This is a genomic window from Streptomyces sp. NPDC001514 (assembly GCF_053597075.1).
In genome coordinates this window covers 169,727-224,492 of the sequence record NZ_JBSFHO010000005.1, presented here as the reverse complement: position 1 = coordinate 224,492, position 54,766 = coordinate 169,727, and the positions used below count along the sequence as shown (strand labels likewise).

The following is a 54,766-nucleotide window of genomic DNA, read 5'->3' as shown; positions in this document are numbered from 1 at the left end:
AGTGTTGCCGCCCGATGATCCGCCGGAGCTGGAGCCGCCAGAGTCGGAGCCGCCTGACGTGTCGCCGGAGGAGCCGCCGTTGTTGCCGCCGGTTGATCCGCCGGAGCTGGACCCTCCGGAGCTGGAGCCACCGGAGTCGGAGCCTCCTGATGTGCCTCCGGACGAACCGCCAGTGTTGCCGCCCGATGATCCGCCGGAGCTGGAGCCGCCAGAGTCGGAGCCGCCTGACGTGTCGCCGGAGGAGCCGCCGTTGTTGCCGCCGGTTGACCCTCCGGAGCTGGATCCACCAGAGCCGGAGCCGCCGGACGAACCGCCAGTGTTGCCGCCGGAAGAACCACCGGACGAACCGCCACTGCTGCCGCCGGAGGCACCACCGGAGCTCGTAGCTCCGTCAGAGCCACCGCTGTTGCCCCCCGTCGTGCCGTCCGAACTCGAGCCGCCCGAACTCGAGCCGCCCGAACTCGACCCACCGTCGGCGCCGCCACTGCTCCCGCCAGTGTCGCCACCAGTCGAGCCACCGGAGCTTGAACCGCCGGAGCTTGAACCGCCGGAAGTGGAGCCGCCCGAATCAGTTCCACTGGAATTCGTCCCTCCGGAGCTCGTACCGCCCGAACTCGTACCTCCGTCAGTGCCCCCGCTGTCGCCGCCGGTCGAACCATTCGAACTGGTCCCGCCGTTGTCTCCGCCGCCGGTGCTCCCCGTGCCGCTAGTGCCTCCATCGGTCGCACCGCCCGTTCCACCGCCATCTGTCCCGTCGCCGTTCGTCCCGCACGACGAGTTGGTGATGTTGCAGACCGCGGCATGGAGCCCGTCGGTGATGCGACGCGATATCCCGCCGGTCACCAAGGCCAGAATGATCACCGCGACGAGCACGAGGAGTCCCACGTACTCCACAGCCGTCTGTCCCCGGTCGCGTCGCCAGAAGAGCATCCGTGAGAGGGATAACCGAGAGAGCACCTCACGCAGGTTTTGTGTCCGCGCCGGCACCCCGAACCACGTGCGGCTCTGGGACTGGGTGAGGAACGTCAGGATCAGTACCGGTAACAGCAGTTGGCTGAGGCCGAGGTACGACCCGGCGGCGAGGTTGAACAGGCTGCCGGCGATCAGCCACACCTGTACGGCGACCAGTCCGCCCCAGACACGTCTGCCGCCTCTGGGGATATGCCACACGAGCACCCAGGCCAGGACACCCGGTGCGGCGGCGTACAGCGCAAGGCCGAACAGTCCGGGAGTCATCAACTGAGTGGCGATGGCCGAGCCGATCACCCCGAGACCGCCGACGACCGTGAACGCGAACAGCGTGTGCAGCAGAATACGCGCGGCCTTGAGCGAGGGCGGCAGTGTGCGCCGATCGCCCTTGTACGGCGTGGGGATACCGGTGTAGGTGACGCCGGAATGCGTGCGGAGACCGAGCCCCGACAAGCTCCTCACTTGAACTCTCCCGTCTGCGCATGAATTGACCAGCGCCCACACAAACAGAGCGTCAGGAAGAGCCCCATCGAAACCAGGCATCAGTTCCGCCGGACTGTTCCCGCACGTTTGTGCGTCCCCCGAGAGCACCACTCACGCTAGGTCCGGACCTGGGCCCAGAGACAGGGTCCAAGGGCCTACCGCGGACCCAAGGTCCTCCCCGAGATCGCGCCTCCCCCGACCACGACCCTTCAGCACAGAAGACCTGTCGGACGCCGGCCCCGTGCCCGGATCACGCGCGGGCCCGCAGGTCTGCCGCACGCCACTGACAACGCCGCGTGCGGCAGACCCAGGAGCCGTTGCGGTCAGGGGCTACAGCTCCTTGATCCGGATGTTGCGGTACGAGATCACATCCGTCGTCCCGTGCACCTGGAGGCCGATGTACCCCTGCGCGTACCGGCGGCCGTCCGTGCCCGGGTCGTCGGCGCGCGGCGGGACGAACTCCTGTCCGCCGGTGTTGTCGAACTCGTTGATCAGGACACCGTTGCGGTGGACCTCGTAGTGCTGGCCGACCACGCGGATCTCGTAGTCGTTCCAGGTGCCCTTCGGGGTGACTCCGGCGCCGCCGAGGCCGACGCGGTCGAAGCCGTAGACCGAGCCCGTCTTGTACATGTCGCCGTCGGGCCGGTCCAGGACCTGCACCTCATGGCCGTACTTGATGGCGACCCATTCGGGCCGCGGCTCCTCCGGGTTGTCGTGGACGTACGGGAAGCGGACGAAGACACCGCTGTTCGCGTTCCCCGTGCCCGGGGCGCCGTCCCGCCACTGGAGCTTCAGCGAGAAGTCCCCGTACTGCCGCTGCGGGAACCACAGCATGCCGAGGCCGCCCTTGGTCGTGCCGCTCGTCATCGACCCGTCGGCGTTGAGGCCGAACGAACCGCCGCCCACATGCTGCCATTTGGCGAACGACGTGGCCGTGCCGTCGAACAGATCGCGGTAGCCGTTGGTCTGGCCCGGCTTGCCGATGCCGGACTGCTTGGCCGCCCGGTAGATCCTCTTGTGCTCGCGCTGGTCGATGACCCCGTGCGCCAGCAGCTGGTCCAGCACCGTGTCGACATGCTTGAGGAAGAGCGCATGGGACGTCCAGTCCTTCTCGTCCTCGATCAGCTCGTTGATGGTGCAGCGGGAGCGGGTGACCCGGTTCGGCACGCCCGTGTCGACCGTGCCGACGATGACGGTCAGTCGCTCGTCGAGCTCGGGGCAGTTGGGCGCAGGGACGCCGCCGCCCTCCGCGACGGTGAAGGACACCTGCTTCGCCTCGGAGGTGTTGCCGGCCTTGTCGGTCGCCCGGTGGAGGACGGTGTGGAAGCCGACCCGGTCGACGATCACGGGGGTGGTGTACGCGAGATAGGGGCCGCCGTTGAGCGAGTACTCGGTCTTCTCCACGCCGGAGTCCGCGTCGGTCGCCGTGACCGTCACGGTGGCGCTGGTGATGAACGCGCCGTCCGAGTTCTTGTCGCCGGTGACGGCCGCAGAGGTATCCGGCGGGGTCTTGTCCTGCGTCGGCGGGGCGACGACGGTGAAGTCGACGGCCTTCTCGGCCGCCGTGTTGCCCGCCTTGTCGGTGGCCCGGTAGCGGACCTTGTGGGTGCCCACCTCGTGGACCATCACCGGCGCGGTGTACGCCTGCCAGGCGCCGTCGGCCCCGAGCGCGTACTCGATGGTGTTGACGCCTGATCCGGTGTCCGACGCGGTGACGGTGACCGTCGCCATTCCCAGATACCGGCCCTGGTCGTCCTTCTCGCCGCTCACGGTCGCCGACGTCTCCGGCGGGGTCGTGTCGTCGGTCGGCGGGGCGACGACCGTGAAGTCGACGGCCTTCTCGGCCGCCGTGTTGCCCGCCTTGTCGGTCGCGCGGTAGCGGATCTTGTGGGTGCCGACCTCGTGGACCATCACCGGCGTGGTGTACGGCTGCCAGGGGCCGTCCGCGCCGACGGCGTACTCGACCTTGTCGACGCCTGAGCCGGCGTCCGTCGCCGACACGGTCACCGTGGCATGCCCGATGTAGGCGCCATCCGCGTTCCGCTCGCCCTCGACCTTCGCCGACGTCTCCGGCGCCGTCGTGTCCTCGCTCCCGCCCTCGGTCACGGTGAGGATGCCCTGCATCTGCCCGTGCCCGGGCATCGTGCAGGAGAAGCGGTAGCGGCCGGGCGTGAGCGTGACCTCCGCCGTGTGCTTTCCGCCCTGGTCGTCACTGGGGTTGGCCAGGATGTTCAGCGGGACGTCGTTGTTGTACTCGGGGTCGGAGACATCGAAGGTCAGCGTGTGCGGCATCCCGGTGGTGTTGCCGGTCGCCGCGCTGTTCTCGAAGACGATCGTCGTCGGGCCCGCCACCGCGGTGGTGGGGAAGGACAGATAGCGGTCGATCGGATCGCCCGCCGTCCAGCTGAGGACCTGAGCCGCGGGTGCCGCCGCGGCCTCCCGGTCGTCGGCCCGTCCGTACGCGGCCGTCGACGTCAGTCCCACGACCATGGCGAGCGCCGCGAGCAACGCCGCCCACAGACGCAGCGGCCGGTGTCCCGGTCGGTGTCTCATTGCGCCGCCTTCCTCGCGAGCTGATCGGCGGCCGGTGTGGCCTCGCCGCCCTTGTAGGTCACACGCCACAGCGCGGACTTGGAGTCCGAGGTGAAGAAGCCGCGCCCGTAGTCCAGGACGTACAGCGAACCGTCCGGCGCGAACTTCCAGTCCATGAGGTTGCGTATGCCGTTCGCCCCGCCCGGGATGATCTTCTTCAGGGACTCGGCGTGCACCGGCAGCCCGCCCTTGCCGACGGTCTTCGGGTCGGTCAGCACCGCATGGCGCGGCTGGTCGCCGTCGTAGAAGTCGCCGACGAACCACTTCCCGTCCCAGTACGACGGCCAGGCCACGGCGGGATCGCTCGCCGCGCCGCCCGAGTGGTACACCGGTCCGTTCATCGTCGCCTGGCCGCCGCCCTTGAGCCACGGCAGCAGCAGCTTCTGCTCCTCCACCTTGTAGCTGGGGATGCCGGCGGCGTCGCGCGGGTAGTCGGGCCCGCCGCCCTGCGGCGAGTACCAGATGGTGTTCGGGGTGACGGGCGGCAGATTCACCAGGCCGTCGTTGTTCGGGGACTCGTTCTTCGGCTTGGCGCAGTCGTACCAGCCCAGCGGCTTGCTCGGGTCCGGCAGATTGCGGTCCCGGTAGGGCTGGTTGTTGCCCATGCAGTACGGCCAGCCGTGGTTGCCGGCCTTGGTGATGGCGGCGAACGTGTCGTACTTGGCCGGGCCCCAGGTGGTGGACGGCGAACCCGCGTCCGGGCCGACCCAGCCCGCGTACAGGATGTCGGTGGTCCTGTCGACGAAGATCCGGGCCGGGTTGCGCACCCCCATCACATAGATCTCGCCGCGGGTCCTGCCGCCGCCCTCGTCGGGCTCCTCGCCGGTGAAGAGGTTGCCCTCGGGGAGGGTGTACGTGCCGTCGTCCTCCGGGTGGATTCGGAGGATCTTGCCGTTGAGGTTGTTCGTGTTGCCGGCCGTGCGACGCGCATCCGCGAACGAGACGCCCTTGAAGTTCGGCTCCGGGTTGTTGCCCGAGTAACCACCGCTGAAGCCGGAGGAGTTGTTGTCACCGGTCGCGATGTACAGATTGCCCTTGGAATCGAAGGTCATCCCGCCGCCCGCGTGGCAGCAGCTGTGGATCTGCACGGGCCACTTCAGCAGCACCTTCTCGCTCGCCAGGTCCAGCTTGTCGGTGGCGAGGTCGAGCGTGAAGCGGGAGACGTACCGCTCCGCCATGTGGGTGTCACGGTTGATCTTCGAGTGTGGCGTGTAGTGCAGATACACCCAGCCGTTGGTCATGAAGTCCGGGTCGAGCTCGATGCCGAGGAGCCCCTCCTCGACCTTGGTGAGCTCGTCGCCGCCGCCCTTGTTGCCGAAGACCGTCAGCGCGCCCGCGAGCGTCACCTTCTTCGTCTTCGGGTCGTAGACGTGGATCTCGCCCCGACCCTTGCCGATGTCGGGGTTGTTCCAGTCGGTCACGACCGGCTTGGACGAGTCGGCGCCGCCGCGGCCGATGTAGAGGACACGCCCGTCGGGAGCCGCGACCAGACCGTGCGGCTCGCCGATCTGGTCGTTCTGCCCGGGCTGGTTGGGCTGGGTGACGCGCTCCGCGGTGTAGTTGGCGGCGATGGTGGCCTTGCAGTCGGCACGGGACGTCCGCGTGGTCCATGCCAGGGCGCCGCGCAGATGATCGCGGAAGTCGGTCTCGGCGAACGAGTCGACCGTGCCGCCCATCCCGGTGTAGAAGGAGCGGCCGCCGTCGTAGTCACGGCACCAGGAGACGGGGTGGTCCCAGCCGCCCGCGCCCGGTCCCGGCTGGTACGAGCTCTCCTTGACCCGCGCCACCGTGTGCACGGAACCCGAGGGGCTCACCGCCCAGTTGAGCCACTTGTCGGGGCGCTTCCAGTTCAGCGGAAGGCTCCTGGTGGCCGGGTGCTGACGATCACCGACCTCGACGACCGCGCGCTGGACGGTGGCCGGCGAGGTGGTGGGACGGGCACCGACCAGGCCGGTGAACCAGTCCGAGTACGGCTCGGTGCGTGCCGCGTCATGGATGCCGACGAAGCCGCCGCCCGCCTCCATGTACGCCTCCAGGCCGGCCTCCTGCTCCGGGTCGAGCACATCGCCGCCGCCGGTCAGAAAGACCACGGCGTTGTACCTCCCGAGCTTCCTGGCGTTGGTGAACACGGAGGCGTCGTCGGTGGCTTCGGTACGGAAGCGGCCCGCGGCGGGACCCGAGAGGCCGATCTGCTCGATCGCCGCGATCCCGGCGTCGACGGTCGGCGACTCCTCGGTGGCCGAGGCGTGGAAGACCAGGACACGGACGTTCGCTCCGCCTGGTGGTGACGGCACGGACAACGTTGTCTGCGCGGCCGTCGGCTCTCCCGGATCGGGTCTTGCCACGGCCGCGTTCCCATTGAGCAGGGACGCGCCCAGCGTCCCCGCCAGCAGGGCGGCGGCCGTTGCGCGCCGGGATCTCGACCGGTGATGTGGTGCGTGGTGCATGAGTTCACCCACCCCTCATTGGTCACAGCAACAGCCGTTGAAGCTAGACCCCTTTTGGTGAGACGCCAATAGGTATGACCGCAACTCGACGAACTTTGTCCTGGGTGTGGATAAACGAAGATCACCCGGCTACCGTGTGCCGCCCGGCCTGATTTCCACCCGGCCCAATGAGCTCAATGACCTCAATAGCCTTTCGGTACTGGGGAGTTCACATGGACAGACGGAGCTTCAACCGACGCCTGCTGGCCGGAGGCGCAGCCGCGGCGGCCGGCGCGACATCGTTGTCACTCGCCGCCGCCCCCACCGCGACCTCTGCCGAGGGCGACGCCCCGAAGACTGCCCCGGCCGGCGGTGCCGTACGCCATCTCAAGCTGTACGCCGAGAAACTGGCGGACGGTCGGATGGGCTACGGACTCGAGAAGGGCAAGGCGACCGTGCCCGGACCGATGATCGAGCTGATCGAAGGCGACACTCTGCACATCGAGTTCGAGAACACGATGGACGTCCCGGCCAGCCTCCATGTCCACGGCGTCGACTACGACATCGCGAGCGACGGCACCAAGCTGAACCGCAGCCATGTAGAGCCGGGCGGCACGCGCACGTACACCTGGCGCACCCACACCCCCGGGAGGAGGAAGGACGGCACCTGGCGGCCGGGGAGCGCGGGCTACTGGCACTACCACGACCATGTGGTCGGCACCGACCACGGGACGGGCGGGATCCGCAAGGGACTGTACGGCCCGGTGGTGGTGCGGCGGAAGGGCGACATCCTCCCGGACAAGCAGTTCACGATCGTCTTCAACGACATGACGATCAACAACCAACCGGCCCATCAGAGCCCCGAGTTCCGGGCCACGGTGGGCGACCGCGTCGAGATCGTCATGATCACGCACGGCGAGTACTACCACACGTTCCACATTCACGGTCACCGCTGGGCGGACAACAGGACCGGCCTGCTCACGGGCCCGGACGACCCGTCACGTGTCATCGACAACAAGATCACGGGCCCGGCCGACTCCTTCGGCTTCCAGATCATCGCGGGTGAGCATGTGGGCGCGGGGGCCTGGATGTACCACTGCCATGTGCAGAGCCACTCGGACATGGGGATGGCCGGTCTGTTCCTGGTCGCGAAACCGGACGGGACGATCCCGGGCTACGAGCCGCACCATCCGTCGGCGGGGTCGGACGCGTCGTCCTCCGCGTCGGGCGCGCACGAGCACTGAGGCCGGGCGGCGTGGCGCGCAGGGACAGGCCAGGAGCGGGTCAGCGGCCGTAGGTGTCCCGGCACAAGGCGGTCAGCGAGGGATCCGCGACCCCCTCGGAGTCGGCACAGAGCTTCCCCATGTCGTAGTCGGGGCGCGGACGTGACGACGGACGTACGCCGATGCCGGGCCGGTCCGCCCGCGGGACCCGGACCTTGGACGGGGTGCGACGGCCGGGAGGCTCCGGGTGTACGGCGCGGCGGGGCGGTACGGGTGCGGACCGGTCGCCGTCCGTATGCGCCCGGTCCGACGTGGCCGGGGCCGGGACCTGGCCCTTCCCGGCCTTGCTCCGCTCCTTCGGTTTCTCGGGTGCTGTCTCCGCCAGTTCCCCGCGCGCCGACGGCTGCCCCGGCGCGAGCGGCGCGGCCGAGCGGTCGCCCGCCGGAGCGAGACCGGGTGCGGGCGGCGACGTCGGCGCGCCCGACACGGAGACACAACCGGTCGCGGTGAGAAGGGCGAGGAGAGCGAGGGGCATGGTCCGCAGGCGCATCCGCTCAGCTTGCCGCAGGGGGCGGCGAACCTGGTAGCGGATCCCGGCCGGACCACCATGACGAGTGATCACGAGGACGGCGGGCGACGGCGAGGGCGGCGGGCGACGCTCGGGGGGCTCCTGAAATCGGCTGGACAGCCGCCGACCCCCGGCGATGTAGGAACGCTGCTTCCACAGGTGGACGGGCGTGGTCGTTCCTGGCGTGATCATCGGCAGGTGGTCAACGGGGTGCTGTGGCGGTTACGGACTGGTGCGCCGTGGCGGGACCTGCCCGAGCGGTACGCCTCGCTCATCCTGTGGCTCCGCGAACCCGTGCTACGAAAGCGTCCCAACGTCCACGTGGCCGGACAGCGAGCACTGTCCGTGGGATCCCTAGCGCCTCCAGTCGGGACAGAAGTTCTGCCTCCTGTTCCTGTGTGACGGCAATCCACAAAGAGGTTCCAGTGTCACTGGCGCTGAAGACCAACTGGTTGCCTCGCCAGCCTTCAGCGTTGATCGTGTAAGGGGCCAGGTCCGACAGCACCTCGAACTGTCTGTCGTCGCGAACGTCGATGTCGATGCCCATCCCGGGATCGGCGCGCCGGGAGCGAGTCCCGTCCGCAACCTCCTCGCAGGCCAGGGACAACGCACGCTCGTATGACTGCTGCACTGCCGGCGGCCAAGTATCGTCGCTGTAGGCGTCGAGGTGGGCCGCGCCGATGTCAGAGCGCAGCACCCGAAGCGCCTCACGATGAACAAGCACGACATGCGCCGGACTCAATCCGTCCACGATCACGAGTTCGCGGCGTCGGTCGCCATCCTGGTTGATCACGTGGACGACCTTCCCACACCCGGCCCGCCTCACGTCCAGCGAAGGAAGGGTGCAGCAACGCGGCCATTGTCAGACACGGCCCAGGACACGCGTGACCGCGGCGCACGGCTCACGGTCCGTCGGATGCCGCGGTCATGATCTTCCTGCCCCGTACGCTGAACGGCATGGCAGACGCGATCGTCGTCGGATCCGGACCCAACGGACTTGCGGGCGCCGTCACCCTCGCCCAGGCGGGCGTGCGCGTCACCGTCCTGGAGGCCGCGGACGAGCCGGGTGGAGGCTGCCGGTCCGGGGAGCGCACGCTCCCCGGGCTGATCCACGACCATTGCTGCGCCGTGCACGCCACGGGAGTCGCCTCGCCGTTCCTCAGCTCGCTCGGTCTCGAGCGGTACGGCCTGGAGTGGGCCTGGCCCGAGGTCGACCTGGCGCACCCCCTGGACTCAGGACCGCCCGGGGTACTGCTGCGCTCCCTCGACGCGACCGCCGCCGCGCTCGGTCCGGTGGACGGGCCCGCGTGGCGTGGTGTCTTCGCCCCGCTCGTGGACGGGTTCGACGACCTGCTCACCGACATCATGCGCCCGGTCGCCCATGCCCCGGCGCATCCCGTGCACCTTGCGCGTTACGGGCTCCGGGCAGCGCTGCCCGCAGCGGTGCTCGTCCGGCGCTGGCGTACCGACGCCGCACGCGCGCTGTTCGCCGGACTCGCGGCGCACGGTTTCCACCCCCAGAACCGCCCGCTGACCAGCGCGATCCCGCTGTTGCTCGGCGCCGCGGGCCACGCCGTCGGCTGGCCCGTCGCGCACGGCGGCTCGCGCGCCGTCAGTGATGCGCTCGTCGCCCGGCTTAAGGAGCTCGGCGGGACGGTCGAGACCGGCGTACGCGTCGACTCGCTGGACGAGCTCCCGCCGTACGACACGGTCCTGCTCGATCTCGCGCCCGCGGCCGTGCTCCGCATCGCGGGAGACCGGCTGCCCCCGCGCGTACGGCGGGCCTACACGCGCTTCCGGTACGCTCCGGGCGCGTACAAGGTCGATCTCGCGGTCGAAGGGGGCGTGCCCTGGCGGGACGAGGTCTGCCGGCGCGCAGGGACCCTGCACCTCGGCGGCTCGGCCGCGGAGGTCGCACACACGGAACGCGAGATCAACCGCGGGCGAATGCCCGAACGGCCGTTCGTGCTGGTCGCGCAGCAGTATCTCGCCGATCCGTCCAGATCGCGCGGCGACGTCCACCCCGTCTACGCGTACGCGCACGTGCCGAACGGCTATCCGGGAAACGCGACCGAGGCCGTGCTCCGACAGTTCGAACGTTTCGCGCCGGGCGTCCGGGAGCGGATCGTCGCGACGGCCGTTCGGTCGGTCTCCGCGACCGAGGCGTACAACCCGAACCACGTAGGCGGCGACATCATCACCGGCGCCACCGGCCCCCTCCAGCTCGCGCTGCGTCCGCGCCGCGCGACGCTGGATCCGTACAGCACCGGAATCCCGGGGGTCTACCTGTGCTCGGCGGCGACCCCACCGGGCGCGGGCACGCATGGAATGTGCGGGCACAACGCGGCGCGCTCGGCACTGCGTGCGGCGGGGCGGGATCGGTAGCAGACTCGTTAGCGGCACCCGAGGAAAGGGCGATGCACCATGCTCACCACCCGTTACGTCACAGGCTCCCCGAACTGGATCGAACTCGGTACCCCCGACATCGAGGGCGCGGGCGCCTTCTACGGAGGCCTCTTCGACTGGACCTTCCGGTCGGCCGGCCCCCAGGCAGGCGGCTACGGGATGTTCCAGCTCGGCGGGAAGACGGCGGCCGGGGCGATGACCGTGTCCCCCGAACAGGGGGCCACCGCCTGGAACCTCTACTTCCAGTCGCCCGACGCGGACGCCACGGCCAAGCGGGTGCGCGACGGTGGCGGAACGGTCGTGGCCGAGCCGATGGACGTCTTCGACCTGGGCCGCATGGCGATCTTCTCCGACCCCGCGGGCGTCGGCTTCGCGACCTGGCAGCCGGGCACCAACAAGGGCCTGGACGTGGTGAACGAAACGGGCTCGCTGCGCTGGGCGGAGCTCTACACGCCCGACACGGAGTCCGCACTCGGCTTCTACCGCTCGATCTTCGGCTGGGAGGAGTTCGGCGTCCCCATCCCGGGCGGCGACACCTACACGACGGTCAACCCGCCCGGCACGGGCCCGGAAGGCATGTTCGCCGGCCTCGTCCCCCTGGAGACCGACCCCGCAGAGGCGGCCGACGGCCCTTACTGGCTCCCGTACTTCGAGGTCGACGACACGGACGCATCCGTCGCCCAGGCCGAAAAGCTGGGCGGTAAGGTCCGGTTGGCACCGCTCGACCTGGAGGACGTGGGCCGCATCGCGAAGCTGGCGGACCCTTTCGGGGCACGCTTCGCGATCATCAAGAGCGTGCCCCGGGGGTAGCGTGCCTCAGGGGCAAGGGCGCGCGGCAGCTTCGTTGAGTGTTCATTGACGCGGTGTTTATCGGCTGCGGGCAACGTTTCCCGCATGCCGATCAACACCACGACGACGACCGCCACCGAACTCTCCTGGCAGGAAGCAGCCCTCTGCGCCCAAGCCGGCCCCGAATTCTTCTTCCCCGCCCCCGGCTCCTCGACCCGCGAGGCCAAACTGCTGTGCGGCGCGTGTGAGGGACGTGTGGCGTGCCTGGAGTACGCGCTGGCGAACGACGAGCGGTTCGGGGTCTGGGGCGGGCTGTCGGAGAAGGAGCGGCAGCGCCTGCGGCGCGGTCAGAGCCAACGCCGCAGGTAACGACCGTTCCTGGCGAGCCCGGCGCGCTCGGCGCGCTCGTCGGCCGGGGGGAGCTCCGCCCCGGAGTGCGAGGGTCGGATGACGCGTTGGGGGTAGTGGCCTCCGGTGGGGGAGGCGACGCCGCCGCAGGCGGGATCGCCTGCGAACCAGATGATGTCGGGGTGGGGGTTCTGTTTGCGCCGGAGGTCGCAGCTGTACGGGGTCGGGTGAAGCAGCAACTCCTGGTCCGGGGCGATGGCCAGCGCCATGACGAAGTTCCTGCCCTCGGGGATGTACCTGCAGGGAACGGCTCGCCAGGGATAGCACCGGAGGATGCGAGCGATGCGTGGCGCGCCGAGGACGCCGAGACCCACGAACGGAATGGTGGGCAACGAGACGAGCAGCGTCGTCCCGACCAAGGGGATCGCATCGTCCGGCTCCAGCAGCGTTACGGACGCCGCGACCAGTACGACGGGCACGACGACGAATGCGCCGAGCCAAAGGAGCCGCCGTCGAACCAGCCTGCGATACGCCCAGGCGGTCGGGGCATGCTCATACGCCGTCTTCGGCATAGGGACGCTTGGAGCGGTGGGAGAAGTCACGACAGAAGCTCCAGAAGTCGGCTCGGTCGGAGTTGCGCGGCGGGCTTTGGGTCGGGTTCCACAAAGCTGACGGACTGCCCGATGCCCACGAGGATGTCCGTGTACTCGGCTGCCATCGTGGTCGCGCACGTCGTCAAGTCAATGACCACCACTCGGGACCCGTTGGGCCGAGCCACTGCCAGGCGAGCCTGGAACACGCCGGGTGGCTCAGCCTCGATTCCGGCGGCCGTCCGAAGACCGGCGGGAAGATCGGGCAGTATCCGCGCTGCTAGGGCGGCCGGGCGTCCACATGCAAGGTCGACGAGCCGACGGTCCAGAACGGTGCCGAAGCCTCCCGTTGCCAGCTCGATTCCGGAGAGCGCCGCTGCCAACGCGGCATTCGGAGCGCCGGTAGGCACGTCTGACACTGTGACCAGTGAGACGCAGAGCTCGCCGTTCTGGCCATGATGCAATCCGAAGGAGGCATGCATGGTGCCCTGCTCGTGCATCGCGGCCAACAGGCCACACAGAGCATGCGTTTTGCGCAATGCCCGTTCACCCGCAGCTGTGTCCTCGTGGATGAGCGGAAGTTCGCGCTCCAAGCGGGAGTCGACGTCGCCCAGACCTTTGGGGTCGATGTCGTGGTAGCCCGGCGGAAGCCGGAACCAGCAAGTGTCGGTGCGATCCATCGCGAGAGCCTCCTAGCGGGCCTGTGACCATGCCCTGGCGGCAGAGATGTAGTTGGGCACGTCGGAAGTGGTGATGCGTGCGCTGTCGGTCACTGTGGCCGTGTTCTTCACCGCGTCGTTGTCGTCGGCTCCGACGAGTCCGACAAGCGACGTCGCGACGCCGGTGCCTGCAACGCCCGCTTGGACCTGCTTCTGTGACACGCGGGAACCTGTCTGACGAACGGTCCAGTCAGCGAGAGGTTTTGGGGCCTGGTCGATGGCCCGCATCGCGTCTCGTGCGTCCGTGCTGAAGGCTCGGGCGCCTTGCCGGAGACCGTCATCCACGGCTCCGGCGGCTCTCGTTGCGACGGCCGCCCCTTGTGCGCCCTTGGCGACAGCGGCTACCCCCGGAATTGCTCCCAGGGCATCACCTGTGAGCGTGGCTGTGGCTGCCCAGAACTTCCCGCCATATTCACCCTTGGTGAACCCAGCCTTGAGCGCGGATCGGATCTTCGGATCCGAGGCATGCACCATGAGAGCGGCGAGACTCAGGCCCGCGGCCACGAACAGAAGCGGCACGAGGGCGCCACCAGCGAAGATCGCCGCGAGCCCGGCCAGAGCCGACAGTGTGCTCAACCCGTCGCCCAGATGCTCGTCCACCCACTTGAGCACGGAGTCAAACGCCCCCGGCTCCACCGGCGCCAGCCTCTCCGTCGCCTCGTTCAGCCCCTTCGCAATCCGCGACGCCTCCAAGCGATGCGTCTCCTCAAGCTCCCGCGCCAGCTTCCGTACATCCGCCAGCGCCTCGCGTGCCTTCGCGACCGCGTCCACCGCCGTCGCGAGGTCCGTCGCCGGGGCGTCGGGGAGGGCGCGGGTCGAGGACTCGTGGGCCTCGGCCTTCGACAGGGCCGAGGCGTGGAGCTTCGCGCGGGACTCGTACGTACGGGCCGTCGACTGGTAGCCGATCAGGTCGTCGTGCCAGGTCCCGAGCTGTGCCGCGGCCTTGGACAGGGAGTGGTGTGCGTTGCGGAGGCAGCGCGAGAGGTCGCCGTCGAGGGCCTTGCGGAAGGCCGTCGCGGCCTCTCCCTGCCAGGTGGAGCTCTCACCGAGGAGGCGGTCGACGAGGCGGTGGGCCGTGCCGAGCGACGCGGCCGACGTGGTCAGCTTCGCGCCCAGAATGGCGATCTCCGTGGGGCTTCCCGGCGCGGGGTCCCATCCCAGGTGGGGGAACGACGCGTCAGCCACGGGGCGCCACCGCCTTGAACGCCGCCTCGATCGCCCGGTTGATCTCGGTGTAGTCGGCGTGGCCGGCCCTCACGCCCTCGTGGACCGTGCCGATCCGTTCGCCCAGCTGGTCGGCACCGTACTTCCAGCGTTCCTGGAAGCCGTCGCACGCCTCGTCCAGCTCCTTCGTGCCCAGCTGGTCCGCCCGTACGTGTTCCAGCGCGCGTCTCGCCTCGCGCAGTGAGGTGAGGGATTCGCCCAGCGCGCGGGAGAAGCGGCCCAACTGGTCGGTGTCCACGTGAAGATCACGGCTCATGGCGGACCACCTTGGCAGATCATCGCCAAAGCGCAGAAATGCCGTACCTCTCCCGAGTGGCGCGATAACCGGATGCTGACGACCGGCACGTGTCATTACGATCAACGAGCATGGGGGACCTGATAACGGACGAGGAGCTGGCGGCGTTCGGCGGCACGATGGACCGGCTGCGGACGCTGCCGCTGGACGATCCCGCGCGCAGGCGCGGCGAGGAGCTCGCCGCCTCGTTCGCCCGGGAGAGCCGGAACAAGCGCCGCAAGGCCCGTCACCAGGCGCGGTCCGAAGCCGACGCCGGGATCAGCGCGGCCACCGTGACCGGTGCGCTCGACCGCCGTGAGGACACCGCGCTGGAGCTGCGGCACGGGACCGTGGGGGAGTATCTGAAGCCCCGGCACTGCTATGTCTGCAAGTCGCTCTACCGACAGGCCGACGCGTTCTACCATCGGCTCTGCCCCGAGTGCGCCCGCGACAACGCGGCCCGCCGCGCCCTGAGCACCGACCTGTCCGGCCGCCGTGCCCTGCTGACCGGCGGCAGGGTGAAGATCGGTTTCCAGCTCGCGCTGATGATGCTCCGCGACGGCGCGGACGTCCTCGTCACGAGTCGCTTTCCGCAGGACACGCTGCGCCGGTTCCGTGCGGCGGAGGGGAGCGAGGAGTGGTTCGAGCGGCTGACCGTGGTCGCGATCGACCTGCGCGACCCGCGGCAGGTGCTCGGGCTGTGCGAGCGGCTCCGTGCGGACGGCGCGCCGCTCGACATACTCGTCAACAACGCGGCGCAGACGATCCGGCGGCCTCCCGAGTCGTACGCCCTGCTGGCCGCCGGGGAGGGGAGTGGGCCACCGCCTGGCGTGCTCACCGCGCCCGGGTACGCGCCCATGGCCGCCATCGGTCGTCGGTCCGGCTCCCTCGCCCTCGTACTGCCCGATGCGGACGAGGCCGGTCTGCTGCCCGACACGGCGCCCTCCAACTCCTGGTCCGCGCGCATCGGTGAGCTCGACCCGGCCGAGCTGCTCGAGACCCAGCTCGTCAACGCCGTGGCGCCGGCGCTGCTGTGCGACCGGCTGCTGCCGCTGCTGCTGGCGTCGCCGTGGCCGCGCCGGTACATCGTGAACGTGTCCGCGGTGGAGGGCCGGTTCGCCGTGCGCAACAAGACCGGCGGTCATCCGCACACCAACATGGCCAAGGCCGCGCTCAACATGCTGACCCGCACCAGCGCGGAGGAGCTCGCCGCGCAGGGCGTGCACATGTGCAGCGTGGACACCGGCTGGATCACCGACGAGAACCCGGCACCGCGGAAGGCGCGGATCGCCGCGGCCGGCATTCGCACGCCGCTCGATATCGTGGACGGCGCGGCGCGCGTGTACGACCCGATCGTGCGGGGCGAGGCGGGTGCGCCGGTGGCCGGCGTGTTCCTGAAGGACTACCGCGAGGCCGCCTGGTGACGCAGTGTCCCGGAGGGAGGGGGGACCACTCAGTTCGCCGGGATACGGAACGTCTCTCCGTACGTCCGCCACTCCAGCGGCGTGGCCAGGTTCATGTTCCCGTTCCGCAGGAACACCCGCTGCTCGGTCTCGATGCGGGACGTGTCGCGCGCGGCGGCGGTCAGCCTGGTCCGGATGACGGACCGGCTCGCGTCGAGGAAGGTGTGCAGATACGCCTTCTCGTCGCCGCCCTCCGCCGCCGTCTTCGCCTTCTGCATCGCCGCGTGCCGGATGCCGTAGAAGCCGTCGGTCTCCAGGCCGGGGCCGTGCAGCACCATGGCGTCGTAGTAGATGAACTGGCCGAGGGTGCCGAGGCCGTCCATCTTCGCGAGCTGCACGGCCGGGTCGAAGTAGATCCGGTCCCGGGTCTCGTCCTGGGCCTTCCGGAAGGCCGGCTTCTGCGCCTCCTGCGCCCAGGCTTCCGTGAAGCCGGGGTCGAGGCCCTCGTGCGAGTCGGTGCCGTCGACCTTGCGGAGTGCGGGGAGATAGCGGGCGAGCCCGTTGTCCGGGTGGGCGGCGGTGTACGACTCGACGAGCTGCAGCATGTCGTTGGTGCCGGAGCAGAAGCCGATGACTCCGGCGGTGTAGCCGTTGCCGTCGCCGTGGTCCTCGATCGCGTCGTACTGGCCGCGCCAGTCGAGCGTGGAGTTGTCCGCGCTGGCCACGAGCTGCGCCGCGATCTCCTTCTTGGCGGGGTCGGCGAGGCCGGCCGGCAGCTTCGCGATCCGGGCCTCCAGCGCCTTCTGTTCCGCCGCCGAACCCGACTTCAGGGGGTTGGGCGCGCGGCTCGGCCCCGGTGCCGCCTTGTACGGCCGGTCGGCGAGGGGGATGTCCGACTCGCCGCCCCCGCCGATGACGACGGACACGGCTATGGCCACGGGCGCGGCGACGAGGAGGATACGGGTCACAGGCTTCACGCGGCACAGCGTACGGTCCACCCTCGTCTGCGCGAACGCCCCCTCCCGTGGAATCCGGTGCGCCCGCGGGTCCCGGGCCGCGCCGGGCGGGCTCACGCCGCGCGTCGGACACCCCCCAGGTCCCGCGCCTCGGCGGTTCCGGTCGTTCCGGGCGCGCCACCCCCTGCGCCCGTCCCACCCCCACGCGCGGCGGCTCGGCCTGCCGCGGCGGAACGCTGAAGCGGCCGTCGGTGCTGCATCAAAGTCCCTATAGGCTGGGCGAGTTGATGGTCGGAGAGGTCCTGGGGGTCTCGGAGTGCGAGGGGCGGACGGCGTGACGGGGATCGGGGAGATGCGGCTCAGCGATGGGACCGCGGTGCGGGTCGAGGTCGAGGGGCAGCAGGAAACCGGGATCGACCGGGTGGGCCGCGGGTCGGCATCCGAGGTCGTCCGCGGCTCCGCGCAGACCCTCCAGGAGGCCCTCGCGCACATCAGGCCCGCGGTCGATGCGGTCGCCGACAGCGTCAGGGGCCTGGCGAGCCGACCCGACTCCGTGAGCGTGGAGTTCGGGATCAAGCTGTCCGCGGAAGCGGGCGTCGTGGTGGCGAAGGCGGCCAGCGAGGCCAACTTCGCCGTGCGTCTGGAGTGGGACGCCCGTGACCCGCGATGATTGCGGACGTGGCGGCGTTACGGGGTGAGGGAGCGCTGGAATCGGGTCTCGTCCGCATACGGGGCGGCGGCCAGGTCGCGGGGGCGGGGTTCCTCGTGGCGCCCGACGTCATCTGCACCTGCGCGCACGTGATCGCGGACGCGCTGGGTCTCCCGAGGGAAACAGCGAACGCTCCCGCCGAGGCCGTGCAGGTGGAGTTCCCGCTGGTGCGCGACGCGGACGGAGCCGTACCCGCGGTGCGCGCCCGGGTCGTCTCCTGGCAGCCGGTACTGGAGGACGACAGCGGCGACGTGGCCCTGCTGCGCCTCGACGCACCCGTACCGCACGCGCGACCGGTGCCGCTCGTGGACGGTACGTCCGTATGGGGGCACTCCTTCCGCGCGTACGGCTTTCCGGGCGGCGGCGACCACGGGGTGTGGGCGACCGGCACGCTGCGGGGCGTCCAGGGTGCGGGCTGGGTGCAGATGGACACCGGGCCGGGCGGCCCACCGGTCACCAAGGGCTACAGCGGCGCGGCGGTCTGGGACGACGTGCAGGGCGGCGTCGTCGGACTGGCCGTGGCGGCCGGTCGTGGCGAGCTGGCGGGCACCGCGTTCCTCGTACCGTCCGCCGCGCTCGTGGACGAGGAGGTGCTGCGCCCGACGTGCCCGTTCCGCGGCCTCGAGGCGTTCGAGGAGGAGGACGCCGCGTTCTTCCACGGACGCGACGACGACGCAGGGCGGCTCGCCGCATCGATCGCCGGGCGCCACCTCACCGTGGTCGTCGGCCCCTCCGGGAGCGGCAAGTCCTCACTGATCCGCGCCGGCCTGGTGCCCCGGCTCCGGGCGGACGGCATGAGCGTGACCGCCCTGCGCCCCGTACCCGGCGTACCACCGGAGACGCTGCTGGCGCACGCGCTCGTACCCGTTCTGGAGCCGGAGATCGGGGAGGTCGACCGGCTGGGCAGGGCGGCGGAGCTGGCGCGGCTGCTGGTCGGGGAGGCCGACGGCCCCGCCGGGGCCGCGGCGGAGGCGGGAGCGGACGGCGTCCGGACCCCGCGGGCCGTCGCCGGTCTGCGGGCCTCGCTCGAAGAGCGGGCCGGTCCCGGCGGCCATCTGATCGTCGTCGACCAACTGGAGGAGTACGCCGGCGCCGAACCCGCCGCCGCGCGCACCCTGCTGCGCCTCCTCCTCGCGTTGACGGACCACCCGCGCGAGGGCGACGGGCGCGGCCTGCGTGTCGCGGCCACCGCGCGCCAGGAATCCCTCGACGTCCTGCTGACGTCGGAGACGTCCGGCGCGCTGAGCGACGCCGTCTTCTTCCTCGCCCCGCTGGACGCCGAGAACCTGTACCGCGCCATCACGGGTCCCGTCGATGCCGTACCGGGGCTGTGGCTGGAGCCGGGGCTCGCCGAGCGCATCGTCGAGGAGGCCGCGGACCAGCCGGGCCGGATGCCGCTCGTGGAGTTCACCCTCACCCGGCTCTGGGACCGGCGCGAACGCTTCATGCTCACCCACGCCGCGTACGACGAACTCGGCGGCGTCGCCGGAACCCTGGTGGGCTACGCGGACGATGCCTACCGCGCGCACGTACCCGCCTCCGAAGAGGCCGTGGCGCGCAGGCTGTTCGTGCAACTGGCACGCCCCGACGACCGGGGCGGATACACCCGCCGCGCCACCCCCGTCACCCAGCTCGATCCGGCCGCGGTGTCGCTCGCCCGCCGTCTCGCGCGCGGGAAACTGGTCATCATCGGTCGTACGGCCGAGGGCACGGAGATCGTCGACCTCACGCACGAGGCCCTCACCCGGCTGTGGCCCAGACTGCGCGGCTGGCTGGACGACAGCAGGAACTTCCGGGTGTGGCAGGAGCAGCTCCGTACCGACATGGCGCGCTGGGAGGCGAAGGACAAGGAAACGGGGGCCCTGCAGCGCGGGAAGACCCTTGCCGAGGGTGTGGAGTGGCTTCAGCGGCGGCCCGAGGACGTGCCGACGGACGAGCGCTCCTACATCGAGGCCGGCCGCCGGTACGCGCAGCGGACGATCCGCGGGCTGCTGGCGGCAGCTGCGGTCCTCGTGGCGCTGCTGTTGCTGGTGGGAACGCTGGGCGCGATCACCCTGGACACCAGCCAGGAGCTCAGGACCCAGCTGCGTACCCTCGCGTCCCGCGCGCTCGCGGAGGAGTCCGGCAGCCGGGAGGCCCAGGAACCGGGCACGGCAGTGCAGTTCGCGCTTGCCGCCTGGCACGCCGACCGGACGCCGCAGGCCCGGGAGGCTCTGCTCCGGCAGTACGTACGGGCCCAGTACGTACGCGGCGCTTACACCGGACTGTGGCGGGGCCGGGTCCAGGACCTGGACGCGACCCCGGACGGCCGCACCCTCGTGGTGCGCTCCAAGCCCGACGGGGGCGACCCGTACGAGGTGTCGGTCGTGACCGGCGCACTGGACGGCACGCCGCGGCACTACACGCTCCAGGACGTACCCGAGACCGACCAGCGCGGCGAGATCAGCTCCGACGGGCGGCACTACGCAGTGGCGATGCCGAACGGCACGGTGCGGCTGTGGCGGCTGGACGGTAAGGGCGGCAAGCCGACCATGCTCGGCGCACCACTCACGGGCGACCTCGACAAGGTCGGGGCCTCGCTGGATTTCAGCCCGGACGGCAGCCGTCTCCTGCGGCTGCTCGACATCCACACCCCAGGCGCCGCGGGCGCCAAGCCGAGGGCCTTCCTCGACGTATGGGACCTGGGCAGTCTCGAGCCGCTGCCGGTGGCGGACACGGTGGTGTCGACCGCAGGAGACCAGAGTGTGCGTTTCGGGGAGAACCCCGACACCGTGGTGGTTTCGACGAGCTCCTCCGAGGACGCCAGGACGCCCAACGGGTCCTTCGTGCGCGACCTGCGCACGGGACGCGTGCTGCGAAAACTCCCGGCCGAGGCCGGTACCGGCAACTCGGACTTCTTCGACGGCACGGGCAGATATGGCTACAAGACCGAGGACTTCGACGCCTACGGCTACACCGAGGTGGCACTCGGCAGGCGGGGCACGGACGACACGTATGTGACCCGCCTGCCTCTGGACGACGAGCCGGGCTACGACGACCCGAAGTTCGCCGTTGCCCGTGACCCGGAGGGCGGACTGGCCGTGCTGTCCCCGGTCGGGAACACGCTGGTTGTGACCCACACACCCGCCGCCCCCCGGCCCGACGCCGGACGCGAGGTCACCGCGTCGGTCCTCTCGCCGGACGGTCGCCGGGTCGCGCGGCTGACGGACCGCGAGGTGCAAGTGGTGGATCTGGTACGGGGCGGCACCACCGACGGCGAGCTGCCGGCCGGGTTCGTCCGGGGCCAGGACCACAGCCTCGTATGGACGCCGGAGGGCAAGCAGCTCGTGCTCTCGCGGGAGGGCGGTTCACAGCTGCACGTGTACGACGCCGACGCGCTGTCCGATCGCGCCGACGTGCCCTTGGACGCAGGCCGGGAAACCGGTGAGCAAGACGGCCTGATCAGCTCGGTCGTACCCCTCCACGACGGTGACGTCATCGTCCTGACCAAGGGAGGCAACCTGCTCCGCGTGGACCCGGTGCACGGTGTTCAGACAGGAGAACCACTGACCGTCGACCGCTCACCACGCGTGCGGGCCTTTCCCCCGGTCAGGAGCCAGATCCTGGGCCGCCCGGGTCACCCGCACCAGGTCGCCGTGGTGACGGTCGACGACCGGGACCAGGGCAGGATCCAGATGTGGGACATCCGAGCCCGCAAACGGACGCAGGTGCTGAAGGGCGATGAGATCAGCTGGGCCTTCGACGGGAACGACGTTGCCAACCTGGCCTTCTCCCCGGACGGCCGGTACCTGGTAGCGGCCCACAACGACGGCAGACTGCACCGCTGGGACGTCGAGAAGGGTCGCGTCGTCGGCACGGCCATGGCGATGGAGACGGGCGACGGCCTCGTAGGCGTGACGGACAGCGGACTGGTGATCACGGCTGAGGGGCGCGGTGGGTACGAACTGTGGAGAGCCGACGAGGGCGTCCGCGTCGGCGCGATCCCCAGCGGCATCTACTCCACGGCGGTCCTGCGAGGCACCGAGCTGATCGTGGAGAGCAACGGCCGACGCACCGCCTTCGACCTGCGCCCCGACACCTGGTTCACGCACCTGTGCGAGAACGTGGGCCGTGCCTTCACCGAGGAGGAACGCGAACACCTCCCGGCCGGCACCCCGCCGGAGGCGCCCTGCACCCGCGACGCGGACGTGATCCGGGGAGGCCGCTGACAGCGGGCCCGGCACCCGGGGATCCGGCGGTGTCTCCGGATCCCCGGACGCGTCCGGGACGTGGCTCAGCCGCCCGCGCGCGCCGCCATCCGCGCCTTGCGCGCCGCGAGCTTCTCGTCGAACTTGCTCGCCTCCGCGTCCAGCCCGCCCATGTAGAGGCCCAGCTCCTCCTGCGCCTTCAGGCCCTCGGGGCCGAGCCCGTCGATGTCCAGCACCTTCAGGAAGCGCAGCACCGGCTGCAGCACATCGTCGTGGTGGATGCGCAGGTTGTAGATCTCGCCGATCGCCATCTGCGCGGCCGCCCGCTCGAAGCCCGGCATGCCGTGCCCGGGCATCCGGAAGTTGACCACGACGTCGCGCACGGCCTGCATCGTCAGATCAGGGGCGAGCTCGAAGGCCGCACCCAGCAGGTTCCGGTAGAAGACCATGTGCAGGTTCTCGTCGGTGGCGATCCGCGACAGCATCCGGTCGCAGACCGGATCGCCCGACTGGTGGCCGGTGTTGCGGTGCGAGATACGCGTCGCCAGCTCCTGGAAGGCGACGTACGCCACCGAGTGCAGCATCGAGTGGCGGTTGTCGGACTCGAAGCCCTCCGACATGTGCGCCATGCGGAACTGCTCCAGCTTGTCCGGGTCGACGGCACGCGAGGCGAGCAGATAGTCGCGCATCACGATGCCGTGCCGGCCCTCTTCCGCGGTCCAGCGGTGCACCCAGGTGCCCCAGGCGCCGTCGCGGCCGAAGAGCGTGGCGATCTCGTGGTGGTAGCTCGGAAGGTTGTCCTCGGTGAGCAGGTTCACCACGAGGGCGATCTTGCCGATGTCGGTGACCTTGGACTGGGCGGGCTCCCAGGGCTCGCCGTCCTCGAAGAGGCCCGGGAAGTTCCGTGCGTCCGTCCACGGGACGTACTCGTGCGGCATCCAGTCCTTGACGACCTTGAGATGCCGGTTGAGCTCCTTCTCCACCACCTCTTCCAGCGCGTACAGCAGCCGGGCGTCCGTCCACGCTTCCGAACTGCCGAGGTGGGGAGAGGTGATCGTCACGGGTACTCCTGGGGACGCGGATAGGTATCGGGGTGCATGCAGTGCCGAAGCCGTCGGGTCTCCGCCGGGCTGAGCCGGGGAAGGCGGATTACCTACGGCCTCGTAGGTTACGAAACCGTAGGTTAAAGGCCCGGTAAGCCATGGGCCAAGCCTCCATCCTTCATGTGTCGTAACGTCCGGTTATGTATGCAGGCCCCGCAGGCGCACCGAGAGACATGTCACGCAGCCTTCGAGCTTCTCGAACTCGCTGATGTCCACGAGAACCGGGACATAACCGAGATCCTTGAACAGCTCCGCCGTCTTCGGCGCACTCGCCGCCATCAGCAGCTTCCCGCCGCCCAGCAGCACCACGTGCGCCCCGGACTCCTCCGGCACCGGCAGGAACCGCGGAAAGAGGGAAGGCTGCTCCACCAGCGGCTCGTACCCGATCACGGTCCCGTCCGGCAGCGCCGTCACCGCCGACTTCAGATGCAGCACCTTGGACACGGGTACGGGGACCACACGCGCGCCCAGCGGCTCGAACGCCGCCCGCAGTTGCTGCACTCCGGCCGCATTGGTCCGCCCGCCCCGGCCCACGTACACCGTGTCGCCGATCTTCAGCACATCGCCGCCGTCGAGCGTGCCCGGCTCCCACACCCAGTTCACCGAGCAGCCGAGCCGGGCCAGCGACTCCTCGACGGACGTGGTCTCCGGCCTGCGGGACTCGGCTCCGGGCCGGGCGATGAGCGCCACGTTCCGGAACATCACCACCGTGTCCTCGACGAAGACCCCGTCCGGACAGTCGTCGGCCGGCTCGGTCTCCACGGTCTCCCAGCCGTGCTCGCGCAGGGCCTCCGCGTACGCCTCCCACTGGGCGAGCGCGGCACTCGTGTCGACGGGCCGCCGCTCGACATGGGTGACCAGGCCCTCGGCCAGGCGGGGGCTCGGACGTCGGATCAGGGCTTTTCTGCTCGGCACGGGGTCTCCTGAGCGGGCTCGGGGGATGACGGCGCCCATCATTAGCCGCACCTCCCGGGTGCCGTAAAGACCCACTCGGGGATGACCCGCGGATCACCCAGGATCACCCGAGGACGACCACTTCCTCGTCAGCGTCTCTCCACTGCCTGAGCGTCTCCTTCGTCCTCGTCATTCCTTCGCCTCCGTCAGTGCCTCGTGCACCTCGTCGGCCGACGTCGGCCGCAGCTCACCGTCGAGCAGCAGCCAGCGGGTGATCCCGAGGGACTCCAGAAACCGCACATCGTGGCTCGCCACGATCAGCGCTCCCTCGTACGCCTCCAGCGCCGCCGTCAGACTCCGCACGCTCGCCATGTCCAGATTGTTCGTCGGCTCGTCCAGCATCAGCAGCTGCGGAGCGGGCTCCGCGAGCAGCAGCGCAGCCAGCGCGGCACGGAAGCGCTCCCCGCCCGACAGGGTCCCGGCCGGCTGGTCCGCCCGTGCCCCCTTGAACAGGAAACGTGCCAGCCTCGCCCGAATCGCGTTGACCGTTGCCGCGGGGGCGAACCGGGCCACGTTCTCCGCCACGCTCAGCCCGTCGTCGAGCACGTCCAGCCGCTGCGGAAGGAAGCGCAACGGCACCTCGGCAGCCACCTCACCCGCGACCGGCTCCAGCTCGCCGGCGATCGTGCGCAACAGCGTCGTCTTGCCCGCTCCGTTCCGCCCGACGAGCGCGATCCGCTCCGGGCCGCGCAGCTCGAACTCGCCCGCGACCCGGGCCCCGTGGAGCAGCTCCACATCGGAGAGCCGCAGCACACCGCGGCCCGGATGAACCTTGGTGTAGGGCAGTTCGACGCGGATCTCGTCGTCGTCGCGCACCGCCTCCACCGCCGCGTCGAGCCGTTCCTTCGCCTCGTCCAGCTTCTCGGCGTGCATGATGCGGTGTTTGCCGGCGGAGACCTGCGCCTCGCGTTTGCGCGCACCCATCACGATCTTCGGCTCACGCTTGCTGTCGAACATCTTCTGCCCGTACCGCTTGCGCCGCGCCAGCTTGACCTGCGCATCGGCCAGTTCGCGCTTCTGCCGCTGCACATCGGCCTCCGCGACGCGGACCATCCGCTCGGCGGCCTGCTGCTCCACGGCCAGGGTTTCCTCGTACGCCGAATACGCGCCGCCGTACCAGGAGACCTCGCCGTCCCGCAGGTCGGCGATCTGGTCGACCCGCTCCAGGAGTTCACGGTCGTGGCTGACCACGACCATCACCCCGGACCAGGCCTCGACCGCGTCGTACAGCCGCCCGCGTGCGTACAGATCCAGATTGTTGGTCGGCTCGTCGAGCAGCAGCACGTCCGGGCGGGCCAGCAGCAGTGCGGCGAGCCGCAGCAGAACGCACTCGCCGCCCGACATCTCGCCGATGGTCCGGTCGAGTCCGATGTGCCCGAGCCCGAGCTGATCGAGCGTGGCGCGTGCCCGCTCCTCGACGTCCCAGTCGTCGCCGACCGCCGTGAAGTGCTCCTCGCGCACATCGCCCGCCTCGATGGCGTGCAGCGCGGCGCGCGTGGCCGCCACACCGAGCGCCTCGTCCACGCGGAGGGCCGTGTCGAGCACCAGATTCTGCGGCAGATACCCGACCTCGCCCGCGATCCGCACGGTGCCGCCGGTGGGCGTGAGCTCGCCCGCGATCAGGCGCAGCAGCGTCGACTTCCCGGAGCCGTTGAGGCCGACCAGACCGGTCCTGCCGGGGCCGGCGGCGAGCTGGAAGTCCTCGAAGACCGGGGTGCCGTCCGGCCAGGAGAAGGAGAGCGAAGTGCAGGTGATGGAGGTGGGGAACGTGGACATAGGGGTCTCCCTGTTGCGATGGAAGGGGTGAGAGCAACGGGTGAGACACCGGTGGCACCGGTCGGGACAGCTCGGGACAGCACAAAGGCCCTGGTCCGGAGGGAAGGGACGGCTCGTACGCCGAGGTCGCACACGGGAACGCGGGCAGATGCCGCGCCACACGGTGTCTCAGGACCTCAGACGAGCAATGTCCTTCTCCGATCAACGACAACAGGGCCGTCCACGAAAGTACGCCCGCGCGGGGCGGCGGGCAATCGAATTAATCGGCAGGCGTGCTGCTCAGCTCTCGGCTCGCCTCGCTCAGCAGGCGTCGCGCATCAGCTCGGCGAGGTCCTCGTCGAGATCGAGGTGGATGTGCTCCCGGCCGACGGGGACCAGCCCCTGTGCCCGCTTGAGGAAACGCCGCAGCTCGGAGCTGCGGATGTGCACCATCGCCGTGCCCTCGGGGGCGTGGAACTCCAGGACGGTCCGGTCGTATCCGTACGGCCGCACCCGGACGTCACCCAATCCCGCCGGCGCCTCCATGCCCTCCACGAGCAGCTCGCGCGAGAACGCCCAGGACACCTGGGTGCCCTCCAGGGTGGCCGGGGGAGGGAAGTCCATGCTGACGGCGAACGGATCCGAAGGGTCGTAGCGGAGGGTCGCCGGTACGGATTCCATCTGAGGCGCGGAGGCGACCAGACGGACCTGCACGGCCTGCTCGATGACGGTGGACAAGGCCTGCTCCCTCTCTTCGTTGCGGCGCGGCGACGTCTCCACGCACAGGGAAAGACGGTGGAACGACGGAATGCGTGCATCGGCGGGAGGGGCCGGGGGAGTGAGCTGTGTCACCGCCCACGGGTGCTCGGTGCCTTCGGACGCGGTCTGGACCGGGTGCCGGTGGTGGGCTACGTTCGCGCGCCATGACGTCCAAGGGGAAGACGAGACGAACGGTGTCCGTGGGACTGTGCGGGGCGGCGCTGGCCGCGGCCCTTGCCGCCCCGGGCACCGCGCACGCCGACGAGCGGCGGCAACCGCACTGGGAGCTCAAACAGACCGGCACGGAGGTACGGTTCCGGGGGCTCGCCGCCGTGACCCGGGACACCGCGTGGGCCGCGGGCTCCAAGGGCACGGTGCTCCGCACCACCGACGGCGGCCGGAGCTGGCGGAACATCTCCCCGCCGGGCGCGGGCGAGCTGGAATTCCGGGACATCGAGGCCTTCGACGGCAGGCGGGCCGTCGTCCTGGCCATCGGCGAGGGCGAGGCGTCCCGCGTCTTCCGCACCGGCGACGGCGGGGCGACCTGGACCGAGTCCTTCCGCAACACCGATCCGAAGGCCTTCTACGACTGCCTCACCTTCTTCGACAGCCGCCATGGCCTCGCGATGAGCGATCCGGTCGACGGCAAGTACCGGATCCTGTCGACCAGCGACGGCGGGAAGTCGTGGAAGGTGTTGCCGAGCGAGGGGATGCCGCCCGCCCAGCCCGGTGAGGCGGGGTTCGCGGCGAGCGGTCAGTGCCTGGTCAGCTCCGGACCCAAGGACGTCTGGCTGGCGACCGGCGGCGGCGCCACCGCGCGCGTTCTGCACTCCGCGGACCGCGGGCTGCACTGGACCGCAGCCGAGGCGACCGTTCCGGCCGGCGACCCGGCCCGCGGCGTGTTCGGCCTTGCGTTCCGCGACCGCACGCACGGACTCGCCGTCGGCGGCGACTACCGGACCGGCCAGGCGTCCCCGCAGGCCGGCGCGGCGACCCGGGACGGCGGCCGCAGCTGGCAGCAGGCGACGACCCCGCCGCCCGCCTACCGCTCGGGAGTCGCCTGGCTCCCGCACAGCCGGTCCGCGGCGCTCGCCGTCGGCCCCACCGGCACGGACCTGACGACGGACGGCGGCCGCAGTTGGCGGACCGTCGACACCGGGTCGTACGACACCGTCGACTGCACGGCCGACTTCGGGTGCTGGGCCTCGGGCGACAAGGGCAGGATCGCCAGGCTGGAGTACTAGGAGCAGCCCCGGGAGCCAGGAGCCGGGAGCCAGAGCCAGGAGCCCCGTCGGGAGTCCTACGAGGGCAACTGCTGCTTGTACGGCTCCAGTGCCGGCGCGGTCTTCGTCGCGATGAACTCCGTGATCCGGTACGTGCACACCCCGCCGGTGACGAAGGGGTCGGCCGCCGCGATCTCCTCGATCCGCGCGCGGTCGTCCCCGACGGCCAGCAGAACCCCGCCGTCGCGCGGGTTCTTACGGCCGGACGCGATCACGACACCGTCCTCGTACAGGGTGTCCAGCCAGGCCACATGAGCCGCGAGGAGTTCGTCGACGCGCTCGACGGGTGCGGTGTAGGTCAATTCCAGTACGAACATGATCGGCAGGTTAGCCGGGTGTCTAAGGTGGGGCTCACCATGACCACCATCAGGACACCTGCCGACGCGACCGAGGCCCGCGCCATCCAGGACGAACTGCGCGCCCGGGTCGTGCTCGACGAGCCAGGGCCGCCGCCCGGCACCGGCCTGGTCACCGGAGTGGACGTCGCCTACGACGACGAGCGCGATGTCGTCGTCGCGGCCGCCGTCGTCCTCGACGCCCGCACGCTCGCCGTCGTCGAGGAGACCACCGCGGTCGGCAAGGTCGCGTTCCCCTACGTACCGGGGCTGCTCGCCTTCCGCGAGATACCGACCGTGCTGGCCGCGCTGGAATCCCTGAAGACCGGCCCCGGGCTCGTCGTCTGCGACGGTTACGGACGCGCCCACCCGCGCCGCTTCGGGCTGGCCAGCCACCTCGGCGTACTGACGGGGCTGCCGGTGATCGGCGTTGCAAAGAACCCCTTCATCTTCGCCGCCGACCCGCCGGGCGACCGGCGCGGCGACGCCTCGCCCCTCCTCGCGGACGACGGCGAGGAAGTCGGCAGGGCGCTGCGCACCCAGGCCGGCGTCAAGCCGGTGTACGTCTCGGTCGGCCACCGCGTCTCGCTCGACAACGCCTGCGCCCACACGCTCGCGCTCGCTCCGCGCTTCCGCCTCCCCGAGTCCACGCGGCGCGCGGACGCGCTCTGCCGGCGTGCGTTGCGGGAGGCGACGGCGGTGTGAGCAGCGGACTGCGGGGGCGGGGCTCCGCCCCCGAACCCCCGCGCCTCAAACACCGACGGGGCTCCAAAGGAGCCTGTCCGACGATGGAGGACACGGCCCAAGGCCGTACGGGGGGTCTGGGCGCTTGCCCCCGGTTCGGGAGGGGGCGGGTAGGGGAACAGGCCCCGCGCAGCGGCCCACGTTCCCCGCGCACCCCCTACCGCGCGTCCGCCACCCGGAAGACGATGCCCGCATCACGCAGCCGCTTGATCAGCGCGTCGCCCAGCGCGACCGCCGTCGTGACCTGCCCCGCGGTCGGGGGCAGGTCGTCGAAAGCGAGGCTGAGGACCGACTCGGCGAGCATCTTCGCGGTCTCGCCGTAGCCGGGGTCGCCGCCCGAGACCTCCGTGAAGACCCGGCGCCCGCCGCCCTCGCCGACGAAGCGGACCCGGAACCAGCTTCGTTCGCGCTGTTCCGCGCTGGGCCCGCGGCCAGGTTCGTAGCGATCCATCAGCCACCGGCGGCTGGGCGGGAGCTGGGCCAGGGCCGCGAGGGCACCGAGGGCCACGGGGCCGCCGATGGCCATCGGGAGCGTGTTGACCGACGCATAGTGCCGGTACTGGAAGTCGGGGCCGTAGCGCTTGAGCCCCGCCGCCGACCGCGCCACGATCCGCGGGTCCAGCGTGGGCAGCGGCAGCGCCCAGGTGCCGGTCTCCTTGCTGAACCGGGGCGCCCCGAGCGGAGCCCGGGCCCGGCGGCCCACCAGCCGCGGCTCGTGCAGCCGCCGCTCCCGCGCCGCCCGCACGGCCTCGCGCTGCCGGCCCATCGCGGTGACGGCGGACGCGAACGTACCGCCGGAGAACATCCCGCCACCGCTGACGAAGCCGTCGACCCGCAGCGGTACGTCCTCCGGCAGCTGCTGGACCGTGAAGTACGCCCCCAGATCGTGCGGTACGGAGTCGAATCCGCATGCGTGCACGAGCCGCGCCCTGGTTTCGCGGGCGCGCGCGTCGTGCCGTACGAACATCGTGTCAACGAACTCGGGCTCGCCGGTGAGGTCGGCGTAGTCCGTCCCGGCCTCGGCGCAGGCGGCGACCAGCGGCTCCCCGTACCAGACGTACGGGCCGACGGTCGTGGCGACGACACGAGTGGATTCGGCGAGCTCGCGCAGCGAGTCCGGGTCCGAGGCGTCGGCGACGATCAGGGGCAGACCGGAACAGGCGGGTTCGATCGCGGCGAGCCGCTCGCGCAGCCGCTCCAGCTTGGCCTTGCTACGACCTGCGACGGCCCAGCGGCACTCCTTGGGCGCATGCGCCGCGAGGTACTCCGCGGTGAGCCTCCCGACGAAGCCGGTGGCTCCGAAGAGCACGATGTCGTACGGCCTCTCCGGTCCGTTCTGCCTGTTCAATGACCCCTCCGACTGATAGCCCCGCGCCGATGTCGCTGGGCGAGGCTAGCGTGGGGCGGACGAGTCCATGCGACCGGGAGGACGGGGATGGCGGCACCACCGAAGGCGGCTCTGGCGAAATGGGAGAAGGTGCGGTCCTTTGCCCTGGGCCTGCCGGGTGCGGGCGAGGAGTTTCCGTGGGGCGAGACCGTCGTGAAGGTCAACAAGAAGATCTTCGTCTTCCTGGGGGTGGACGACGGCAGTTATCCGCTGGGTATCGGCGTCAAGCTGAAGGACGAGGCGATGCATGCGCACGCCTTGGCCTGCCCTGGGGCCGAGCCGTCGGGCTACGGCCTGGGGAAGGCGGGCTGGGTGCAGATCCCGCTCGCCCTGAAGGGTGCTCCGAGCGCCGATGTGCTCTGTGACTGGGTCGAGGAGAGCTACCGCACCATCGCGACCAAGAAGCTGATCGCCGAACTGGACGCGCGCTGACGACCGGCGTTCGCTCGGCCCAGCTCAGCCCAGCCCAGATCAGCCCAGCCCAGCCCAGATCAGCCCAGCTCCGGTCCGTGCCGACGGTTTCGCGCGGCTCTGTGATCCGGGCGATGGGCTGTGCCGCCGGAAGTGCGACGAGCGATGCGGCGCGGTCGGGGCGGGGTATACGCAAGGAGTCTCCGTTCCCGCTTCCGGCGGGCGGACTCTCCTGCACCGGGAGAAAAACCAAGCGCTTGCTCGCCTCTGGGGCTTGTGCGGAGTGGAACGCGTTCTTAACATCATCGATGTTACATCAGTTGTGTCACATTGCTGGGGGCTTGATGTCAGCCACAGGGAACGGCCCGTCGGGCGGTCCGCTGGCCGGAGTGCGCGTGGTCGAGCTGGCGGGAATCGGGCCCGGTCCGTTCGCTGCCATGCTGCTCGCCGACCTCGGCGCCGATGTCGTACGGATCGACCGCCCCGGCGGCGCGGGACTCGCGATCGATCCGGCGTACGACCTCACCAACCGCAACAAAAGGTCCGTACTCATCGATCTCAAGGCCGACGACGGGCCCGGGCAGGTCCTCGACCTGGTCGAGCGCGCCGATGTGCTGATCGAGGGATACCGCCCCGGCGTCGCCGAGCGGCTCGGCGTCGGGCCCAAGGAGTGTCACGCCCGCAACCCCGCACTGGTGTACGGGCGGATGACCGGCTGGGGTCAGGAGGGTCCGCTCGCCCAGCGTGCCGGACACGACATCGCGTACATCGCCGTGACCGGTACCCTCGGCATGATCGGTAAGCCCGACGAGCCGCCCACCGTCCCCGCCAACCTGGTGGGCGACTACGCGGGCGGCTCGCTCTATCTCGTCATCGGCGTGCTGGCCGCACTGCAGCACGCCCGCACCCCCGGGGGCACCGGCCAGGTCGTGGACGCGGCCATCGTCGACGGGGCCGCGCATCTGGCCACGATGATCCACGGGATGATGGCGGCGGGCGGCTGGCAGGACCGCCGTGGCGCGAACCTCCTCGACGGCGGCTGCCCCTTCTACGGGAACTACGAGACCGCCGACGGGCAGTACATGGCGGTCGGGGCGCTCGAGCAGCAGTTCTACAACGAGTTCATCGAGCTGCTCGGCATCAAGGACGAGGCCCCGGCGCGCAAGGACTTCGCCCGCTGGGGCGAACTGCGCGCGGCCGTCGCCGACCGTTTCCGTACGAAGACACGGGAGGAGTGGACGGCGGTCTTCGAGGGCTCCGACGCGTGTGTCGCGCCCGTGCTGTCGCTGCGCGAGGCCCCGGCCCATCCGCATCTCGCCGCGCGGGGCACCTTCGTCGACCACGGCGGGATCACCCAGCCGGCCGCGGCGCCGCGGTTCTCGGCGACGCCGGGTTCCGTACGCCGGCGGCCCGCGCAGCCGGGCGCGGACACGGAAGAGATCGCGCGCGACTGGGACGTACCGAGCATCCGTCAGCAGAGCGGGGAACGGTGAACGCAGTGAGCGGAACGGACGGGGCGGGCGGAATGGAATGGACGGGATGAGTGGAATGAGCGGAATGAAACGACAGATCTTCAACGCCGAGCACGACGCGTTCCGCGAGACCGTCCGCACCTTCCTCACCAAGGAGGTGCTGCCGCACTACGAGCAGTGGGAAAAGGACGGCATCGTCTCGCGCGACGCCTGGCTGGCGGCCGGCAGGCAGGGACTGCTCGGGCTCGCCGTGCCCGAGGAGTACGGAGGCGGCGGGAACACGGACTTCTGCTACAGCGCCGTGCTCGCCGAGGAGTTCACCCGGGCCGGCGCCCCCGGGTTCGCGGTCGGACTGCACAACGACATCATCGGCCCGTATCTCACGTCGCTCGCCACCGAGGAGCAGAAGCGGCGCTGGCTCCCCGGCTTCTGCAGCGGCGAGATCATCACGGCCATCGCCATGACCGAGCCGGGCGCGGGCTCCGACCTCCAGGGCATCCGCACCACCGCGGAGGACCGTGGCGACCACTGGCTGCTCAACGGCTCCAAGACCTTCATCTCCAACGGCATCCTCGCCGACCTGGTGATCGTCGTCGCCAAGACGACTCCGGAGGGCGGGGCCAAGGGGCTGTCGCTGCTGGTCGTCGAGCGCGGCATGGAGGGCTTCGAGCGCGGCCGCAACCTCGACAAGATCGGCCAGAAGGCCCAGGACACGGCGGAGCTGTTCTTCAACGACGTACGCGTCCCGAAGGAGAACCTGCTCGGCGATCTCCACGGCGCCTTCATCCATCTGATGACCAATCTCGCCCAGGAGCGGCTCAACATCGCGGTCGCCGGGATCGCGGCGGCCGAGTACCTGCTGGAGATCACGACGCAGTACGTGAAGGAGCGCGAGGCATTCGGGCGGTCGCTCGCCAAGCTCCAGCACATCCGTTTCGAGATAGCCGAGATGGCCACCGAATGCGCCGTCACCCGCACCTTCCTCGACCGCTGCATCGTCGATCACTCCAACGGGGAGCTCGATGCCGTGCACGCCTCGATGGCCAAGTGGTGGGCCACGGAACTGCAGAAGCGCGTCGCCGACCGCTGTCTGCAGCTGCACGGAGGCTACGGCTACATGACGGAGTACCGGGTCGCCAAGGCGTTCACGGACGGCCGTATCCAGACGATCTACGGCGGCACGACCGAGATCATGAAGGAGATCATCGGCCGCTCCCTGCTCTCCTGACCCTCAACACCGAAGCTTCTGTGATGCGAAAGGTTCTGTTGTGAGTACCGAAGCGTTTGTGTACGACGCGATCCGCACCCCGCGCGGCCGCGGAAAGGCCAATGGCGCCCTGCACGGCACCAAGCCCATCGACCTCGTGGTCGGCCTGATCCACGAGATCCGCGCCCGCTTCCCGGGGCTGGACCCGGCGGCGATCGACGACATCGTCCTCGGCGTCGTCGGCCCGGTCGGCGACCAGGGCTCCGACATCGCCCGTATCGCCGCCATCGCGGCCGGGCTGCCCGACACCGTCGCAGGCGTTCAGGAGAACCGCTTCTGCGCCTCGGGCCTGGAGGCCGTCAACCTGGCCGCGGCGAAGATCCGCTCCGGCTGGGAGGACCTGGTGCTCGCCGGCGGCGTCGAGTCGATGTCCCGGGTGCCGATGGCGTCCGACGGCGGCGCCTGGTTCGCCGACCCGATGACCAACTTCGACACCGGCTTCGTACCGCAGGGCATCGGTGCCGACCTGATCGCCACCATCGAGGGCTTCTCGCGGCGCGATGTCGACGAGTACGCGGCCCTCTCCCAGGAGCGGGCCGCGGCGGCCTGGAAGGACGGGCGCTTCGACCGTTCCGTCGTCCCGGTGAAGGACCGCAACGGGCTCGTCGTGCTCGACCACGACGAGCACATGCGCCCGGGCACGACCGCGGACTCGCTGGCCGCGCTCAAGCCGTCGTTCGCCGGTATCGGCGACATGGGCGGATTCGACGCCGTCGCGCTGCAGAAGTACCACTGGGTCGAGAAGATCGACCACGTCCACCACGCGGGCAACTCGTCCGGCATCGTGGACGGCGCCTCGCTCGTCGCCATCGGCTCCAAGGCGGTCGGCGAGCGGTACGGGCTGACGCCCCGGGCCCGTATCGTCTCCGCGGCGGTCTCGGGCTCCGAGCCCACCATCATGCTCACCGGGCCGGCCCCGGCCACCCGCAAGGCCCTGGCCAAGGCCGGACTGACCATCGACGACATCGACCTGGTCGAGATCAACGAGGCGTTCGCCGCGGTCGTGCTGCGCTTCGTACGGGACATGGGGCTCTCCCTGGACAAGGTCAACGTCAACGGCGGCGCGATCGCGCTCGGCCACCCGCTCGGCGCCACCGGCGCGATGATCCTCGGCACGCTCGTCGACGAACTGGAGCGCCAGGACAAGCGGTACGGCCTGGCCACGCTCTGCGTCGGCGGCGGCATGGGCGTCGCCACCGTCGTCGAGCGTCTCTGACCGTCCCGTCCCTCCCCCCTTCGCGCCGTACGGAGAAGCAGCAATGACAACAACGCCGAAGAGCTCCACCATCCGCTGGGAGCAGGACGAGACCGGCATCGTCACCCTCGTCCTCGACGACCCCGACCAGTCCGCCAACACCATGAACCAGGCCTTCAAGGACTCCATCGCGGCCATCGCCGACCGCGCCGAGGCCGAGAAGGACTCGATCCGCGGCATCATCTACACCTCCGCCAAGAAGACCTTCTTCGCGGGCGGCGACCTCAAGGACATGATCAGGCTCCGGCCGGAGGACGCCCAGCTCGCCTTCGACACCGGCACGGCCATCAAGAACTCCCTGCGCCGTATCGAGACCCTCGGCAAGCCGGTCGTCGCGGCCATCAACGGTGCGGCGCTCGGCGGCGGTTACGAGATCGCGCTCGCCTCCCACCACCGCATCGCGCTCGACGCTCCCGGCTCCAAGATCGGCCTGCCCGAGGTCACGCTCGGCCTGCTCCCCGCGGGCGGTGGCGTCACCCGCACCGTACGCCTCATGGGCATCGCGGACGCGCTGCTGAAGGTGCTGCTGCAGGGCACCCAGTACTCGCCGCAGCGGGCCCTGGAGAACGGCCTGGTCCATGAAGTGGCCGCCACCCCCGAGGAGATGCTCACCAAGGCGCGCGCGTTCATCGACGCCAACCCCGAGTCCCAGCAGCCCTGGGACGTCAAGGGCTACAAGATTCCCGGCGGCACGCCGTCGAATCCGAAGTTCGCCGCCAACCTTCCCGCCTTCCCGGCCAACCTGAAGAAGCAGCTGAACGGCGCCCCGTACCCGGCACCGCGCAACATCCTCGCGGCCGCCGTCGAGGGCTCCCAGGTCGACTTCGAGACCGCGCTGACCATCGAGGCCCGGTACTTCACCGAGCTGGTCACCGGACAGACCGCCAAGAACATGATCCAGGCGTTCTTCTTCGACCTCCAGGCCGTCAACTCCGGCGCCAACCGCCCCAAGGGCATCGAGCCGCGCCCGGTCCGCAAGGTCGCCGTCCTCGGCGCCGGGATGATGGGCGCGGGCATCGCGTACTCCTGCGCCAGGGCCGGGATCGAGGTCGTCCTCAAGGACGTCAACGCCGACGCCGCCGCCCGGGGCAAGGCGTACTCGGAGAAGCTGCTCGACAAGGCGCTCAGCCGGGGCCGCACGACCGAGGCCAAGCGCGCCGAACTGCTCGCCAGGATCACCCCGACCGCCGATCCGGCCGACCTCGCGGGCTGCGACGCCGTCATCGAGGCGGTCTTCGAGGACCCGGCGCTCAAGCACAAGGTGTTCCAGGAGATCCAGGGCGTCATCGAGCCGGACGCGCTGCTCTGCTCCAACACCTCCACGCTGCCGATCACCCTGCTCGCGGAGGGCGTCGAGCGGCCCGCCGACTTCATCGGGCTCCACTTCTTCTCGCCCGTCGACAAGATGCCGCTCGTCGAGATCATCAAGGGCGAGCGGACCGGTGACGAGGCGCTGGCCCGCGCCTTCGACCTGGTGCGCCAGATCAACAAGACCCCGATCGTCGTCAACGACTCGCGCGGCTTCTTCACCTCGCGCGTCATCGGACAGTTCATCAACGAGGGCGTGGCGATGGTCGGCGAGGGCATCGAGCCCGTGTCGGTCGAGCAGGCCGCCGGGCAGGCCGGCTACCCGGCGAAGGTGCTCTCGCTGATGGACGAGCTGACCCTCACCCTCCCGCGCAAGATCCGGGCCGAGTCGAGGCGGGCCGTGGAGGAGGCCGGCGGCACGTGGGCGGCCCACCCCGCGGACGCGGTGATCGACCGGATGGTCGACGAGTTCGGCCGTACGGGCCGCAGCGGCGGGGCCGGCTTCTACGACTACGTCGACGGCAAGCGTGCCGGGCTGTGGCCGGGCCTTCGCGAGCACTTCGGAAAGCCCGACGTGGACGTGCCGTTCGTCGACATGAAGGAGCGGATGCTCTTCTCCGAGGCGTTGGACACGGTCCGCTGCCTCGAGGAGGGCGTACTGACGTCGGTCGCCGACGCCAACATCGGCTCCATCATGGGCATCGGCTTCCCGGCCTGGACGGGCGGCGTGCTCCAGTACATCAACGGGTACGAGGGCGGCCTGCCCGGCTTCGTCGCCCGGGCGCGTGAGCTGGCCGCGAAGTACGGCGAGCGCTTCGAGCCGCCCGCGCTGCTGGTGCGCAAGGCCGAGAACGGCGAGGTCTTCACCGACGCGTAAGCCGGTACAGGCCGGGCTGCAGGCGAGGAGGACGGGCCCCCGCGGATCGCGGTGGCCCGTCCTCGTACGTTGGCGCCGTCCGGCGAATCGAGATACCGTCAACATTCGAATGATGTCGTCATGTGAAATGCGTGGTGGGAAATGGGGGCGGGGTTCCAGTGACTCGCATCGGTGCCGGCGACGACCTGCTGAAGTGCACGTTCTGCGGGAAGAGCCAGCAGGAGGTCAGGAGGCTGATCGCCGGACCGGGCGCCATCTGCATCTGCGACGAGTGCATCGGCCTCTGCAACGAGCTCATCGCCGAGGGGTCCGGCGAGGAGACGGCAGGGGAGGCCGGCGGGCCGTTCGGGCACGGTTCGCGAGCGCTGCCGACACCGCGGGAGATCCATGACTTCCTGGCGCAGTACGTCATCGGCCAGGAGGACGCCAAGAAGGCCCTCGCCGTCGCCGTCCACAACCACTACAAGCGCATCCGGCAGGACGCCCCCGGCAGTCCGGCGCGCGAGCAGCCCTCCGGGCGGGACGCGGAGCCGGTGGAGCTGGGCAAGTCCAACGTCCTGCTGATCGGCCCGACCGGCTGCGGGAAGACGTACCTCGTCCAGACCCTGGCCCGGATGCTCGACGTGCCCTTCACGATCGCCGACGCCACCGCGCTCACCGAGGCCGGATACGTCGGTGAGGACGTCGAGAGCATCCTCCTCAGGCTGATCGAGGCCGCCGACCACGACATCGCCAGGGCCGAGACCGGCATCGTCTACATCGACGAGATCGACAAGATCGCCCGCAGGAGCGAGAACCCGTCGATCACCCGCGACGTCTCGGGCGAGGGCGTCCAGCAGGCGCTGCTGAAGCTCCTGGAGGGCACGGTTGCGCAGGTGGCCCCGCAGGGCGGACGCAAGCACCCGCAGCAGGAGTACCTCCGGATCGACACGAGCAACGTCCTCTTCATCGTCGGCGGAGCCTTCGCCGGTCTGGAGACCATCGTCGAACGGCGCGCGGGCCACCGCGGCATCGGGTTCGGCGCCGCGATTCGCCCGGAGGAGGGGCGGGAGACGGGGGAGACGCGGAAGACGCGGGAGGGGCGCGCCGCCTTCGCCGCGGTCGCCCCGCAGGATCTGCGGCAGTTCGGGCTGATCCCCGAGCTCGTCGGCCGGCTCCCGGTGGTGACGGCCGTACAGCCGCTGGACCGGACGGTGTTGACGCGGATCCTCACCGAGCCCCGGAACGCGCTGATCCGGCAGTACCGGAAGCTCTTCCACATGGACGGCGTCGATCTGGAGTTCACCGAGGAGGCCATCGGCGCGATCGCGGACCAGGCACTGCTGCGCCGCACCGGCGCCCGAGCGGCCCGCGCGATCCTCGAAGAGGTCCTGCTCAATGTCATGTACGACGTGCCGAGCCGGGACGACGTGGCCCGTGTCGTGGTCACGCGCGACACGGTGCTCGACAACGTCAACCCGACCCTGGTGCCGCGTGCACGGCCGGGCCACGACGGGCCGGAGAGCGGCGAGCAGTCGGCCTGACCGCCGGGCGCGCTAGTCGGGCCGGGACTGGAACGCGGCCCGCAGTTCCTCACGAAGGGACCGCTGGAACGCCGTCACCAGCGCCTGGATCACCATCGGCTGCATATGGGCCGACAGCGACTTCATCGTCGCGACATGATCGGGATCCGACTCGCGCTCCCGGTACGGACCCCACACCTCGTCCCGGAACAGCCGGGTCAGTTCGTGCGCCGCCGCGCGGGCGTGCTCCAGCAGGACAGTGCGCGAGGCGAGGATCGTCTCGTGCGCGATGGGGACGTCGAGGAGCTCCACGCCGAGCCGCAACAGCCCGCCGTCGAGCCGGAAGGTGTCCGGGACGCCCGTGCGGTCGAGGACGCCCATCGCCGCGAGCCGGTCGATGTCCTGCTCCGCCAGGGGCCGCCCCGCCCTGCGCTCCAGTTCGGCCAGCGGGACCTCCTCGGCCGACTCGGGAGCCCAGGCCGACACCAGGGCGCGGTGGATCGCCAGGTCGTGCGCGCTCAGATCGGGCGGCAGCTGTTCCAGGTAGCGCTCGATCGCGGCCAGCGTCATGCCCTGGTGCTGCAACTCCTCGATCAGGGCCAGCCGGGAGAGGTGCTCGGAGCCGTAACGGCCGACCCGGCGCGGGCCGATCACCGGCGGCGGCAGCAGGCCCCGCGTGCTGTAGAACCGGATCGTGCGCACAGTGACCCCCGCGCGCACCGCCAGTTCGTCGACGGTCAGCGTCGGCTCCTCGGCCTTGGTCGCCATCCTGTGCCTCGCCTTCCCTTCCACGTGTCGGCGGTATTCGTCCGTCAGGTGCAACAGTATTGCTGTCTCACCAATGTTGTGAAAGCGCAGCGGGCAGGTCGGCCGCATTTGCGACTGAGCGCTGTAGTTGGCCCGTAAGCGTTCTAGTTGGCCCGGGTGAGCACTGGAGGCGACCCTGGGGCGTTGACAGCCCAGTCCCAGAGAGGAATCGGAACGGTCGCGACCTGCAAGAATCGCTGTCCTGTGCCACCGAACCTTGATCGCCGCCACCGAACATCAGGTTTGTGCCATCGAGGTTTGAGTGGCATGGGGTACCTGGTCGTCAGGGGTGGCGGCGGACTCGCGGGTGCGTACTCGACCGGCGCTCCGGCGCACCTCCCGGGCGCGGGTGCCCGGATGATTCACAGGACTATCGCCGGGCGGGCAAGACCGATCTGTCCGACGTCGAGTACGCCTTCGTGCTCGATGTGAGTGAGAAGGGGATGCAATGGCAGGCGTGCACGGAGGGCCGGTAGCAGCATCGAGCCCCCTCCCGCTGTTGACGCGCGCTCTCGTCCTGGAGTCCGGGCGAGCCCGGCAACTCCTCGCCGCAGCCGAGTGGCGCCTGTCGCCGGCGGACGCCGAGGCGGCGGCCGCCGTCCTTGCACGCCTCACCGCCCCACTCCCAGCCCGGCGGGGCACAGCGGTGCGGACCCAGGCGACGGACCGGGACAGACGGCTTCAACGCATACTCCGGACCACCGTCCACCACCTCGACGCCGGCGCTGTCAGCCCGCCTGCCGCCGCCCTCCTGGCCGCCGTCGCCCACGCCCTGCTGCCCTGGCATTCTTTGCCGAACCCACCCATTGCGGCCGCGGCCCCGAGGTACGGAACCACGCCGCGGGTGGCGGAAGGCGCGGCGCCGCCGACCGAAGCGGGCGAAGCCCTGCTCCCCGACCTGACCGCACTGTTCACCGCCCTCGCCGCGACGAGCGCGCCCGGCGCTGTCCCGCTCACACCGCCGGTTGAGCCCTGGCAGGTCCAGTACCGGGGCAGATTCCGACGCCACACCAGACCCGCGCCGGGGGTATGGACAGCCGAAACCGTCGGCTGCCCAGAGTGCGGAGGCAAGGACGGCCCGTGGACCGTGACCTGCGATTGGCGTCGGGCCACGTTGGGCTGCCCCTGCGGGGTGGTGAGTCGCGAGCACGGCCTCTCCCTCTCCGAGATCTGGCTCGTGCTGCCAGAGAACTGACCAAGCATCCGAGTCAGTGCGAGTCGCGGGCGACCCGTTGCTCCGGACAACCACAGCGTTCGGCCGTCGTCGAGCCCAGTCACAGCTGGTTGTGACTGAGCACTCCAGTTGGCACCTGAGTACTTCAGTTGGCGTCAGAGCACCTCAGGGGTACTCCTGCACGGCGCGGCGTCGCCTCGCGAGGACGAGGGGAACGGCTGGCGCCAGGGCGACCAGGCGGCAGATCCGCGATGAGCCAGGGGGCATGGAGCCTGGGGGAGGGCCAGGTGTCCGTCGGTGGCGGGTCGGACGACTCCTGAACGGCGGCACGACGCCGAACCCCCCGGGGTGGGAGACGGCGACCGGGGCACACCTGGGATAGCGTCCCTCTCACTCCGGACAAGTGAGAGGGACGGCGTGCAGGTTCAGGTGCGTGGGCGGGGCGCCCTCCGGTGGATGGCGTTGGGGGCGATCGCGTTCGGGGCGCTGTTCTTTGTCATCGGGTTGATCCTGTCGGGGGTGTCGGTCTCGTTTCTGGTGGATGCGGAGCGTGCCCAGGGCACGGTGGTGGCGCTGGAGTGGCGGAACGACCACAACGGCGTATCCCGCAAGAAGCGGGAGAACGACAAGCCCGTGGCCTACCCGGTGGTCGAGTTCACGTCGGCGGACGGCAGGCGGAGGACGTTCCGGAGCTCGACGGGTTCCAATCCACCGTCGTACGAGGAAGGCGAGCGGGTCGAGGTGCTGTACCGCGCCGATTCCCCCGAGGATGCGCGGATCAAGGGGTTCGCCTCGCTGTGGCTGCTGCCGCTGGTCTTCGGTGGGAGCGGGCTGTTGATCGCTGGGATCGGGACGGCCGTTGCGACGGCGAGGCGAAAGCGTTCCTAGGCGGGGTCTTCAATACAGGTGACATCCACATCAGCAGCATCGTGAGGGTGATCGAGGCTTCGAACGGTCGCCCACCTGGCCAACGTCACGTCGCTCATCGGCCCCGACGGAGGCCAGGTCGTCCACTCCGTCGCCGGCGGACTCTTCTACAGCAACGACCTGGTCACCCAGTCGCGTTATCGCCTGTGCATACGAGCGAGAGTCGGTGGCCAACTGCGATGCTCAAATGGCCAACTATGGCGCTCAGTCACAGCATTTGTGACTGAGCGCTTCAGCCGGCGGGTGAGCGCTTGAGTTGGCACCTTGAGCGTCAGAGTTGGCGCGCAGGATACTCCTACACGTTGACAGGGCGCTGTTTGCCGGCGTGCCGCCGGCTGAGCCCGGCCCCTGGCGTTCGGCGGGGGTCCGGCCAGGGTGTCGGTGAGGCGTGACAGCATCCTGGGCATGACGAGCACTGGCATGGACCGCGGCCTGGATCTTTTCCGCGGGGACGTCCCCATCTACATGCTGACCTTCGCCAAGGACTTGTCTCCGAGGGAGCTGCTGACCCGCATGGGGGTTGATCCGGACACCTTGGCGCTGCGCGATGTCATAGACCTGGACGACGACTTCGGCGACACCCTGCTCGATGAGGATGAGCCGGTGGTGACGACCGGTACCGACGGTGCGTGGACGTGGGCGTGGGAGCAGGGTGGCAGCCACGGGCTGGATGAGCGGATCCTGTCCGCGGTCTCGCGGGGGACGGAGGCTGTCGCGCTGTACTACAACGAGAAGCCGATGCACTGGTTCAAGTACGCGGTCGACGGCGACATCATCGTCGACTTCCACACACTTCAGCCGATCGAGCCGACCGGCCTGGACCCGCAGCGGCTCGACAAGTTCATGCGACCGCTCGGTCTCATCCCCGGGCAGCCTGATCCGCTGCACAGCGTGCTGGCTCTCGCAGAGAACGCGTTCGGGCTCCGCGTGACGCCGGCCAGGGGCGAAGACGAGCGCTGGAGCGGCAGCCTGCGCCCCCTGGCCGAGCAGGATTAGACACTGCCGGACGCGACGGAACGGTGCGGGTTCCATGGACAGCGTCGCCGGAACTAAGCACCCCGGTCCACCCCTCAACGCTGTTGCGCTGCCGACTTGCTGCCCGCCCGGACCTGCCGCCGGAGGTGTGGGGACGGCTCGCAGTTGACCCCGTTCCCGGTGTCCGGGCAGACCTCGCCGGGAATCCGGCGATCGACGACGCCCTGATCCGCACGCTGGCCACCGACCGTGGCCACGACGTGCAGCGCACGCTCGCGCACAACCCCCGCGTGCCGCTCGACGTGCTCTCCTGTCTGGCCGACGTTGTCAAGATCGGGCCGACCGTGCTGCCGCGGATTGCCGCCGCTTCTCCCGCCGAGGTCGATGAGCTGGCCACGTCGTCCAATCCGGCTGTGCGGATGCTCCTGGCCCAACGACGCGATCTGCCGGCCGAGATCCGTGACGCGCTGGCCGCCGACCCCGACGCGAAGGTGGTCAAGTCCATCGCGCCGCACCCGGGCCTCTCGGAGGCTCAGCTGCGCACCATGGTCAAGCGGCACGGGGTTCGGGTCGTCGCCAAGGTGGCGGGCAACCCGGACGCGCCGCCAGCGCTGCTGGAGGACCTGACCGGACACGTACCGCCGGTGCAGAAGGCGTTCCGCGAGATCGCCCGGCACCGCAATGCGACGGGCCCGGCACTGCTCGCCTGCATGGCGGACAGGCAGGCACGGCCCATAGCCGCCGGGCACCCGGCCCTGCCGGCGCCGGTCATAGTCGAACTGCTCGCCGACGACGACTGGCGAGTGGTGGAAGCGGCGGCCGCCAACCCGTCACTGCCGCCGGCCGTGATGTCGGTGCTGGTGCCTGAGCCGAGCGGGGCATAGAACCAGCGCAGCGCGCCCCGCCAGCCATGCAGGCCACTCCACAGAAAGACAACCGGGCAAACACAATTGTCAGTGGCGGACCGTACGGTGGTGGCATGTCGGGGATCACGTATGTACGGGGGGACGCCACAGCCCCGCATGGCAAGGGCGTCAAGCTGATCGCGCACGTCTGCAACGATCTGGGCGGCTGGGGCAAGGGTTTCGTCGTTGCGATATCCCGGCGCTGGCCGGAGCCGGAGGCGGCGTACCGGCGCTGGCACCGGGAGCGGGCAGGGAACGACTTCGGACTGGGGGCGGTCCAGTTCGTCCAGGTCGGGCCGTATGCGTGGGTGGCAAACATGGTGGGGCAGCACGGTATACGCACGGGCAGCAAGGGGGTGCCCGTGCGGTACGAGGCGATCGACACCGCTCTCCGCGCGCTGGGCGACAAGGCTGTGGAGCTCGGCGCATCGGTGCACATGCCCCGGATCGGCTGCGGGCTGGCGGGCGGGAAGTGGTCGCGGGTGGAGCCCCTTATAGCGGGGCGGCTGGTGGCGCGTGGCATTCCGGTGACGGTGTACGACTTCGAGCCGTGACCCCCTTCGGACCTGGTGTGTACCTGACGCTAGAGTGCGGTGCTTGTTCGATTTGCCGCAGGGCGAAGGGGGAGGGGCATGAGCGCGCAACTGAGGGAAACGGCAACGGAGTTGGCCGACATCTTGTGGCGCGAGCACACCGTGTACCGCGACCGGGCCGGAGGCGTGGTCATTCGGGGGGAGCACGTCCAGCGCTGGATCAGCCTCGCCCCGAGCGGTGGCCGGGACGAGGTCCTGCTGCGTGCCGGCCGGATCCTGGACGGGGGCACGACCGCCCCCGCGCGTTCGGAGGCGGTCGCGAGTCTCTCCGCGGGGACGAGTGAGCTCGCCGCGATATGCCGTCGTCTGCTGGCCGACGCGGCCGCCGACGCCGCGCCCTCCACACCGCGACCGTCGCACCCTGCACGCCCCAGGCGCTCCCCGCAGTCCAAGCGGCACCAGCGGCCGCAGCGGCCCCGGCGGTCCGGGGCAAAGGGGCGGCACACGAGCCTCGGTTCCTGGGTCGTCATCGCCTGCGTGATCGGCATCGTCGCCCTGTACGCCTACAACGTGGCCCGGGTGTACCCGTAGGCCGTCGCCCGGACGCGCGTCAGGCGAAGTGATGGGCCAGGACCGCATGCGGGTCCTGGCCCGTCGGGTGCCCGTGGTCGATGTGGACGGTCGCTCCCGCCAGCCGTGGCACCGCGTGCAGCAGTGCGTGCTCGGCGGCCACCGCCACCGCATGGGCCTGGACGACCGTCAGCGTCGGGTCGACCTCGAGCGACGTCTCGGCCCGCAGTGTGTGCCCGAGCCAGCGCATGCGTACGGCGCCCACACCCCGTACGCCCTCGACGTGGGAGAGCGCATGCTCCGCCCGGTCCACCAGCTCCGGGTCCACGGCGTCCATCAGCCGGTGCCAGATCTCCCGGGCCGCGCCGCGCAGCACCATCAGGATCGCGCCGGTGATCACAATCCCGATCAGCGGGTCCGCGTAACGCCAGCCCAGAGCCGAGCCGCCCGCGCCCGCCAGCACGGCCAGCGACGTGAATCCGTCGGTCCGCGCATGGAGTCCGTCGGCGACCAGGGCCGCGGAGCCGATGCGCTTGCCTGTACGGATACGGGCCCTGGCCACCCACTCGTTGCCGGCGAAGCCCACGAGCCCGGCCGCGGCGACGGCGGGGAGATGGGTGACGTCCTGCGGCTCCAGCAGCCTCCTGACCGCCTCGTACCCGGCGAAGGCGGCGGACGCGGCGATCACCAGGACCACGAAGACGCCCGCCAGGTCCTCCGCCCGGCCGAACCCGTACGTGTAGCGGCGGGTGGCGGCCCGCCGGCCCAGCACGAAGGCGAGCGCGAGCGGAAGCGCGGTCAGGGCGTCGGTCGCGTTGTGGACGGTGTCGCCCAGCAGCGCGACCGACCCGGACAGCGCCGCGATCACCGCCTGGAAGACGGTGGTCGCGGCGAGGATCCCGAACGAGAACCACAGCGTCCGCAGCCCCTCCGCGGAGCCCTCTAGCGCGGCGTCGATGCGCTCGCCGTGGTGGTGGTGATGCTGGTGAGAGTGGTGGTGTCCACGCCCGTGTTCATGAGTGTGTCCGTGACCCGTCATGGAAACCACCATGGCAGCCGGAAAGCCCTGCAGCCACTGTCGAAGAGCGCCCTCTGACCAGCTGCGAAAGCCTTGCTACTACCCCCTGGCCGCTACTGCCCGGAGGCGGCGACCGGGTAGTGGTCGGACAGGTTCGTGTACGTGTACGACGTGCCCCAGCTGGTGACGGTCCAGGGTGCGCTCTGCTCCTTGATCACCTCGTTGTCCCAGCCGGCCGGCTTCGCGTGGCCCGCCCGGTGCAGGACGTAGTCCAGGTCCTCGCGCGGGTCGTCCGGGTAGCGATCGGACGCGATCGAGTTCTCCTCCGTGTCGAAGGAGTACGGGTGTCCGGTGCGGGAATCGGCGCCCACCAGACCGCCGTCCGCGAGCATCGTCGCGTACTCGGACGTGCGCGAGTCCACGTTGAGGTCACCCGCGACGATGACCTGCTCGGAAGCGGGGATGTTCTTGGCGTCGAGGAACGCGTCGATCGCCTTGAACTGACGGCTGCGCATCTGCGCCGCCTCACCGGCCGCGCAGCCCGGGTCGGTCGACTGCGCGTGGGTTCCGACCACGTGCACCTTCGTGCCGTTGACGTCCAGGACGACGTACGCGAAGCCCTTGTTCGACCACCAGTCGGAGCCGCACGCGTCCTTGTAGACGTACTGCTCCTTGCGGACGATCGGCCACTTGCTGAGGATCGTGACACCGCCGTCCTCGGGCGTGGTCGTCGAGTACGCCCCGCCGGTAGCATCCCAGCCGCTCTTGGAGCGGCCCACCACCGGGGTCTGGTACGGGTACTGCGCGGAGGCGCTCGCCTTGAGCGCGTCGGAGGACGAGTTGTCGAAGGCCTCCTGCAGGACGACGACGTCATTGCCCTGGAAGAACGAGGTCTTGGGGATCTCCGTGGCGCGGTGGTCCTGGCCCCAGTTCGGGTACAGGGTCTTGCTGAAGAGGAAGACGTTGTACGTGAGGACCTTCAGCGACGGCGTCGCTGCGGCCTCGGCGGAGGGCGCGGCTGCGCCGAGAGCGGCGGCAGCGAGCACGGTGGACACAGCTGCGCCGGAGAAGCGGCGGAGCGCGGAGTGCGGCACTGGAACTCCCGATGGAAGGTGGGGGATTGACCGGCGCGCATATCAAAGCAGCGGCAGTTACCTTCGGGTAACCATCAGGAGTCCACATTCTTGCCGTAGCTGCACGATCCCCCGAACTTGTCTGAACAACTCGCACGGTCCGCCCTGCCGCACCGGCACCGGCGACACGTCGGATGTCACCCATCCTTGATCTTGCGTGGGTGTCCCCGGCTTCGGCCGGGGAGGGAAACGCGTCCTTGGCGTGGAGGTGCGAAGCGCCGGAGTTCTCTTCGTTGTCAGTGGCCTCCGCTAGGTTGATCACATATGGGCCGAAGGGGGGTGGGTCGGGTGATGCGTGCGTACAAGTTCCTCCTGCGGCCCACCGTTGGCCAGCAGGTCGCGCTCGGCGAGATGCTGCGGGATCACTGCTCCCTCTACAACGGGGCGTTGCAGGAGCGCCGGGATGCCTATCGGCATGTCTCCAGGACGACGGTCCGGTACGGGCAGCAGTCCGCGCAGCTCAAGGGGATCCGGGCGTTCGACCCGCAGCGGCAGGGCCGGTGGTCGTTCTCGTCCCAGCAGGCGACGCTTCGCCGGCTGGACAAGGCGTTCGCCGCGTTCTTCCGCCGGATCAAGGCCGGAGAGAAGCCTGGCTATCCCCGGTTTCGTGGGGTGGGTCGGTTCGACACGGTGGAGTTCCCCAGGAACGGTGACGGCTGCCGGTGGGACTCCACCCCCAACGACCCCGTCACCCGCGTCCGTCTCCAGGGCGTCGGGCATGTCCGCGTGCACCAGCATCGTGCCGTGGTCGGCAAGGTGAAGACGGTCAGCGTCAAGCGTGAGGGCAAGCGGTGGTACGTCGTCCTGACCGCCGAGCAGACCCAGCCGGAGCCGCTGCCCGCAACCGGCAGCATGGTCGGCATCGACATGGGCATAGCCTCGTTCCTCACTACCTCCAACGGTGCCCACGTCGCCAACCCCGGGCGCGGGGCCAAGGCCGCCGCGAAACTCGAAGCGGCACAGCAGGGCCTGGCCCGGTGCAAGCGAGGCTCGAAGCGCCGCCGCAAAGCCGTCGAGCGCATCGCGACCCTGCACCGTAAGGTCCGCCGCCAGCGCCTGGACCACGCACACAAGACCGCTCTCGGCCTCGTGCGCGAACACGACTTCATCGCGCACGAAGACCTCAAGATCCGCAACATGAGCGCCACCCCCACGCCGAAGCCCGACCCCGACCAGCCGGGCGCGTTCCTGCCCAACGGGGCCGCCGCCAAGGCCGGACTGAACCGTTCGATCGCCGATGCCGGATGGGGGGTGTTCCTGACGATCCTGAACGACAAGGCTGAAAGCGCCGGACGGGAAGTGATGGCCGTGGACCCCCGCAACACCTCCCGGCGGTGCCCCGAATGCGGGCACACCGCCAAGGAGAACCGGCCCACCCAGGAGAAGTTCCACTGCACCGCGTGCGGCCACAGCGCGCACGCTGACACGGTGGGCGCCCTGAACGTTCTACGGGCCGGGCTGGCCCGTCGCGAAGCCCAACCGGCATAGCGAGAAGCCCACGCGTTCACGCGGGGGAGGAGTCACACTGGAACCGGAGGGACCGGGCACCGAGCAGTCCGCCGAGACCTGGGAGCGCCCGTATGAACAGCCAGGACCCCGTGCCACCGCCGCCCGGCGGAGTGCTGTGGAGCCTCGCGGGGGACATCCGCGGGCTGCTGATGCTGCCCGCCGCACTCACCATGCAGGTGGCTCACCCGGCCGTCGGCGCCGGGGTCGACGAGCACTCCGTCTTCCGCACCGACCCCTGGGGGCGCGGAGAGCGTTCGGTGCGCTCCCTGCAGCTGTGGGTGTACGGAGGCGACGCGGCGGCCGAGGAGGGCCGGCGGCTTCGGCAGCTGCACAGGACCATCCAGGGCACGGACACCCACGGCCGTCCCTACCAGGCGCTCAGCCCCGAGAACTACGCCTGGGTCCACGCCACCGGCTTCCCCGTCTACCGGTACGCCACCCGCTATCTGCACCGCCCGCTCACCGGGGCACAGGAGCGGCAGCTCTACGCGGAGTGGCTGCGGGTCGGCCGCGTCCTCGGCATCCACGACCGGGACATGCCCCCGACGATCGAGGAGTTCTGGCCGTACTACCGCAAGGTCCTCGCCGACGAACTCGAAGCGACCGCCGTCGTCCGGGACCTCGTCGCGACCGACCGGCCCCTTCCGCCGCCGGATCGCGGGCCGCTGCTGCTCCGGCTGTTGCTGCGTGCCTTCTGGCCGGCGATCCTGCCGCCGTTCGTCCGCTTCCGGCGCTTCGTCACCATCGGGCTGATGCCGCCCGACGCGCGCGCGGCGATCGGGCTGCCGTGGACGGACCGCCAGGAGCGCCGACTGCGGCGCTTCGGGCGAGTCGTACGGGCCGTCGTGCCCGTACTCCCCGAGCGGCTGCGCTATCTGCCGCTCGCCCGCGAGGCGCGGCGGGCGGCGCGCGCGGCCGGGCTGATCAAGGGCAAGCGGGACTTGGCACGCGCAGTCCGGGGCTGACGACGCGAGGGCGCGCACTTGTCGTGGCGGCCCGCACTTGTCACGCGGAGGCCCGCACTGATCACGCGGAGGCCCGGCGCACAAGGGTCGTCGGGGTGATCACCGACTTCGGCCCGTCGTCCTGCGCACCGGGGCCTTCGTTCAGTACGTCCATCAGCAGCCGTACCATCAGCCGGCCGTTGCCCTCGATGTCCTGACGGACCGTCGTCAGCGGGGGATCCGTGGCCTCCGCGACCGAGGCCACGTCGTCGAAGCCGACGAGCGCGATGTCCTCCGGCACCCGCAGGCCCCGTTCGCGCAGCACCCGCAGCGCACCCGATGCCATCAGATCGTTCGCGGCGAACACCGCGTCCGGACCAGGGTGCCGGTCCAGCAGTTCCGCCATCGCACGCGCCCCGCTCTCCACGGTGAACGCCCCCTGCGCGACGGGACCCGCCGCACCGCCGAGTGCTTCGCGGTAGCCGTCGACACGGTCCAGGGCGGAGGTCTGGTCGAGCGGGCCGGCGATGTGCGCGATCCGGGTGCGGCCGAGCCCGACCAGATGGCGCACCGCCTCGCGGGCGCCGCCGCGGTTGTCGCAGTCGACGAACGGAACGGCGCGTGCATGACCGCGGGTCCCGGCGCCGCGAGCGCCCGGCCCCGGACGGCCGCCGAACACGGCGGGAACGCCGGACTCCACCACGATGGCGGGGAGTTCGTCGTCGTCGTGCAGCGAGAATGCGAGCGCCCCGTCGACATGCCCGCCGCCGAGATACCGGGCGATACGGTCGTGGTCCTCCGTCCCCTCCACCCACAGCAGCACCAACTGCGAGTCGTTCGCGGCCAGTTCCCGGCTGATGCCCCGTACCTGCCGCTCGAAGAACGGGTCCGAGAAGATCCTGAACTCGGGCTCGGCGATGATCACGGCGACTGCGCCGTTGCGCCGGGTGACCAGGCTCCGCGCCGCATGGTTCGGTACGTAGCCGAGCTCGGCCACCGCCTCGCGCACCCGGTCCGCAAGCGGCGCGCGGACACCGGCCCCGCCGTTGACGACGCGCGAGACCGTCGCCCGCGAGACACCGGCGCGGGCGGCGACGGCCTCCAGCGTGGGCCGGGCTCCAGTGGTCGGATCGGGCAACGGATGCTCCTCGTCGGCGCGTCGGACCGTATCCACACGAGGGTAACCGCAGGTGCCGCCGCCCCGAGGGGGCGACGGCACCGTCAACACCCGGCGTCAGTGCGCGTGGCCGTGCTCGCCACCGCGGCCGGACGCGTCGCCGTGACCGTGCTCGTGCTCGTGGTCGTGGATCGTGTTCGTCGCGGCGATCTTCTTCCAGGACTTCGGCTGCGCCGGCGGGACGTCGGCGCGGGCGGCGATCCGCGCTCCCGCCGCGGCCGGGGCGGCCGGCTTCGACGGCTCGTACAGCCAGGTGTCGAAGAGCCCGGCGAGCGGCTTGCCCGAGACCTTCTCGGCGTACGTCACGAAGTCGCTCACACTGCCGTTTCCGTGGGCGTTCACGGTCGGCCAGCCCTTGAGGACCGCGAAGAAGTCCTCGTCGCCGATCTCGTTGCGCAGTGCCTGCAGGGCGAGCGCGCCACGGTCGTACACGGCGATGTCGAACTGCTTGTCCGGGCCCGGGTCGCCCGGCTTCACCGTCCAGAACGGGTCGGCGGCCGGGTGCTGCGCGTAGACGTAGTCCGCCAGCTCCTGCGCCGTGCCCTCGCCCTGCTTCTCCGACCACAGCCACTGGCTGTAGCGGGCAAAGCCCTCGTTGACCCAGATGTCCTTCCAGCCCTTGACCGAGACGCTGTCCCCGTACCACTGGTGGGCCAGCTCGTGCACGACCACGGAGACGTTCGCGCCGTTCGCGAACTGCCGCGGGCTGTAGAACGGACGGGTCTGCGTCTCCAGGGCGTAGCCGCTGGTGACGTTGGGGACGTAACCGCCGAGCGCGTTGAACGGATACGGGCCGAAGACCTCCTCCAGCCACTCCGCGACCTCGGTCGTGCGCTCGACGCTCGCGCGCGCCGCACCCGCGTTGTCCCCGAGGTCCACGCTGTACGCGTTGAGGACCGGAAGGCCCTTCGCGGTCTTGTCGGTCGTGATGTCGAACTTGCCGACCGCGAGCGTGGCCAGATACGTCGCCTGCGGCTTGTTCGACCGCCAGTTGAAGCGGGTCCAGCCGAGCCGCGAGGACTGCGACTGCAGCACACCGTTGCTGATCGCCTGGGTGCCGTCCGGAACGGACACGGAGATGTCGTACGTCGCCTTGTCCAGCGGGTGGTCGTTGGACGGGAACCACCACACCGCCGAGTCCGGCTCCTGCGCGGCGACGCCGCCGTCCGGAGTGCGGTGCCAGGCGGTCCAGCCGCCGATGCTCAGCTCGGACGGCTTGCCCGCGTACCTCACCACCACCGAGACCGGCTTGCCCTTCTCCAGGGGTGAGGCCGGCGTGATCTCCAGCTCCTGGTCGCCGGTCTTGAGGAAGGACGCCTTCCGCCCGTTCACCCGTACCTCGCTGACCTTCAGTCCGAAGTCCAGGTTGAAACGGGACAGGTTCTGCTTCGTGGTCGCGAGGAGCGTCGCCGTACCCTCCAGCAGGTCGGTCTTCGGCTGGTACTTGAGCCTCAGGTCGTAGTGCGACACGTCGTAGCCGCCGTTGCCGCTGGCCGGGTAGTAGGTGTCGCCGATGCCCGGGGCCCCAGGCGAGAAGTCAGCGGCCGATGCCGGGATCGCCAGCAGGAGAGAGGCCGTGAGCACGCTCGGGACGAGGATTCTGCGGTGCACGAATGCTCCAAGTCGTCGGGGCGGATGATCTCTTCGGACCCTATTCACGCCGCTACGTTCAGTCATGTCCATGGCCCCTGCTGTCACACGATCGCCATTCGGCCGACATGGTGCGCTGCGCATCGTCGTTCGTTCCGGTCCCTTTTGTGTACGCGACTGATGTCTCGACTGCCCTCTGTTGCACAGGAGTTGACCGGAGTACCTTCCGCCCATGCCGATACGTGCGCGGGGCACCCGCCTTTCGAGCAGGTACTTCATCGTGGCGGCCACAGCCGCCCTGACAGCCGCCCTCGTCCCACCGGCCGGCGCCCAGAGCGCCCGGCCGGCCGCACCGCCCCGGGAGAGCAGACCCGTCTACTCGTACGACAACGCGATCCGTGAGTCCGTATGGGTGGACACCCGGCTCGACGGCGACGGGGACGGTAGGACCGACCGCGTCGCGGTCGACATCGTCCGGCCGCGCGAAGCGGCGCAGCATGGCCGGAAGATACCGGTCATCATGGATGCCAGCCCGTACTACTCCTGCTGCGGGCGTGGCAACGAGAGCCAGAAGAAGACCTACGACGCGAACGGGAACCCCGTCCAGTTCCCGCTGTACTACGACAACTACTTCGTGCCGCGCGGCTACGCGTTCGTCGCCGTCGACCTCGCCGGCACCAACCGCTCCGACGGCTGCGTCGACGTCGGCGGGCGCTCCGACATCGTCTCCGCCAAGGCCGTCGTCGACTGGCTGAACGGCCGCGCCCGCGCCTACACCAGCCGCACCGGCGCCGGGCGCGCCGCGGCAGGCTGGACCACCGGCAACGTCGGCATGATCGGCAAGAGCTGGGACGGCACCATCGCCAACGGCGTCGCCGCGACAGGAGTCGAGGGCCTGAAGACCGTCGTCCCGATCGCCGCCATTTCCTCCTGGTACGACTACTACTTCGCCAAGGGCGCCCCGCTCTACGACTCCGGTCCCGACTGGCTCTCGAACTACGTCGACAGCCCTGATGCCCGCGCCCGCTGCCAGGCCGTCCAGCAGCGACTCGTCGACGAGGCCCCGCGCACCGGCGACTGGACCGGCCTGTGGAGCGAACGCGACTACGTCCCGGACGCCCGCAAGGTCCGGGCCAGCGTCTTCGCCGTCCACGGCATGCAGGACCTCAACGTCCGCCCGAAGCACTTCGGCCAGTGGTGGGACGCCCTTGCCGCACACGGTGTCGAGCGCAAGGTCTGGCTCTCCCAAACCGGACACGTGGACCCCTTCGACTTCCGCCGTGCCGAGTGGGTCAGCACCCTGCACCGCTGGTTCGACCACTACCTCCTCGGCTACGCCAACGGGATCGACCGCGAGCCGATGGCCGACGTCGAACGCGCCCCCGACCAGTGGTCCACCGACCGCGTCTGGCCGCCCCGCTCCACCGCCACCACCACGCTCCGCCCCGGCAAGGGCGCCACACCCGGCGTCGGGACACTCGCCCTGAAGCCCGCCCGGCCCGGGGCCACCGAGACGTTCACCGACGACCCAGCCCTCGGCGAGACCGACTGGGCCTCCGACATCGACCGCGCCACCCCGGCCAAGGCCGGATTCGTCACCCCGACGCTCAGCCGCGAACTACGGCTCTCCGGCTCCTCCACGGTCACCGTCACCGCCACCCCGACGACCACGACCGCGCATCTCTCCGCGGTCCTCGTCGACCTCGGCCCCGCCACCATCCGCGACTACGCCGCCGCCGGCGAAGGCATCACCACCCTGCCCGAGCGCACCTGCTGGGGCCCGAGCACCACCGGTGACAGCTCCTGCTTCAAGGAGACCGCGGCACGCACGGCCGCAGTCGACTACACCGTGGTCAGCCGCGGCTGGGCCGACCTCGGCAACCACGCATCCGCCGGCACCGGCCGCCCGCTCACGCCCGGCACCGCGTACACCATCACCCTCGATCTGCACGCCACCGACCATGTCGTTCCGGCGGGGCACCGGCTGGCCCTCATCATCGGTGGCACCGACAAGGACCTCATCGACCCTCCCTCCACCAGGCCGAGCCTCACCCTCGACCTGGCCCGTACCGCCGCACGGCTGCCGATCCCCGGCGGAGCCGCCGCCTTCCTGCGCGCCACCACGGGCACCGCGTCGCCGTCGGCCGCAGCCCCGCGTGGATCCCGGCTCAACGGTGTCGCCGAACCGCGTCCGATCAGCCCGATCCCGGGAGGCGGCAACCGATGAACCGGCGCTTCCGTACCGTCGCGTCAGCCGTCTGCGCACTCGCCGTGCCCCTGGCGGCCGCGCACGCCCTGGCGGCGGCCCCCGCGCAGGGAGCAACTGCCCAGGGAGCAACGGCCCAAGCGGTGCCCGATGCCCACCGAGTCCCCCTGCCCCGCACCGGATTCGAGGCATCGGGCGGCGCGCGGTGGACCACGCAGCCCGAGGAATGGGAGTTCCTCTCCGCCGTCGACCGGGCCAGTGAGCGCGTCTCGCTACGCACCATCGGCACGACCGGACAAGGCCGCCCGCTCCAGCTCGTGCGTATCGGCGGCGACCGGCCCACCGCGAGCACCATGCTGCTGATCTGCACCCAGCACGGCGACGAGCCCTCGGGCCGCGAGGCCTGCCTCACCACGATCCGCGATCTCGCGCAGGCCAGGGATGCGAAGGCCCTCCGCTTCCTGGACCGTACGACCGTCCTCGTCGTCCCCACCGCCAACCCCGACGGTCGCGCAGCCGACACCCGCGGCAACGCGGACGGCATCGACATCAACCGGGACCACGTCGCCCTCAGGACGGCAGAGGGCCGTGCCGTGGCCGCCGTCATCCGGGACCAGCGCCCCGACGTCATCTATGACCTGCACGAGTACAACGCCACACCGTCCTACTACGACAAGGACCTGCTCTCCCTCTGGCCGCGCAACCTCAACACCGATCCGACAGTGCACCAGGAGGCCCACACACTCTCCGAGACGTACGTGCGGCCCGCGGCTCACGACGCCGGATTCAGCAGCGGTATCTACGGCATCTGGACCGACCCCATGACCGGTGAGCCGGTCAAACAGGTCGCCGGCGACGGACAGGAACGCATCCTGCGCAACACCGCGGGCCTCAAACACTCCGTCGGACTCCTCGTCGAAACCCGCATCGACGCCCTCACCGACGCGGAGCGGCGCGATCCCGCCCTCAACAACCGGCGCCGGATGAACACCCAACTCGCCGCCCTCGACGGCGCCTTCC

General features: G+C 70.3%; 44 protein-coding genes and 2 pseudogenes (1 of these 46 only partly in view). 25 read left to right on the top strand and 21 right to left on the bottom strand.

Annotated features, from left to right (window positions below; all coding sequences use genetic code 11):
• The 3 genes from ACWCXB_RS08720 to ACWCXB_RS08710 form a co-directional block, all read right to left on the bottom strand.
• Nucleotides 1-1,422: Flp family type IVb pilin (locus ACWCXB_RS08720; RefSeq protein WP_450720461.1), on the bottom strand; the 1,422-nt coding region annotated here is incomplete at its 3' end.
• A 360-nt stretch (nt 1,423-1,782) separates the two neighbouring features.
• On the bottom strand, nt 1,783-4,005 hold the full coding sequence (locus tag ACWCXB_RS08715) for an OmpL47-type beta-barrel domain-containing protein (protein ID WP_450720459.1): 2,223 nt from the start codon (nt 4,003-4,005) through the stop codon (nt 1,783-1,785).
• On the bottom strand, nt 4,002-6,491 hold the full coding sequence (locus ACWCXB_RS08710) for a ThuA domain-containing protein (RefSeq protein ID WP_450720457.1): 2,490 nt from the start codon (nt 6,489-6,491) through the stop codon (nt 4,002-4,004). The genes ACWCXB_RS08715 and ACWCXB_RS08710 overlap by 4 nt, the downstream gene beginning before the upstream one ends.
• A gap of 212 nt (nt 6,492-6,703) precedes the next feature.
• Here ACWCXB_RS08710 and ACWCXB_RS08705 point away from each other — a divergent pair, with 212 nt between their 5' ends.
• Nucleotides 6,704-7,714, top strand: coding sequence for a multicopper oxidase domain-containing protein (locus ACWCXB_RS08705; RefSeq protein ID WP_450720455.1), 1,011 nt, complete (start codon nt 6,704-6,706; stop codon nt 7,712-7,714).
• A 40-nt stretch (nt 7,715-7,754) separates the two neighbouring features.
• Here the strand turns inward: ACWCXB_RS08705 and ACWCXB_RS08700 are convergent, their stop codons facing one another.
• The gene (locus ACWCXB_RS08700) at nt 7,755-8,243 is read right to left on the bottom strand and encodes a hypothetical protein (RefSeq protein ID WP_450720453.1); all 489 of its coding nucleotides are present in this window, start codon (nt 8,241-8,243) and stop codon (nt 7,755-7,757) included.
• A gap of 120 nt (nt 8,244-8,363) precedes the next feature.
• Between ACWCXB_RS08700 and ACWCXB_RS08695 the strand changes: the two are divergent.
• Nucleotides 8,364-8,525: pseudogene (locus ACWCXB_RS08695) on the top strand (transposase); the annotation flags it as partial.
• 7 nt (nt 8,526-8,532) lie between these two features.
• Here ACWCXB_RS08695 and ACWCXB_RS08690 read toward each other — a convergent pair.
• Nucleotides 8,533-9,054 (bottom strand): hypothetical protein, encoded by a 522-nt coding sequence (locus ACWCXB_RS08690; RefSeq protein ID WP_450720594.1) that lies wholly within the window; start codon nt 9,052-9,054, stop codon nt 8,533-8,535.
• A 164-nt stretch (nt 9,055-9,218) separates the two neighbouring features.
• Between ACWCXB_RS08690 and ACWCXB_RS08685 the strand changes: the two genes are divergently transcribed.
• The 3 genes from ACWCXB_RS08685 (at nt 9,219) to ACWCXB_RS08675 (ending at nt 11,825) form a co-directional block, all read left to right on the top strand.
• Entirely contained in the window at nt 9,219-10,646 is a 1,428-nt protein-coding gene (locus ACWCXB_RS08685) for a phytoene desaturase family protein (protein WP_450720451.1), read from the top strand.
• A gap of 39 nt (nt 10,647-10,685) precedes the next feature.
• Nucleotides 10,686-11,477 (top strand): VOC family protein, encoded by a 792-nt coding sequence (locus tag ACWCXB_RS08680; RefSeq protein WP_450720449.1) that lies wholly within the window; start codon nt 10,686-10,688, stop codon nt 11,475-11,477.
• 84 nt (nt 11,478-11,561) lie between these two features.
• Complete coding sequence (locus ACWCXB_RS08675) at nt 11,562-11,825, top strand: WhiB family transcriptional regulator (RefSeq protein WP_450720447.1); 264 nt, start codon at nt 11,562-11,564, stop codon at nt 11,823-11,825.
• Here the strand turns inward: ACWCXB_RS08675 and ACWCXB_RS08670 are convergent.
• The 4 genes from ACWCXB_RS08670 to ACWCXB_RS08655 form a co-directional block, all read right to left on the bottom strand.
• Nucleotides 11,804-12,283, bottom strand: a complete 480-nt coding sequence (locus tag ACWCXB_RS08670) for a hypothetical protein (protein WP_450720445.1) — start codon at nt 12,281-12,283, stop codon at nt 11,804-11,806. The genes ACWCXB_RS08675 and ACWCXB_RS08670 overlap by 22 nt on opposite strands.
• A 119-nt stretch (nt 12,284-12,402) precedes the next feature.
• Nucleotides 12,403-13,074: a hypothetical protein gene (locus tag ACWCXB_RS08665; RefSeq protein ID WP_450720444.1), complete on the bottom strand. Its 672-nt coding sequence runs from the start codon at nt 13,072-13,074 to the stop codon at nt 12,403-12,405.
• 12 nt (nt 13,075-13,086) lie between these two features.
• A complete protein-coding gene (locus tag ACWCXB_RS08660) occupies nt 13,087-14,298 on the bottom strand; it encodes a hypothetical protein (protein WP_450720442.1) in 1,212 nt (403 codons plus the stop codon).
• A complete protein-coding gene (locus ACWCXB_RS08655; protein ID WP_450720440.1) occupies nt 14,291-14,593 on the bottom strand; it encodes a hypothetical protein in 303 nt (100 codons plus the stop codon). Before ACWCXB_RS08655 ends, ACWCXB_RS08660 begins: the two co-directional genes overlap by 8 nt.
• Before the next feature lie 110 nt (nt 14,594-14,703).
• On the opposite strand from ACWCXB_RS08655, the gene ACWCXB_RS08650 reads away from it, so the two are divergent.
• Nucleotides 14,704-16,035 carry an SDR family NAD(P)-dependent oxidoreductase gene (locus ACWCXB_RS08650; protein ID WP_450720438.1) on the top strand — a complete coding sequence of 444 codons (1,332 nt, stop codon included), beginning with the start codon at nt 14,704-14,706 and terminating at the stop codon, nt 16,033-16,035.
• A 29-nt stretch (nt 16,036-16,064) separates the two neighbouring features.
• On the opposite strand, the gene ACWCXB_RS08645 is transcribed toward ACWCXB_RS08650, so the two are convergent.
• Nucleotides 16,065-16,982: a chitosanase gene (locus tag ACWCXB_RS08645; RefSeq protein ID WP_450720585.1), complete on the bottom strand. Its 918-nt coding sequence runs from the start codon at nt 16,980-16,982 to the stop codon at nt 16,065-16,067.
• A gap of 322 nt (nt 16,983-17,304) precedes the next feature.
• On the opposite strand from ACWCXB_RS08645, the gene ACWCXB_RS08640 reads away from it, so the two are divergent.
• Together ACWCXB_RS08640 and ACWCXB_RS08635 are read left to right on the top strand one after the other, a co-directional pair.
• Nucleotides 17,305-17,640 carry a CU044_2847 family protein gene (locus ACWCXB_RS08640; RefSeq protein ID WP_450720436.1) on the top strand — a complete coding sequence of 112 codons (336 nt, stop codon included), beginning with the start codon at nt 17,305-17,307 and terminating at the stop codon, nt 17,638-17,640.
• A gap of 8 nt (nt 17,641-17,648) precedes the next feature.
• Complete coding sequence (locus ACWCXB_RS08635; RefSeq protein WP_450720434.1) at nt 17,649-21,887, top strand: nSTAND1 domain-containing NTPase; 4,239 nt, start codon at nt 17,649-17,651, stop codon at nt 21,885-21,887.
• A gap of 65 nt (nt 21,888-21,952) precedes the next feature.
• On the opposite strand, the gene ACWCXB_RS08630 is transcribed toward ACWCXB_RS08635, so the two are convergent.
• The 4 genes from ACWCXB_RS08630 to ACWCXB_RS08615 form a co-directional block, all read right to left on the bottom strand.
• Entirely contained in the window at nt 21,953-22,927 is a 975-nt protein-coding gene (locus ACWCXB_RS08630) for an acyl-ACP desaturase (RefSeq protein WP_450720432.1), read from the bottom strand.
• 180 nt (nt 22,928-23,107) lie between these two features.
• Nucleotides 23,108-23,884, bottom strand: coding sequence for a dimethylargininase (gene ddaH / locus ACWCXB_RS08625; RefSeq protein ID WP_450720430.1), 777 nt, complete (start codon nt 23,882-23,884; stop codon nt 23,108-23,110).
• A gap of 168 nt (nt 23,885-24,052) precedes the next feature.
• Nucleotides 24,053-25,699 (bottom strand): ABC-F family ATP-binding cassette domain-containing protein, encoded by a 1,647-nt coding sequence (locus tag ACWCXB_RS08620; RefSeq protein ID WP_450720428.1) that lies wholly within the window; start codon nt 25,697-25,699, stop codon nt 24,053-24,055.
• Between the two features lie 300 nt (nt 25,700-25,999).
• The gene (locus ACWCXB_RS08615; protein ID WP_450720426.1) at nt 26,000-26,416 is read right to left on the bottom strand and encodes an SsgA family sporulation/cell division regulator; all 417 of its coding nucleotides are present in this window, start codon (nt 26,414-26,416) and stop codon (nt 26,000-26,002) included.
• A gap of 185 nt (nt 26,417-26,601) precedes the next feature.
• On the opposite strand from ACWCXB_RS08615, the gene ACWCXB_RS08610 reads away from it, so the two are divergent.
• Nucleotides 26,602-27,681 (top strand): WD40/YVTN/BNR-like repeat-containing protein, encoded by a 1,080-nt coding sequence (locus ACWCXB_RS08610; RefSeq protein ID WP_450720424.1) that lies wholly within the window; start codon nt 26,602-26,604, stop codon nt 27,679-27,681.
• Between the two features lie 56 nt (nt 27,682-27,737).
• On the opposite strand, the gene ACWCXB_RS08605 is transcribed toward ACWCXB_RS08610, so the two are convergent.
• Nucleotides 27,738-28,037, bottom strand: a complete 300-nt coding sequence (locus tag ACWCXB_RS08605; protein WP_450720422.1) for a YciI family protein — start codon at nt 28,035-28,037, stop codon at nt 27,738-27,740.
• A 39-nt stretch (nt 28,038-28,076) separates the two neighbouring features.
• Here ACWCXB_RS08605 and ACWCXB_RS08600 point away from each other — a divergent pair, with 39 nt between their 5' ends.
• On the top strand, nt 28,077-28,760 hold the full coding sequence (locus ACWCXB_RS08600; protein ID WP_450720420.1) for an endonuclease V: 684 nt from the start codon (nt 28,077-28,079) through the stop codon (nt 28,758-28,760).
• Between the two features lie 196 nt (nt 28,761-28,956).
• Here ACWCXB_RS08600 and ACWCXB_RS08595 read toward each other — a convergent pair whose 3' ends face one another.
• Entirely contained in the window at nt 28,957-30,147 is a 1,191-nt protein-coding gene (locus tag ACWCXB_RS08595) for a saccharopine dehydrogenase family protein (protein ID WP_450720418.1), read from the bottom strand.
• Nucleotides 30,148-30,234: 87 nt separating this feature from the next.
• On the opposite strand from ACWCXB_RS08595, the gene ACWCXB_RS08590 reads away from it, so the two are divergent.
• The 6 genes from ACWCXB_RS08590 (at nt 30,235) to clpX (ending at nt 38,299) form a co-directional block, all read left to right on the top strand.
• The gene (locus ACWCXB_RS08590; RefSeq protein ID WP_450720416.1) at nt 30,235-30,618 is read left to right on the top strand and encodes an MmcQ/YjbR family DNA-binding protein; all 384 of its coding nucleotides are present in this window, start codon (nt 30,235-30,237) and stop codon (nt 30,616-30,618) included.
• Between the two features lie 323 nt (nt 30,619-30,941).
• Entirely contained in the window at nt 30,942-32,090 is a 1,149-nt protein-coding gene (locus ACWCXB_RS08585) for a CaiB/BaiF CoA transferase family protein (protein WP_450720414.1), read from the top strand.
• Between the two features lie 64 nt (nt 32,091-32,154).
• Nucleotides 32,155-33,297 (top strand): acyl-CoA dehydrogenase family protein, encoded by a 1,143-nt coding sequence (locus ACWCXB_RS08580; RefSeq protein ID WP_450720412.1) that lies wholly within the window; start codon nt 32,155-32,157, stop codon nt 33,295-33,297.
• A 40-nt stretch (nt 33,298-33,337) separates the two neighbouring features.
• Nucleotides 33,338-34,552 carry an acetyl-CoA C-acetyltransferase gene (locus ACWCXB_RS08575; protein WP_450720410.1) on the top strand — a complete coding sequence of 405 codons (1,215 nt, stop codon included), beginning with the start codon at nt 33,338-33,340 and terminating at the stop codon, nt 34,550-34,552.
• 43 nt (nt 34,553-34,595) lie between these two features.
• A complete protein-coding gene (locus ACWCXB_RS08570) occupies nt 34,596-36,776 on the top strand; it encodes a 3-hydroxyacyl-CoA dehydrogenase NAD-binding domain-containing protein (protein WP_450720408.1) in 2,181 nt (726 codons plus the stop codon).
• Between the two features lie 158 nt (nt 36,777-36,934).
• Nucleotides 36,935-38,299, top strand: coding sequence for an ATP-dependent Clp protease ATP-binding subunit ClpX (gene clpX, locus ACWCXB_RS08565; RefSeq protein WP_450720406.1), 1,365 nt, complete (start codon nt 36,935-36,937; stop codon nt 38,297-38,299).
• 12 nt (nt 38,300-38,311) lie between these two features.
• Here the strand turns inward: clpX and ACWCXB_RS08560 are convergent, their stop codons facing one another.
• Entirely contained in the window at nt 38,312-39,046 is a 735-nt protein-coding gene (locus tag ACWCXB_RS08560) for a MerR family transcriptional regulator (RefSeq protein ID WP_450720404.1), read from the bottom strand.
• A 1,669-nt stretch (nt 39,047-40,715) separates the two neighbouring features.
• Here ACWCXB_RS08560 and ACWCXB_RS08555 point away from each other — a divergent pair.
• The 5 genes and pseudogenes from ACWCXB_RS08555 to ACWCXB_RS08535 all read left to right on the top strand — a co-directional run bounded on the left by ACWCXB_RS08555 (nt 40,716) and on the right by ACWCXB_RS08535 (nt 44,190).
• The gene (locus ACWCXB_RS08555) at nt 40,716-41,147 is read left to right on the top strand and encodes a DUF3592 domain-containing protein (protein ID WP_450720402.1); all 432 of its coding nucleotides are present in this window, start codon (nt 40,716-40,718) and stop codon (nt 41,145-41,147) included.
• A 444-nt stretch (nt 41,148-41,591) separates the two neighbouring features.
• Complete coding sequence (locus tag ACWCXB_RS08550; protein ID WP_450720400.1) at nt 41,592-42,182, top strand: DUF6461 domain-containing protein; 591 nt, start codon at nt 41,592-41,594, stop codon at nt 42,180-42,182.
• Nucleotides 42,183-42,250: 68 nt separating this feature from the next.
• Nucleotides 42,251-43,045: pseudogene (locus ACWCXB_RS08545) on the top strand (hypothetical protein); the annotation flags it as partial.
• A gap of 95 nt (nt 43,046-43,140) precedes the next feature.
• Nucleotides 43,141-43,620 carry a macro domain-containing protein gene (locus ACWCXB_RS08540; RefSeq protein ID WP_450720398.1) on the top strand — a complete coding sequence of 160 codons (480 nt, stop codon included), beginning with the start codon at nt 43,141-43,143 and terminating at the stop codon, nt 43,618-43,620.
• Nucleotides 43,621-43,698: 78 nt separating this feature from the next.
• Nucleotides 43,699-44,190: a hypothetical protein gene (locus ACWCXB_RS08535; protein ID WP_450720396.1), complete on the top strand. Its 492-nt coding sequence runs from the start codon at nt 43,699-43,701 to the stop codon at nt 44,188-44,190.
• Between the two features lie 19 nt (nt 44,191-44,209).
• Here the strand turns inward: ACWCXB_RS08535 and ACWCXB_RS08530 are convergent, their stop codons facing one another.
• The gene (locus ACWCXB_RS08530) at nt 44,210-45,208 is read right to left on the bottom strand and encodes a cation diffusion facilitator family transporter (protein WP_450720394.1); all 999 of its coding nucleotides are present in this window, start codon (nt 45,206-45,208) and stop codon (nt 44,210-44,212) included.
• Between the two features lie 92 nt (nt 45,209-45,300).
• Nucleotides 45,301-46,281 (bottom strand): sphingomyelin phosphodiesterase, encoded by a 981-nt coding sequence (gene sph, locus ACWCXB_RS08525; RefSeq protein WP_450720392.1) that lies wholly within the window; start codon nt 46,279-46,281, stop codon nt 45,301-45,303.
• Nucleotides 46,282-46,608: 327 nt separating this feature from the next.
• Between sph and ACWCXB_RS08520 the strand changes: the two genes are divergently transcribed.
• Together ACWCXB_RS08520 and ACWCXB_RS08515 are read left to right on the top strand one after the other, a co-directional pair.
• Nucleotides 46,609-47,808 carry an RNA-guided endonuclease InsQ/TnpB family protein gene (locus ACWCXB_RS08520; RefSeq protein WP_450720390.1) on the top strand — a complete coding sequence of 400 codons (1,200 nt, stop codon included), beginning with the start codon at nt 46,609-46,611 and terminating at the stop codon, nt 47,806-47,808.
• 92 nt (nt 47,809-47,900) lie between these two features.
• On the top strand, nt 47,901-48,794 hold the full coding sequence (locus ACWCXB_RS08515; RefSeq protein ID WP_450720388.1) for an oxygenase MpaB family protein: 894 nt from the start codon (nt 47,901-47,903) through the stop codon (nt 48,792-48,794).
• 61 nt (nt 48,795-48,855) lie between these two features.
• Here the strand turns inward: ACWCXB_RS08515 and ACWCXB_RS08510 are convergent, their stop codons facing one another.
• Nucleotides 48,856-49,911: a LacI family DNA-binding transcriptional regulator gene (locus ACWCXB_RS08510; protein WP_450720386.1), complete on the bottom strand. Its 1,056-nt coding sequence runs from the start codon at nt 49,909-49,911 to the stop codon at nt 48,856-48,858.
• A 96-nt stretch (nt 49,912-50,007) separates the two neighbouring features.
• A complete protein-coding gene (locus ACWCXB_RS08505; RefSeq protein WP_450720384.1) occupies nt 50,008-51,561 on the bottom strand; it encodes a M1 family metallopeptidase in 1,554 nt (517 codons plus the stop codon).
• 211 nt (nt 51,562-51,772) lie between these two features.
• Here ACWCXB_RS08505 and ACWCXB_RS08500 point away from each other — a divergent pair, with 211 nt between their 5' ends.
• Together ACWCXB_RS08500 and ACWCXB_RS08495 are read left to right on the top strand one after the other, a co-directional pair.
• A complete protein-coding gene (locus tag ACWCXB_RS08500) occupies nt 51,773-53,767 on the top strand; it encodes a Xaa-Pro dipeptidyl-peptidase (RefSeq protein WP_450720382.1) in 1,995 nt (664 codons plus the stop codon).
• Nucleotides 53,764-54,766, top strand: partial view of a M14 family metallopeptidase gene (locus ACWCXB_RS08495; RefSeq protein ID WP_450720380.1) — the 5' portion only. It continues 341 nt past the right edge of the window; the window shows 1,003 of its 1,344 coding nt (coding positions 1-1,003); the start codon lies at nt 53,764-53,766; its stop codon lies beyond the right edge, outside the window. Before ACWCXB_RS08500 ends, ACWCXB_RS08495 begins: the two co-directional genes overlap by 4 nt.

What these genes read in the sequence shown, in the direction of transcription:
- ACWCXB_RS08535 (WP_450720396.1), top strand. Translation starts at nt 43,699, where the DNA reads ATGAGCGCGCAACTGAGGGAAACGGCAACGGAGTTGGCCGACATCTTG.
- ACWCXB_RS08590 (WP_450720416.1), top strand. Translation starts at nt 30,235, where the DNA reads ATGGCGGCACCACCGAAGGCGGCTCTGGCGAAATGGGAGAAGGTGCGG.
- ACWCXB_RS08570 (WP_450720408.1), top strand. Translation starts at nt 34,596, where the DNA reads ATGACAACAACGCCGAAGAGCTCCACCATCCGCTGGGAGCAGGACGAG.
- ACWCXB_RS08555 (WP_450720402.1), top strand. Translation starts at nt 40,716, where the DNA reads ATGGCGTTGGGGGCGATCGCGTTCGGGGCGCTGTTCTTTGTCATCGGG.
- ACWCXB_RS08710 (WP_450720457.1), bottom strand. Translation starts at nt 6,491, where the DNA reads ATGCACCACGCACCACATCACCGGTCGAGATCCCGGCGCGCAACGGCC.
- ACWCXB_RS08560 (WP_450720404.1), bottom strand. Translation starts at nt 39,046, where the DNA reads ATGGCGACCAAGGCCGAGGAGCCGACGCTGACCGTCGACGAACTGGCG.
- ACWCXB_RS08620 (WP_450720428.1), bottom strand. Translation starts at nt 25,699, where the DNA reads ATGTCCACGTTCCCCACCTCCATCACCTGCACTTCGCTCTCCTTCTCC.
- ACWCXB_RS08500 (WP_450720382.1), top strand. Translation starts at nt 51,773, where the DNA reads ATGCCGATACGTGCGCGGGGCACCCGCCTTTCGAGCAGGTACTTCATC.
- ACWCXB_RS08665 (WP_450720444.1), bottom strand. Translation starts at nt 13,074, where the DNA reads ATGGATCGCACCGACACTTGCTGGTTCCGGCTTCCGCCGGGCTACCAC.
- ACWCXB_RS08600 (WP_450720420.1), top strand. Translation starts at nt 28,077, where the DNA reads ATGACCACCATCAGGACACCTGCCGACGCGACCGAGGCCCGCGCCATC.
- ACWCXB_RS08650 (WP_450720438.1), top strand. Translation starts at nt 14,704, where the DNA reads ATGGGGGACCTGATAACGGACGAGGAGCTGGCGGCGTTCGGCGGCACG.
- ACWCXB_RS08655 (WP_450720440.1), bottom strand. Translation starts at nt 14,593, where the DNA reads ATGAGCCGTGATCTTCACGTGGACACCGACCAGTTGGGCCGCTTCTCC.
- ACWCXB_RS08530 (WP_450720394.1), bottom strand. Translation starts at nt 45,208, where the DNA reads ATGACGGGTCACGGACACACTCATGAACACGGGCGTGGACACCACCAC.
- ACWCXB_RS08700 (WP_450720453.1), bottom strand. Translation starts at nt 8,243, where the DNA reads ATGCGCCTGCGGACCATGCCCCTCGCTCTCCTCGCCCTTCTCACCGCG.
- ACWCXB_RS08515 (WP_450720388.1), top strand. Translation starts at nt 47,901, where the DNA reads ATGAACAGCCAGGACCCCGTGCCACCGCCGCCCGGCGGAGTGCTGTGG.
- ACWCXB_RS08580 (WP_450720412.1), top strand. Translation starts at nt 32,155, where the DNA reads ATGAAACGACAGATCTTCAACGCCGAGCACGACGCGTTCCGCGAGACC.
- ACWCXB_RS08675 (WP_450720447.1), top strand. Translation starts at nt 11,562, where the DNA reads ATGCCGATCAACACCACGACGACGACCGCCACCGAACTCTCCTGGCAG.
- ACWCXB_RS08540 (WP_450720398.1), top strand. Translation starts at nt 43,141, where the DNA reads ATGTCGGGGATCACGTATGTACGGGGGGACGCCACAGCCCCGCATGGC.
- ACWCXB_RS08605 (WP_450720422.1), bottom strand. Translation starts at nt 28,037, where the DNA reads ATGTTCGTACTGGAATTGACCTACACCGCACCCGTCGAGCGCGTCGAC.
- ACWCXB_RS08685 (WP_450720451.1), top strand. Translation starts at nt 9,219, where the DNA reads ATGGCAGACGCGATCGTCGTCGGATCCGGACCCAACGGACTTGCGGGC.
- ACWCXB_RS08550 (WP_450720400.1), top strand. Translation starts at nt 41,592, where the DNA reads ATGACGAGCACTGGCATGGACCGCGGCCTGGATCTTTTCCGCGGGGAC.
- ACWCXB_RS08610 (WP_450720424.1), top strand. Translation starts at nt 26,602, where the DNA reads ATGACGTCCAAGGGGAAGACGAGACGAACGGTGTCCGTGGGACTGTGC.
- ACWCXB_RS08715 (WP_450720459.1), bottom strand. Translation starts at nt 4,005, where the DNA reads ATGAGACACCGACCGGGACACCGGCCGCTGCGTCTGTGGGCGGCGTTG.
- ACWCXB_RS08705 (WP_450720455.1), top strand. Translation starts at nt 6,704, where the DNA reads ATGGACAGACGGAGCTTCAACCGACGCCTGCTGGCCGGAGGCGCAGCC.
- ACWCXB_RS08585 (WP_450720414.1), top strand. Translation starts at nt 30,942, where the DNA reads ATGTCAGCCACAGGGAACGGCCCGTCGGGCGGTCCGCTGGCCGGAGTG.
- ACWCXB_RS08680 (WP_450720449.1), top strand. Translation starts at nt 10,686, where the DNA reads ATGCTCACCACCCGTTACGTCACAGGCTCCCCGAACTGGATCGAACTC.